Raw genomic sequence first — 46,964 nt, 5'->3', positions numbered from 1 at the left:
CACGTCCTGAATCATCCAGGACAACGGAATCGCCCGTCCGAGATCGGGATGATGGTCATGCCGGTTCACGCCCCGAATCATAATCGGCACGCCGTTCACCAGCATTTGGCCGCCCTTCAGCTCAATCTTGCGGAAGCCGACACGGCACGGAATCGCCTGCAGCAGCCGGCAACTCTGACCCGCGGCGGACGAGCCGCCGGCTGCAGCGCCGTTCAAGGTCAGCAGCGCGTGATACAATACCGGACTCTCTGCTGACCACAAAGCAGGGGCCGTTACCGGAAGCTCGAACTCCACTTGAGTCTGTTCACCAGCATTCACCAGCACGGTTTTTTGAGCCGAAACTCCCGGCAGCTGTGCAAAGCCTGTGTCGAGCAGCTGAAGGCCTAGCTCCGCTTCCGCCGCCTTAGTCCCCGTATTGACTACATCAGCCCGCACCTTAAGCACAGCATCCGTATAACGGCTGTCCAGCTCCGTCACCACGGTAAAATCACGCACATACACGGACGGCCAAGCCACTACATACACATCGCGGAAAATTCCGCTCAGCCACCACATATCCTGGTCCTCAATATAGGTTCCGTCACTGAATTGGTACACCTTGACGGACACCACATTGCGGCCCGGACGGACTGCGCTCGTTATATCAAATTCCGATGGCATGCGGCTGCCCTGGCTGTAGCCGATCTCCTGCCCGTTCACCCACACGTGGAAGGCGCTGTCCACCCCTTCAAAGCGCAGCGTCAGACGGTGACCGGACCAATGCTCCGGCACATGAAACTCCCGGCGGTAAGCGCCGGTCGGATTATCCGTCGGCACATACGGCGGGTCAACCGGAAACGGGTACTGCAGGTTCGTATAGTGCGGCCGGCCATAGCCATGCATCTGCCAGTTGCCCGGAACAGGAATTTCTCCCCACTCGGCGTCATCAAATGCTTCTTCAAAAAACCGCTCCGGGGTATAAGCCGGATTCGGCGAATAATGAAACTTCCACTGCCCGTTCAGCAGTTGAAAATATGAAGAGCGCCCGCGATCATACGTAAGCGCTGTCTGTTCATCTTGATAGGGGATAAAATATGCCCTGCCCTGCAGACGATTCCTCTGCAGCAATTGAGGATTTTCCCAGTCGCGAGGCTGATTTGCAAACTCCGACATACACGCCCGTCCTCTCTTTTTGACCATCCTTGTATTTGACTTTCCCAGTCTGAATCGAGCATAGAGGATTTCCTTGTCAAAAACAACCGATTCCATTGAAAATAAACGATTCGTCACCCGCAAAAAGTTAAAATGTCGGTCATGCCGTCAAGTCCCGCTTCAGAAGGGCAGATGCCCCCGGAAGCCGAACCGCAGCCATAAGAAAACAGGGAGCCGCTCCGCCTGCGAAGCACTCCCTGTTGGTTCAATTCCTGCATCGGCGCCTTGCGTTAAGGAACCGGCTACCGGTTATCATACTTTCCGCACTCAAGCCGGCGCGGCTTATCCGATTTCGATCGCCTCGGTCAAAATCATCATCGTCAGCGCCTGTCCGTACGCCGTCGGGCAAATCGGAATATCCTTGTAGTGCTGATCGTTCATGCCGATAGCGGTGCCATACGATACCTGAGCTACAGTACCGTCTTCCCCGATATGGGAGATAACAGCCTCGGCGGCTTTTTTCCCTGCTTCGAAGTAGCTTGCGTCCAGATACCCTTTACGAACACCTTTCAAAATGCCGAAGCCAAAGCCTGCCGTAGCCGAAGTCTCCACATACGAAGCCGGATCCGCCAGCAGCGTGTGCCACATGCCGTCCGGCTCCTGCAGCTTCACCAGCTGCTTCACCTGCGTCTCCAGCGTTTGCCGGAGATGGCGCTGAACAGCGCCGCTTACGCCAGAAATCTCCAGGTACTCTACAACGCCCGCTGTATACCAGCAGTTGCCGCGCGCCCACAGCGTCTTGCCGAAATTGTGGCGGCCGTCGAAGGTCCAGCCATGGTACCACAGGCCCGAAGCCGGGTCGGCCAAATATTTAATATGAAGGAGGAATTGATATTCCGCTTCCTCGCGGTAATCGTTGCGGTCCAGAATCTCGCCCATTTTGGCCAGGAACAGCACCGTCATGAACAGCGTATCGTCCCACAGCTGCTCTTCATTATCCGCAATAATCGTAATATGCTGAAGCCCGCCTTCCTGGGTACGGGGCATGCCGTCGATAATCCAGTCCGCCCATTCCCGGCATGTGGCCAAATAGCGCTCGTTGCCCGTCAGCTCATAGATGTGCGCGAGTGTAAGGAGCGGCGCGACCGAATTGACGTTTTTCGGAGGCAAGCCCTTGTCCAGCTGGCGGTCAAACCAGGATACCATGAAGTCCAAATAACGCTGCTTGTCCGTAAAACGGTAATATTTAAACAAGGCGAACAAGGCGACCCCGACCGGCCATTCCCACTCGTCAAAGTCCATGTGGTCGTTGTCGTTATCCTTGTTGGCCGAAACCATCCGTTCAAACACACGTTCCAGCAAAAGTCCCGATTCCTGCGCATTCATCCTGGTTCATCCTCCTCAAAAAATGGGCGTGATTTGTTTATTTTTGTTTACGCCCCTTTATATTTATTTTAAACGAAAATAAGGCCCGTTTCTACTTATTTTTTATTGATTCTGTGGTAGTGCCAATTCTAATCGGCTTCCATCCCGTTCCGGGCAGCGATTTTCCGACAAGCTCTGGCACAAATGAACAGCCTGTGGCACACCGGCCGCCGTCATGCAGCGAAACACCGCGCGCAGGAGGCTGCGCGCGGTGCGAAAAGCTATCCGCGGCTGACCCGGATACAAAGCTGGCCTGGGAAAGTCACTGCCTGCTCATCTCCCGGTACTGGCTCGGAGTGAGTCCTTCCTGCTTTTTGAAGATCCGGTTAAAATAGCTGTGCTGATAGCCTACTTGTTCAGCTACATCGTTAATTCGCTGTTCGGTATCCCGCAGCAGCTCCTTGGCTTTGTCCATACGCAGCTCGGTTAAATAGTCGATGAAGTTTTTGCCCGTAACCTGCTTGAACGTCTTGCTCAGGAAATACGGATTTGTCCCGACATAATCCGCACAGCTATCCAAAGAGACGTCTTTCATATAGTTTTGCTGCAAGTAAATCATCGCCGTCTCTACCATCTTCTTCACATGGAAATCGGATCGGGCCTCCAGCTCCCGGATGTAGACGTGCACGATCCGCTTTCGGAACCATTTCAGCATATCCTCTGTGTCGCGGATTTGGGAGAGCTGATCGAACATGTTCACATTGTTGAACAAGTGATTCGGATTCATCCCGGATACCCGGATCGCGTGTAAAATATTGCCAAGCAGCTGCAGCATCCCTTGCTGCACATCAATTTCCTTCGCGCCGCTCTCCTGCAGCGTCTCCAGAAACTGCCCAATCAATTCAACTGCTTCCTGCTCCTGACCGGTCCGGAGCGTCTGAATAACCTCGCGCTCCAGGGTAAATGGATAGCGCAGCTCGTTGGGCTGACCGGACAACGGATGCAGCTCCAAATCAATAAACTGGTTCACACTGCCGAAATTCCGGTAGCTCAGCGCTTGCTTCGTTTCTTCAAATAACGCCGGTGTATGGGATATGAACCGGGTAGGCTTGCTGACCGTGACCGTCACCTTCATACGGAGCAGCTGGTTAATGACCTGCATCAGCTCTTCCCCGAAATGGGTCAGCTGCTGCCGGTCCTCCTCCTCAGCCACAATGGCCAGCACCCCGATGGACAGATCATGAAAATTGATAACGCTGGACTGCGACAGGCGCGCCGACGACAGCTCGGTAATAATGTTGGCCGCCGCAAACGTAACGAGCCCTTCATCCTCGGACGAGAACCGTCCCTCCAGATGGGCAAAGCCCGTCAGCTGCACATACAGCACCACAAACTGCCGGTCCTCTACATGCCAGCCGTACTCCTTCATCCGTTCCAGCAAATCCTGCTCTGAATACGAATACAAATACCCCTGCACCAGCTGAAGCAGGAACCCTTCCTTCACGTGCGGCAGCTGCTCCTGCAGCCGGGTCTGCAGCGACATGCTCTCCCGGGTCAAGCTTTGCCATTGCTTCTCGATCAGCTTGAACTCATCCTTCTCCAGATGCTCGCTTCCGGAGGGACGGCCGCCGGATAGCAAGAGAACCACCCGTTCAATGGGCGAATACAGCTTCCTTGATGCCAGCCATGACATGCAGGCGGCCAACAGCAGCGCCACTACGCTGACAGCGATAATCAGCTTGGAGATAAACACAACCGGTGCTGTAATGACATTAATCGGCGCGGCGGAAACATAAAACCAGTTCGCCCCAATCCGGTTGAACGTTCCATAAGAAACCGTATGCGTCCGGCCCTGCCAATCCAGCATAAACGAGCCTTGGCTTTTACCGTCCTGGAGCACCTGCCGCTGGATGGCCTGCTGAAAAGCTTCCGGATTATCCGAGTTTTGTACGGCCATGATCATATGGCCGTCCTCCTGCATTAAGAAGGTCTCTCCGACATTGTAAGGGGTCATCGTCTGCAGTAGGCTGCTGAGGCGCGCTTCGTTGACCCGTACCAGTACCGCCCCGTCAGGCTGCAACGTGCCGCCAGGGATTTTGTGGACAAGGGTCAGCTCCTCCTTTTCCGGGTTAACCGTATCGAAGGACATCCGCGTCCAATAGACCGACCGGTTGCTGCTCATCAGCTTGTCATACAGCTGAATATAAGAATCTTTATCGAGCACTTCATACTCCGGGTTGAAATGAATCGGATTTCTGGCCCGCAAATACAGCTCCACCTTCTTCGCGAGCGGATGGGAGCCCTGCATAACGAGCAGCGTTTTGGTGATGTCCCGGGCAACCTCGAAATTACGCTCGAAATCCATCGACATTAAATCCAAATTGAAATTCGGGTCAAACGCCCAGTGAGACAGGGTTAGCTCCAAATACTGCAGCTGTTCATCAATATTTACCGCCCGCTGCCGGATTTGATCATTGTGCAATTGATGCAGCTCGTTTTCAAGCCGCCCGCCCCCCATCCAATACAGAAGGCCGCCGATAAAAATGCCGGGAAGACTGGAAATGACAAGAATTAAGATTAGAATGTTCCGGTAATGACGACCTTTAAACATGACAAATTCACCAGCCAGCTCGTAAAATATATCTCCATCATGCCGAAACATGCCGGTAATTGCAAGCGCTTTAACATTGTTTTGTAATGTTTTCCAATCGTTCCGGGCACATTGACAAGCGCACGCTGATTTTGTACTATACATTTAAATAGTTTAAATATTATCTAATTTAAAATTTAAATGATGTAAGGAGGTGCTGCAATAGTATGGAACCGGAACAATCCTTCAAGCAAGCCATTGAGCGCTTTGATGCTTCTCAGATGGCGCTTTTCCGCAGGATGAATCCGCAGGCTCTGCTGCCGCCGGACTTGCCCCTGACGGGGCCGCAGCTCATGCTGCTGCACTTTATTGCGAAGGAAGGCGAATGTCAAGTCACGAAATTGGCAAGCATTATGGAGGTCAAGCCAAGCGCCATTACCGTCATGATTGACAGACTGGTCGGCCATGGCTTTGTAAACCGCAAGGCAAGCCTGGAGGACCGCCGCGTCGTGCTTCTGAAGGTAACAGAGCAAGGACAGTCAGTCCTGCAACAGGTGCGCGGCATTCGCGACCGGAAGCTTCAGCAGCTGTTTGCGCAGCTGCAGCCTGAGGAGCTGGATGCATTTCTGACAACATTTGAGAAAATCATAAGCCAGATGTGAATCTGATTGTATGGCGTCGTATTCGGATTGATTTAAGGAGGGATTTTACTATGGACAGCACGTTTCAAAGCACCCCCGCTGTGAATCAAGAGGAACATGCGAGCCGCAAAAGCTGGCTTCTCATCACCGGCCTCATTATCGCCATGGTATTTTCCGCCTTGGACAGCACGATTGTGAACACAGCCATGCCGCGTATTGTTGGCGAGCTGGGCGGACTCGGCGTAATGGCCTGGCTGACGACCGCGTACTTGCTCAGCTCAACGGCTGTTGTACCGATTGCAGGAAAGCTGGCGGATTTGGTCGGCCGCAGAACCGTTTATGTGACGGGATTGCTTATTTTTATTATCGGTTCGGCTTTATGCGGCACCTCCCAGACGATGACACAGCTCATCTGGTACCGGGCCCTGCAAGGCATCGGGGGCGGCATTATGATGCCGATGGCCATGATTATTATCGGAGACCTGTTTACCGGCAAACAACGGGCCACATGGCAGGGGATTTTCGGGGCGCTGTTCGGCTTATCCAGCGTTATCGGGCCGCAAATCGGGGGCTGGATCGTGGATGCCGCCAACTGGAGATGGGTATTCTACATTAATCTTCCCGTCGGCATGATCGCTACTATACTGATTGCGATCGGCGTCCAAAACCACCGTGCCCCAGGCTCCGGCAAATTTGACATCGCCGGGATGCTTACAATGATTATCGGTGTCGTTTCCCTGCTTCTGGGGCTCACGTTCGGCGGCAAGGATTATGCCTGGGCCTCTTGGCAGATTATCGGCCTGTTCATCCTAGCGGCGGTTTCGCTGCTTGCCTTCATCCGCATTGATTCCAAGGCAGAGGAAGCCATACTGCCGATGCGCCTTTTTAAAAATAAAACGTTCAGCGTCATTAACGGCATTGGCTTCCTGATGTCTGTCGGCATGTTCGGCGCCATGATGTTCGTCCCCTTATTCATGCAGGGCGTCATCGGCGTCAGCGCCTCCCAATCCGGCACCATCATGACCCCGATGATGATTACGATGATTGCAGCCAGTATTATTGGCGGGCGGCTTGTTCTCCGAATCGGTGTGAAATCCCAGCTCCTGTTCGGGATGGCCATCATGGCGGGCGGCTTCCTGCTGCTCACGACCATGGGGATGGACACCGGACGCCTCGTCGCCAGCTTCTATATGATGATTGTGGGGCTTGGCATGGGCCTGGTCATGCCGCTCTTGACCTTGGCGCTTCAAGAGAATTTTCCGAAGTCGGAGCTTGGGGTCGTTACCTCCTCCAGCCAGTTTTTCCGCTCCATCGGCGGAACGTTCGGCATTACCATTCTGGGCGCGGTCATGAATCATCAATCCGAGCGGCTGCTGTCGGATAATTTGACCCCGATTCTGAATGAGCTTCCGGCAGCGTCAGGCGGCACGACGGCGCAAATCGCCGATATGATTCATACGAATCCGCAGGGGCTGTATTCCATGCTTTTAAACCCTGAAACCCTGGCCCAATTCCCGCAGCAGCTGCTCAGCTCTATTGTGCCGGTCATGAAATCGGCTCTCGTCAGCTCGCTGCATTCCGTGTTCTGGCTCAGCTTCGCCTTTGTGGTTGCGGGGGCAGCCATCGCCCTGCTGCTTGGCAAAATCAAGCTTTCCGAACGCAAAGCCGAGCACGGGGAAGCGCAGGTTGCAGGCTAATTGAGGTTATCCACAGAAATAGACAGAGACAAAAAAGATCGATGGAGATATGTAATAATAAAACAAAGCAGCAGCGCCGTTCGCTTTTGCGGATTGGCTCTGCTGCTTTGTTTTGCATGGATTTGCTTTATTGCGGTTTGGTTCGCTTTGTTTCGCATTTGCTTTATCGCGTTTGGTTCGCTTTATTGCGGTTTGGTTCACTTTATCGCGTTTGGTTCGCTTTATTTTGGATTGCTTTCATTTGGCTTACTCTAGCAGTTTAAGTTTGACGGGTACCCGGCTTGCGGCCTTTTATACCGAAAAGAAGCAGGCTGCACGAAGCGTCTAAAACAGGCTCCAGGCTCTGCGCCCCGCCCCTCGCATTCAGGCTGCGCCACAGGTACTAGCCAAATCCGTTCAGCCGCTCCCGGGTATCTGTCTCAATGCCCTGAAGCCGTTTGAGAAATGCAGCCTGCCAGCTTGCCGAAAGCGCGTCCACGGCAAGAATGCTCCGGATGCCGGCTTCATTTTGCTTCTCATGGTGCATGATTTGATTGGCATAGGAAACCGTAATCCCCTGGGGATGCGGGGTTAATCTCTTCAAGCTGCTGGATGCGGATACCGTACCCTCCTGCAGCACACGAAAGTAAAAGCCCGTATATCCCGTCTCCTGAACCTTGACCGGCAGATCCGGCACACCGTATTTTACCGATAGCTTAAAGCAGGGCTGCCTCGGCTGGCTGACTTGAACAACGGCATCCCCAAGCTGAAAAATATCGCCGATACACACATCAGCTTCCAGCAGGCCCCGGATTGTCAGGTTTTCCCCGAATGCGCCGTACTCAAGCGTACGCCCAAGCTCTTTTTCCCAGAACGGATAATGCTCGTAGGCATAGACGCAGACCGCCTTGTCCCGGCCCCCGTGATGAACGAGATCCGCTTGACCGTCTCCCTCAAAATTGACCCAGGACAAAAATAAAGGCTTCGCTGCCGGCTTCTTATTGATGCCTGTCGGTATGTCCTTGTTTTGGAACGGAACCTGCTCCGGCTTGCCGATATTTAATGATACTACCTCCGCCAGGCTCATCGATAAGCCCCCCATTCAACAACGAGCTTCATACGCTGCTCCTCCCGCTCGGCGTTTGTCTCGATTTTTTTATTCTCCGTCCATTATCCTCTTTGAGCTTGTCCGCGTCAAATGCCCCCTATCCCCGGCGCTTCCGCAAAAAATAAATCCAGCCTGCCAAGCAGACCGGAAAGAAGCAGCATACGGCAATTATCTCGGCTTCCGATTGTTGTTGTTTCTATGTTTCTTGTTGTTATGATGGTGCTTGTGCTTGCATTTGCAGCCGCATCTGCATTTGCATTTTGGCTTCGGCTTTGGCTTCGGTTTACATTTGCATTGTTTCCGGCCGGAATGATGACCCGAATGATGGTCATGCCCGCTGCGATGCTCGTGTCCCGAATGATGTCCGCTATGATCCTTGCCGGTTTTATGGCTGCTTTCATGTTTCCCGGATTGTCCCGATTTGTGGTGCTCCGATTTGCTGGACTTATGCTCGGTAAAACAGCCGGACCGGTTCATGTTACTGTGACCTGGAAAGGGGATAGGCCCGATGTTGACAGGAAACTTAAACATGCTCATCTCTCCTTTTTCATTAGTCTCGTTTCCTATGAATCCGTGGGTTGTTCGGATGTATTATATTTATATGAAACTAGCGGAGTATCGGTACTAGATATCAATCTATTTGTTGGAGAATCCGTCTTTTCACTATACCTCCCGCCGCTGTTGATAAAACCGTGAGCAGGCATTCGCCGCTGCACGCACGTCCCGCCATGCATACCCTGTAAGGACCTGAGGCAAGGAATTGAAAGCGCCGCGAAGCCGTACAGCTCTTCTCGGTATGCTTTCCGATCCACTCCCATGAAACCGTTCGCGCTAGCTTCCCGGCCGGACCGGTCATGATGCAGACGAGGGGAAAGGCGGTACAGGGCATGGCACTGCGCACGTATCGGATTCTCATTAGCGACTCGCAGATGAATAAGCTGCGGAAGGATGTATGGAGCGAACAATTCGTGGAAGGGGTCCTGCTCTATCAAGGTAACCGCCTCCCTCTCTCCATCCGTTATCGGGGCGGTCACACCCGGGAATACCCGAAGAAGTCGTTCGAGATCATTGCCGGCGGACGGCGGCTTCATTTCAATGCGGAATACGATGATCCGTCTATCATCCGAAACGCGCTTTCTTTTGAATTTTTCGAGCGGATCGGGGTTCCAAGCCCCCGGACGGAGCATTGTGTGCTGAATATGAACGGAATGAATCTGGGCATCTATTTGCAAATCGAGGCGGTAAACCGGGCCTTCTTCCAAAAGAGGGGGTTATCCGTGCAATCGTTATACTATGCAGTCAACGATCAGGCCGATTTCGGTTTGCTGGACCCCGATACGAAGCGGAGAAAGCCGGCCCTGCTGGCCGGTTACCGGCGTATTATAGGAAGCGAGAAGGATGATGCGCTGCTTAAGCGGTTTATTACGAGGCTTGGTACGGTCAAGAGCACGGAGCTGCCCGCACTGCTTAACAAATGGCTGGATGTGGACAATTATTTGCACTGGTTAGCCGGCGCGGTCCTGACCGGCAACTACGACGGGTTTGACCATAATTACGCCGTGTACCGCAGCTCGTCCAAGCTGAAATACCGGATTATTCCGTGGGATTATGAAGGAACATGGGGCCGCAACTGCTACGGGAAGCGGGTTAACAGCGATTTGGTGCGTGTGAACGGCTATAACGCCTTGACGGAAAAAATACTTGCGGTGCCAAGCAATCGCAGCCGCTATAAGGCGATTCTCATTCAGCTGCTTCGTACTGAATTTACGATTAACCGCTTGGGGCCAGCCATTGACCGGATGTTCCATTCGATTGCGCCCTATGTCGGAAGGGATACGCAGCGGCGGTGGCCGGTGTCTCAGTTTTTGGAAGAGCCGGCTTATATTCGCCGCTACATTTACGAACGGCGAGAAGATATATTCCGCGCCTTGGCAAAAATGACCGATCACCGCCGCCGCTCTTAACCGAAGCTGGGCCTGTTCCAGACCAAAAACACCTCCAAGATGGCCGTCATATCCTCGGGTATGGCCACTTTCTTGAAGGTGTTTTGTTTACTCTCCTGCCGTGCAGATAGTCCAGGCAAGCTCTACCATGGCGGCAAAAATCCTGCGCGGCGACTTGCCGGACATTACCTTACACCGTACAGCTCCTGCTTGCGCATCTCGCGCTGCTCGCCGGTCAGCTTAGGACAGGTGTAGCAGTATCCGTGGCCAAAGCCGGTTTTGTATGCCATACAACAGGAAGCCCGTATTCTCACCTGCTCGCCGGGATTCCGTGGATCCTCGATGTAACGGAATTTCCGGTTGAGCGGATTTCTGGCGGTTCCGAAAACAGAGCCGGGAAGCTCCAGCAGAAGCTCATACCCGGCCGACAGCGCTTCCTGCTGGCGCTCCGTCATTGGCTCCTTCTTCCACTTGTCGCGCAGAAAAGCAAGCCGCGCAGCCACCTGTCCCCACAAATGGCTGGCACGGATTCCACCCGCTGCCGCAGACCTCTCTACAACAGCCCGAACAATTGTACTGTAAAACACAGCCAACCGCTTCTCCAGCCAGGCGCGCTGTTGTGTCTGATGCGGTGCAGGGTCACCCTGCGGAGTCTGGAGATTAAATACCAGCCCCGGATATTCTCCGTTCAGAAACAGCTGCACACCGAGATTGGACGGGGACAAATCCGGCAAGATTTCATTATGCCACAGCAGGTAATGAAACGCGCCGCATACCATCGTATAATAGCTGATAAAATACGTCGCAGCCACATCCGGGTCGGCTGCCCGCAGCCTGGCCGTGTAGGCGGCGAGAAATCGTTCCATGGCTTCGCCGTGCAGCAGCTCTTCCAGCGTAACCTGTATCAGCAAGCCCGATTTCTCCTGCTGGGAAAATAATAAGTGTTGCTCCAGGTAGGAGCTATCGATCGGGATCAGCGCCACGATGCACCGCCTCCCAGCACCTAGGCGCCTACTCCGGCAAGCCGGGACTCGCTGTTCTTGATCACTTTTCCTTCCGCTTCCGCCGCAGCGGATTCAGTCAGCTCGAACGGCAGGCACAGCGGCACGCCTGTACGCGGATCGGGCACAATGTCCGCCTCAATACCGAACACCTCGCGTAGAACCTCCTTCGTTACAACCGCCTCCGGGCTGCCTTCACATACGACCTTGCCTTTTTTAATGGCTACAACATGCTGCGCATACCGGGTCGCATGATTCAAGTCGTGCACAACCATAATAATGGTGCGTTTGGCATCCTCATTCAGCTTCTGGAGCAGCTTGAGCACCTCCAGCTGATGCGCCATATCAAGGAACGTAGTCGGCTCATCAAGGAACAAAATATCCGTCTCCTGGGCAAGGGCCATCGCGATCCATGCCCGCTGCCGCTGACCGCCGGAAAGCTGGTCCACCGGGCGTTCCTCAAATTCGGACATGCCGGTCACCTGAAGCGCCCAGCTAATGACCTCCTTGTCATGCTTTGTGAGCGATCCGAAGCCCGACTGATGCGGGAACCGGCCATAGGACACCAGCTCGGAAACCGTAAGACCGTCCGGAGCGGTCGGATTTTGCGGCAAAATAGCCAGCTGCTTGGCAACCTGCTTCGTGGGCTGGGTATGAATCGACTGCCCGTCAAGCAGCACATTGCCGCCCTTCGGCTTCATAATACGTGCCATCGCCTTCAGGATGGTGGATTTGCCGGAGCCGTTGGCACCGACCAGCGCCGTAATTTTCCCGTCCGGAATACTTACATTCAAGTTCTCCACAATAAGACGGTCGGCGTAAGCCATATTCAAGTTATCGGTCATTAATCTGCTCATCGGCTAATCCCTCTGCTTTCTGCTGCTTCTGTTATATGATGTATTCCGCCTGAAGCCGGGAGCCGGAAGCGGCCTCCACGATGCTTCAAGCAGGATTTCGTCCTTCAACCACAACTAGTATACCATAAATGAGAATAAGAATCGTTTTAAATGATGGCTGTTCTCCGAGCAGGCGTCAACCTTTTTATACCTCGTCGACCTCTGATTCCATGGATGTGCCGCTATTCTTGTGCTATTCCCGCGAAGCAGGCCCGCTCGCTGAATTTCCCACAGTCATGATACCAAACTGCATACGGGGCAGCGCGGGTTGAAAGATCGAAGCATCGGCATGTCCCCGTCCTTCGGCACGCAGGTGTTCTCGCACATCAAAAAGGACCTGCCTGCAGAACGCAGACAGATCCTTGGGATATCAATTAAATGACAGCTTAGAATTGCACCAGTTTGTCCACGTTTACCGCTTGCCCGGTGCGAATCGAAATGTTGCCGGCAATCCCGGTCAGAATGGACATTGCTCCATCCACATGGGATGCTTTGCGGTTGAACGGGTCTTCCTGCGGGTTGCCGAAGATGTCGTCCAGCAGCAGCGGGTCGCCGCCGCCGTGGCCGCCCTTGCCTTCCACAATCTCCACATCGTATGGAGCTTCGAACATCGGATAGACGCGGACGCTTTTGCCGAGCAGCTTGCCTTCGTCTTCTTTTTTACCGCCGGAGTTGACGTACGATTGCTCGATGACTCTCGCTTCGATACGGCCTTTGCTGCCGTTGATAATAACGTTGAAGCCTTCCAGCGGCAGGTAAGCGTTCAAGGAGTAGGTCAGCATGGCGCGGTTATTGTATTTTACCAGAACGCCCATGGTGTCTTCGATGTTAATGCCGTCGCCGAATACGCTTTGATCGCGCTGGTAGCCGTCCTCCTGCTCTGCATCCAGGTACATTGCTTTCAAATGCCTGTTGGCGTCAAGGTGAAGCGCGAACGGATCATTTTTGGCAATCTCATTGCCGGTAGCACGCTGGTAAAATTCTGTTACCCCGCGGCGCTCGGCGTTTTCTTTGCCGTAGAAATTCAGGTCGCCCATGGCAAAGACAGTTTTCGGAGTGGAACCAAGCCAGAAGTTTACCAAATCGAAGTGGTGCGTTGACTTGTGAACCAGCAATCCGCCGCTGTTGCGTTTGTCGCGGTGCCAACGGCGGAAATAGTCTGCGCCGTGTTTGGTGTTGAGCATCCATTCAAAGTGAACGGAATACACCTCGCCGATAGTGTCGTTCATGATAAGCTCGCGGATTTTGGTGTTATGCGGAGCATAACGGTAGTTGAAGGTAACGCGCAGGCTGCGGCCGGTACGTTTGACAGCATCCAGAATTTCCTGGCATTTCACTTCATCCACTGTCATCGGCTTCTCGGAGATAACATCTACGCCAAGCTCCATCGCGCGGATAATATATTGATGATGGGTACGGTCCACCGTAGTCACGATAACGAAATCCGGTTTTTCAGTGGTGAGCATCTCGTCGAACTGGGACGCCTTGTACGTGTTGATCTCCGAGTGATCATACTTTTCTTTCAGCAATTTGTTCGCGTAGTTCATGCGGGTCTGGTTCGTATCGCAGAATGCAACCAGCTCCGAAGTTTCACGATAATCACGTACAAGTGATCCATAGAAAAATTCTGCACGTCCGCCTGTGCCGACAAGTACATAACGTTTTTTACTCATTGTATGGTGGCCTCCCTTAGTATCGGTTGAACAACCTTATCATAGAGCATAATCAGCATAAAAATCTCCACAATTTGTGCTGAAATCGGCTACTACTTTGCAAATCTTGCTCCATCCGATACAATATGAGAAGGAAATCACGACGACGACTCAGGAGGAACCGCCATGGAAGATCTATTCAGCATCGAGAAAATGCGCCGCAGCGGACCGTTCTCCATGCCGATAAACCATTATCACGCCGCCTACGAAATTTATTACCTGCTGTCCGGGGAGCGCTACTACTTTATTAAGGACCGGACGTTTCATGTCCGAAAGGGCGATCTTGTATTCATTGGAGGCAACGTTCTTCATAAAACGTCCGTATGCGGGGACATTGCGCACGAGCGCATCCTGCTGAACTTCAAGCCGGCCTTTCTGCCGTATGGGCAGAAGCAGCTGGAGCTTCTTCTCTCGCCGTTTGAAGCCGAGCTTCCGGTGCTATCGTTAAATCCGCTGGAGCAGATAACCGTGGAAAGCTGGCTGCAGCACATGCTGGATGAGCAGCAGAGCAACGAGCCGGCGGAGATTACGGGGATTCTGCTGCAATCCCTGCTTGCGCAGCTGCTCGTTTTTTCCGGACGGGCTTATGCCCAAAAGCATATTCCCGCCTTTGAGCATGTCAGCCCCCAGCACCGCAAAATATCGGAAGTCGTTGATTTCATCAATGCTCACTACGATCACTCGCTGCAGCTGCAGGACATCGGGGATCGCTTCTATATTAGCCGCTTTCATTTGAGCCGGCTGTTTAAGGAAGTGACGGGCTTTACATTTGTGGAATATGTGAACACCGTACGGGTAAAAGAGGCGCAGCGGCAGCTGCGGGATACAGGGGAACAAATTATTCACATTGCGGAGCGTTCCGGCTTCGAGAACGTTTCCCACTTTTGCCGGGTATTCCGGCAAATCAGCGGCACTTCCCCGAGCCAGTACCGCAAGCTGCATGAGGACCGCCAGACCGCGTCCGCCCCTCGACCCTAGCAGGCGGCAGCGCGATTGACGCCACAGGTGAAGCTCAGCAGGCGCGGAAACGGCAATATGGCGAATCTGCGCCTATCCGTGCCCCCGCGCACGCTAACCCACTACACAAAATCACGCTTGCGATAGGCGATTAGATGCCCGGCCGCGGTAACCTGCAGGCGAGTGCCGATGAAGCCCGCAGCCAGCAGCTCCTGCTGCCGGGCATAGCTGCTGCTTAAGGCCAGAAGCTCATCGGAAGCAGTAGCAGGCACAGCGCAAGCCGTCAGCCGGTCTGTATCCTCTAATACTATGCCAGTCTCTTCTTCCCCCCGCCTGATGCAGCTTTCCTGCCCCGGTGTTCCCAGCCTCTGTTCCAGCTTCCGCAACAAGATATACCGCCACAAGCCGCCATACTTCGGCTTTAGTGCGGCGATATGCATGCCCAATGCGAACTTGTCCTTTAAGCTGGGCACATTCGACGGACTGACGGTGGCCAGAATAAAACGGACATCCCTCCTCGCCCGAATCAATTCCAATACCGCATGTCCCATAAGCTGCTGAAGGCCATTCCCCCGGCAGTCCGGATGAACAACAGACATCTCGAAATGTGCCGCCTGTCGCGCCAGTGGCTCTGCGAATCCCAAATCCAGCGCCAAATTATCCGGATCATTGCCCGGGAAATCAACCGCCCGAAAGGCCATTAACCGTCCATCCACGAAAACTCCGACCGTCCGCCCCCTTCCCGTAATGACCCGCTCCAGCTCATCCGGGCTAAACGGGCTAAGCTGTGTTTGATCCTGAAGTCCCTGAACAACCGTATGCTGCAGCGACTCCGCCGCTTCAAGGTGCTCTCGGCCTAAGGTGCTAAGCCGGTAAGCAGCTCTGCTTCTGTCCGTCCCCCCGGCATCCAGCATAAGCTCTCCGGCATGACCCTCCCATTCTTGTTTCACGGGCCTCAGCTCCTGTTCTCCTGTTCTCCTGTTCATATCTTGCTGTTTACTTTGCGCCGCCTGACAGCAGCATGGCCGGTATAATTGTATATGATGACGGGTAAATAAGCCGTCGCAAGCTTTCAGCGCGCTACTAAATCGATACCCCCGTTTACCGGCCGATTCAACGATGTCGAATCTTGTTTAAACCTGCAAGCGAAATGAAGCCTCCTGCCTGTACCTCATCGTCAAAAATGGATAGAAACGTCCTTTTACGGCCGCTCTATCCATCGTTTCATACATTTCGGTTCTTTGGTTACATTTTCATTGCCTGTTCCTTCTTGGAGCGGCGAATGTTGAACATGCCGCTGGATATGGCGAACAGCAGCAAGGACACCAGCAGCCCGACGCCGATTAAACCGACCCCGAAGCCGCCTAATGCCGCTACAGAGCCGAATACCATTGGCCCGAGCATTTGACCGATTTTCTTAATGTTGCCGTAATAGCCTAACGCTTTGCCGGTTCCGATGCGCCCTGTCGCCTCCAGCCGCACGAAATAATTGTTCTGCGCCGTAAGCCCGAAGCTGTCAGCTACACCGAGCAGGATAACAGCGGCAAACGCGGCTGTAACCGACTCACTGACGGCGAACCACATCATAGCCGCCACCACAATAAGACCTGCGGCAATCATCGAGAGGCCCGGTGAAATATGCCTGGAAACCCATTTGGTCAGCAGCGGCCCCAAATAAACGATACATAGCCCATTGACCAGAAAGGCACGTCCGATGTTGGAGGACGAAATACCGGAGCTTTCCGCAAACACCGGAAAGTAGTAATCCAAAAACATACTGCAAACAGCCATCGGAATCAGCAGCAGGACAAAGAAGCCTATGACCTTTCCGTTAAACAAAAAGGCGCTCAGCACTCCCGTCTTGCGTTCTGCCTCAGCCGTTTTCTCCCGATCCTGCAGCTTCACCCCCGGCGAAGTGAGCATGGACAGGCGGCGTTTGGCCAAGGCTTCCTTGCGGGAAGCCGCTTCAGCCGGACTGCTGCGCAGAAAGAACAAAGCAAGCAGCAGGGCAAGGACAACGATGGCAAAGGCTACAAAAAACACCTGCTTGTAGCCAATCCGGTCGGCTAGCATCGCGCCCACCACAACACCGCAGTTCAGTCCCGCATACAGCCCGGAGAACAGGGCGGACACGCCTGTAGAACGGATTTTATCCGTGGAAGCCAGATTGACGCAGCCCCGCATCGACATTAACGCAAAGCCATAACCCGCCCCGGCCAAGGCCCTGGCCCCGATGAACATGACCGGACCCGAAGCCAAAGCGGACAGCAGCGTGCCTGAGCCGAAGCAGATCAAGCCCAAGTAAAAGACGCGCCGCCAGCCCTGCTTGTCGATCATATAACCCGCGGCGATAGTAGCCGCTCCGGCAAACAGCATATCCGCGGAGATCGGCAGCCCCATAGCTACGGTTTTGGATAAGCCGAAGAAAGGCTCATACAGCTGCTTCATGACCATCGGGATAAAGGAAGTGGACATAAACATCGCCATAAACAGCACAAAAGCCAGCGGGCGAATCATCCGGGTATCCTTGTCCAGCTCTCCGGCACTCGTCTCTTCATGCCCTGCGCCAATGCCCCAGCTTTGATTCAGCTTCCGCTCTAATACAATCAGCACAAAGAGCGTCATCTCGACCATAAACAAGAAGGAGGTTACCAGCACAGTCAGCGTGTCCAGTATAATTTCCCACAGCCGGCTTTGCACATACTCCTGCGACAGCCGGGCATGGATTTGGGCAGTCAATCCCGTCCCGTCCTTGGGCAGCTCATTGACATAAGCAGCAGCATTGCCGTCCGGGGCCACAGCCCCTTCCTCCGCCGGTGTAGTCGCAATGGTCGCGCCCTGCGCATCATGAACAGCAATCGAGTGAAGCACCGGAACGGTTTGCACGATGCGCTGCAAATAATCATCCAGCCCGTACAGCTTGTCGTAGGTGACCCCTTTGTCGATGACCGCCCGGATATCCTTCTGAATGGTCGCCGCCGTTTGCGCCGCCGTTCTTTGCGCCGTTTCCACATAGGCGTTTTTAAATAACTGGTAGTTCAGAACACCGAATATGATTTGGGCTGTGCTTAGTACGATTAGAATGGCGGCCATCACCCGGGCCTTGCGGATCCCTCCCTGCTCGGTAAACAGGCGCGCACGTGAGAAATACACCATCAGCCCAAGCATTGCAGCCAAGGCCAGGCCGAATAAAGACCGCAGCAGATCCGGCATGTACCGGTTGATTTGCGACTGGACGACACGGTCCTCAAACACCATCGCCAGCTGTCCGATCACTTGCTCCGACTTGTCATGAATCGGCAGGAACACGTAATCCAGGTCATTGCTCTGGGCGAAAGAGTAGTCCTCGCTGCCCTTCCCCTCCGCTGCCCCGGCGAATTTCTCCACCAGCGTGTGGTCCAGTTTCCTGCCCTCGGCCCGGCCGGCTTGGTTATACAGCACGATGCCGTCCGGCTGCACCACCAAAATTTCTCTCAGGTCCGGCGTATGGCTGAGTGTGGTGCGCAGCAGCTCCTCGATGCCGTAGAAGTTGGACAGCGGCTTGCCATACTTCACGGCATATTCGATTTTGCGCACGGTTTCTCCGCCGCTGACCGCATAGCTGGATACAAGCGATCCCGTATAATTTTGCTTAAAGGAGGCGATGTTTAGCCCGCCGGTAAAGCCGAGCACCACCAAAATAAGCAGAGTGGAGGCTCCGATTAAAATCCATTCCCATTTGCGAGATTTCATCCTCCATCTCTCCTTTTCCATTATTTTTTGATGCTGGTATAGATCTCATCCGCCGCCAGTAAAATGTCGAACGGGGTTTTGTAGCCAATCCGGTTCGCAACCTCCAGGTTCATAACAATACTCGGCGTATCGCCAAAAATTTGCGGCAGCTTGCGAAGCGGCGTCCCGTTCAGCGCCTGAACCATGTTTTCTGCGCCGAAATAGCCGATTCCGCTAAAGTTGGCCCGGTACAAGCTTAGCAGGGCTCCTCTGGCAACCTCTCCCGATCCGAGCTGGGAGAATACCGGCACCTTTTGCGCATAGAGCGGCTCCAGCAGCAGCGACAGCTTGGCCTGATCCCACTTGCCTGCGGTCAAATACACCGCATCCACCTGCGTGGACAGCTTGCGGAAAGCCTCCTGCACCTCCAGGTTGTAGCGCGCCCGGTCATCCGGCGATTTCGGCTCGTCCACATGCAGCTCCACCAGCTCGAAGCCGCGCTCAGCCGCCACATCCCTCACATCGTCAACCGCGGCATAGATGCGTCCCAGCTCGGAGTTCTCATATACCATCCCCAGCTTTTTAAACTGGAAAATATCATGAAATACTTGCACTTGGCGCTTGTAGCGGGTCAAATCCATATGCGCCCATACATGGTCCAGACCGGAATCGGTCTCGGATTGAATGATGCCGGACTGCACAGCGTTACTGGATGAAAATACCATCGTAGGCACGTGGTGCCTGTCGTTGGCCAGCTTCTGGCCCGGGGACGTGCCCATCACAATCATTAAATCAATATCCTTTTGCGTGTTCAGCCGATCCATAATTTGGTCCGCGCCGTCCGGCGGCATGGAGATGAGCGAATAGTGGGCATCCTTCACAAACTCAATGTTGGGTCCCATGTCACGATCCGCCAGCCAATCCCACATCACCTTGCTGTCCTCCTGCGACGGGCTGAACGGCATGCCCTCCGTGGAGGTAATCCAGCCGAGCCGTTCGAGACCTTTGACCAAATAATAAAACGTTCCAGCATAGTTGAAAAAAGGGTCCGTTTCTACGTAAGCCAGCCTGTACTTCTTCCCCTGATTGTCATGCGGAGCAAGCTTGTTCCACTCCTCAGGCGCCGCCGTCGTGGTGCGCACGCCCGGCAGTACCGCAACGAGGGACAGCACCAGTATGAGAAGCAGTCCTTTCCAGCCTTTCCAGCCTTTCCATCGAGGCATTACAAATCCCTCCCCAGCGCCTTATAATTCGAATCGGCCCGTTTCTTCTCACGGGATAACATCATGAACAAAGCCAGCAAAACAAACATCGCCGCGCCGATTGTACCGACGCCCTGAGCCATTCCAAACACAGAGACAAAACCGAAAACAAGCGGCCCCAGCATCTGGCCCATATTCTCGACCAGGCTGTATATCCCCATGGCCTTGCCTTCACCGACAACGCTCGTGGCCCGGCGGCTGATGTAATAGTTAATTTGCGAGGTGATGCCAACCCCCTCGGCAATGCCCAGCAGCACGACCGCGCTGATGGCAGTGAACAGGCTGGCATGGGCCGCAAACAGCAGCAGCGCTCCGACCACCAGCACATTGGAGATGACGAACGACTGGCGAGTGCCTAGATACTGCTCCGACAAGCGGCTCAGCAGCGGGCCAAGGAATACGATACACAGCCCGTTCAGCAGAAATACCCGGCCCACATCGGAGGAAGAGATATCAATGCTCTCGGCATACACCGGGAAGAAATAGCTGGCGAACATACCGCACACCGACACCGGTATGAGCACAAGCAGGAACAGCTGCACAATTTCGCGGTTAAATACGAATCTGCGCAGCACGCCTTTCCCCGATGCCGGCTCAGCGTAAATATCGGCCTCGGCGGCTGTGCCGAAAGTCCCCGCCCCTTCAGCCTGCTCCTTCTCGGCAGCGGCGGCTGCGCGAGCGGGCTGCAGGCTGCGGCTGTCCGGCATCAGCTTGCCGGCGAACAGGCCGCCCAGCACGATAAGCGCGAGTGCAACATAAAACACCTCCGAATAGCCGAGGCGGTCGCCCAGCATCGCGCCGACCACCACACCGCAGTTCATGCCGGCATAGGCGCCCGAGTTCAGCTCGGTCAGCCCGTCGTTTTTCGCTTCTTCGGTCGGGGCCGTGACGACAAACGCCTGCATCGCCATTAAAGCAAAGCCGAAGCCGGCGCCCACAATCGCCCGCGCTCCGATAAAGGCTGTCGCCGATGCCGCCAAAGCCGAAAACACGGAGCCGGCCGCAATGATACCCGCGCCAATCATAAACGCGGTTTTCCAGCCCTTCCGGTCGATCACCGTACCCGCCAACATCGAGAAAAGCGCCAGACTCAGCATTTCCGCAGAAATCGGCAGTCCCAGCACCAAGGTCTCCGACAAGCCGAACAGCGGCTCATACAGCTTTTTCATAAGAACCGGCACAAAGGCCGTAGAGATGTACACGCTGGCAAAAACAAGGAACCCGAGCGGACGGATCATGCTGCGGTCCGCTTCCTCGCTGAGCTTGCTCCGGGCGGCTATTCCCGCAGAGCTTAGAGCAGGCTCCGGATTCAGTCCGCCGTCCGGCGCAGCCGGCGCCCGGCCCTCCGCATCCGCTTCTACAGGTACAGCGCCCGGCGCGCTGGCCGTCACTTTTTTGCGTAAAATGATAAGCACAAACAACGTAATCTCGACCATGACCACGAAGGAAATGATCACCATCGTCATCATATCCAGCAAAATGTCGCGCATCCGTCCGTTAATGTAGCTTTGCGACAAATCGACAACGGTCAAATAGCTTCCGGTATCCTGAACATCTCTTACCATGGGAACGCTATAGGAGTATTTCGATTCCTCCAAATCGGCCGTCGCCTTCGCCGTGGTGAAGTCCGAATTCATAATGGAAATACGGTCGATTTCGGGGACCGATTCAATAATTCGGTTCATATAGTCCCCTACACCGTACATGCTGCTGTAAGGAACACCTTTATCCACCACGTAGCCGATATCCCGCTGAATAATATGAATGACGAGCGAGGTATTCTCCTTCACGGAGGCCAGGAAGCCGTCCTTCAGCATTACATAGCTGGTCGTGCCGAACAGCGCCTGCACCACTCCCAGAACAATAAAAATCAGCGTCAGCAGCCGGCGCTTCCGGATTTGTCCGGACGCATCAACGAAGGACAGCTTATTCAGCACATATACCAGGCAGGCTGCCGAGAGCAGCGCCAGCACCAGCAGCGTAATGACCAGCTTGGTGATGTACGGGGTGATCTTCGACTGAATCACATGTTCGCCGAACGATAAATCGAGTGTGCCGATCCAGCCTCCGTCCTTATCGCGGACCGGCAGAAGCACATGAATTTTGCCTTCATGGGTAACAGAACGGTACGAATGACCGGTTTCAGCTGCAAAATCAGCCTGCTCCGCCACAGCCGAGGGCAGCTTCCGGTCCCGGACCGAGCCGTTCTCATCATACATGACGGCTCCGTCTCTGGCAGCTACCTGCACCGCTTCAATGGTGGCGGCATCCTGCCGGATTTTGCCCAGAAGCTCTTCTATGCCGTAGAAATTATCAAGCGGTTTGCCGTACTTGACCGCATACTCAACCTTGCGAACCGTTTCTCCCGCCAGCACCGAATAGCTGGAGATCAGCGAGCTGGTGTAGCTTTGTTTGAAGGAGGTCAGATTCAAGCCCCCTGTAAACCCGAGCACCACCAGGATGAGCACCATGGAGGCGATAATAAAAATCGTGCGGATTTTAGGAGAGGTCATACGCCGTTATCCCCCACATACACCTTCGGCACACGCCCTCCGAGCATCGTAATCAAGTCGCCGCATAGATCCGGAATGCCGCACCACCGGGCCACATCCTCGGCGCGAATGCGCTGCACTCCCTGCTTGCCGATAATTACCGCTTCATCGCCGATTTCGACCTCAGGCACGCGGGTAACATCCACCATGAGGTGGTCCATGAACGCCCGGCCGATGATCGGAGCCCGCCGTCCCCGCAGCAGCACTTCCCCGTTCTCCAGGTGGAACAGAAACTGGCCGTCGGCATAGCCAATCGGCAGCGTAGCAATCCGTTTCGGCGTATTCGTCCGGCTGCGGTCGCCATAGCCGAAGTGGCTGCCGGCCTCCAGGGTTTTGATAAACACCACCTTGGCCTTCAGCTCCAGCACCGGCTTTAAATCCAAACGGACAGGCGGCTTCTCCACAGCCGGAAGACCGTAAAGCAGAATGCCTGTCCGCACCATATCAAAATGAGCGCCCGGCGCGCGCAGCACTCCCGGGCTGCTGGCCGCGTGCGCCAGCGGCACATGAATGCCCTCCTGGCGCAAATCCTCCAGCACATGGCTGAACTGGGCGACGGTCGCCGCCAAATATGCATCATCCCCGCCGTAGGCCGAGGACAAGTGTGTGAACACGCCTTCCACCTGAATCCACTGGCGACGCATCGCCTGCCGGATAAATTCCCGGCTTTCCGCCAGCCGGACGCCTACACTTCCAAGCCCGATATCCACGCGGACATGGACCCCAACCTGTTTTTTCCAAATACTGCCCAGCCGTTCGATTTCATCGAGAAACTCAGTTGTGCAGACGGCGGGGATCAGCCCGTGGCGGACAACCTTCTCCGCTTCCTCCGGCGGTGTTACCCCAAGCACCAGAATCGGCGCCTCGATACCGCTATTGCGAAGAGCAATCCCTTCGTCCGCAATTGCAACGGCCAGCCGGTCTACGCCGTTTGCCAGCAAGGTAGAAGCAATGCTTGCGGCGCCATGACCGTAGCCGTCGGCTTTAACCACCGCCATCAGCTTCGTCTCCGGCTTCAGCAGCTTGCGGATGCATTTTACATTATGAGCGAGCCGCTCCAAATGAATTTCCGCCCACACCGGCCGACCCAGCGCGTGCGCTGCTGCTTGCGGTGTACTCGATTTAGCCATGGACCGTTTCCTCCTGAGAGCTCAATTTACAATAATAGAACAGCTTGCCTTCCCCTTCGAAATAATAATCCGGAATATGTCCCACCTGCCGGAAGCCGCTTAATTCAAACATCCGGCGAGCCGGCTCATACACCGGCAGGTCGCACGTATAGGTCTCGATAAATCTGCCTGCCTGGTTGTGTACAAACTGCTTGACCCGCCGCAGCAGTTCTGCGGCAACTCCTTGTCTGCGCCAGCAACGGCTGATGGCCAAGTAATCCAGACGGTAGCCCCCGGTACTATGCCCGTTCTCGGCAAAACAAACGATGCCGATTACATCCCCCGACGTTTTTTTGGCAAGCCAGCAAAACTGGCCCGGTGACTGAAGCGCTTCAAACGGGATGGACTGAAGCTGCTGCAGCTCCCCCGGCGTATGCCGCTGGTCTTCAAAGGAGTCGTCCGACAAACAAAATTCAACCGCCCTCTGGGCATCCAGCTCCGTGAGCACAGGACCGATCTCATAGACATGCGCATCTCTCATGAATGTTTCGTCCTCCCGCTGCCGTTACAATTTCAGGGTTCCGTCGAAATCAGCCGGAGCCCCGTTCTGGAAAAATTCGTCGCAAGCGTAAAAATACAGCTTGGCCGCCTCATCCCAGCGGTTCATCCGGATCACTTCCACAAACGATTCCCGCGCGTCGAAAAACCGGCCCGCCTGATACAACAGCACCGCCTGCTCAAAGCGGTCCTTGGTTTGTTTTTTCAGCTTGGCTACTTCCTCCGAATCGCCCTCAAATACGTCGTACAGCGTAATCGCGCGCTCTTCTCCATGCAGCTGTACCCGTCCCAGCGACCGCAGCTGGAAGCGATACGGCCGGTTAATGCCGCCGAGCGCCTCCTCAGTCACCAAAATCGAAACACCAAGACGGGCGGTCGCCTTCTCCAGCTCCTGCACAAGCCCGACATGCTCGGAGATTACACTTCCCTCCATACGCTGCTCCTCGCCGATGACGCCGAGCATCAGCGCGCCCTTGTGAATCGCAAGCCCCACGTCAATCGGGGCGTATCTGGAATTGGCCCGGTGTGTATTGTACACCTCAAGCATACGGCGCATCTCCACTGCGGTATAAATCGCTTTTTCGGAAAAATGCGGATACAGCGCCAAAAATCCGGCTCCCAAATATTTGTTAATCATGCCGTCGTGCTTATGTACAACCGGACTGAACCGTTTCAGAAAGGAATTAATAAAATTGAAATTCTCAAAGGGCGTAAGCTTCCGGGACATCTGATAAAAGTTCCGGGTGCTGGAAACAAGAAGCGTCATTTCCCGCTGCGACTGGTCGCCAAGCTCGACATCAAGAATGCTATCCTTGCCCAGCGTTCGCAAAAATTGCTGCGGCACAAACCGGTAATACGCCTCGCTCAGGCGCGTCATTTGACCGATATAGCTGCGGATGTGGGCCGCCATCTCATTGAAGCGTTCCCCCAAATCGGCAACCTCGTCCCGGGTGCGGATATCAACCGTAGTGTCCCACCGGCCGCTGGCAATCTGAATCACACTTGTATTCAGCCTGCGCAGGGAGGACAGCATGAGGAATGTCATCAAGCAAAATACGATGAGCATAACCAAGGCGATGCCGGCAATCATCCACAAAATGTTGGACAGCACCTTCAGGCTGTGCTGCTTCACCCCGTTCATATCCTTGCCTGTTTCGTAAAGGCCCACAATCTGCCCTTGATCATTTTTGATCGGTCCGACAGCATAAAACCAAGAGCCGGAGGCATTGTCCATTTGCCCGGTAATGATATTTCCGAACTGAACGACCTTCCGGTTATCGTCGTCCATCGGGAAGGAGGAGAACATCTTCACGCTGTCATCGTCGTCCATTATGACGAACAAGCTGTTATTTTCATATTTGTACAGCGTGGAGTATAAGCCGTCCCGGTTGAAGTCGTCCCCTTCGCGGTCGAACAAGCCATTCATCTTGGCCTTGATGGCCGTATAGTCGGCGTTCATGTAATCCTGCGGCGATTTCAGCCGCTCCAGAGCGTTGCCGTCCACCAGGTTATTGCCATTATGAGCCAATAAAATGAGCTCCTTGCGAACCTCATCCTCCAGCTTGATCGTAAACATTTGATAGACGACCCCGGCCAAAGCTCCCATGCACAGTACCATGAGCGGAATAAAAACCCCGATCTGCTTCACCATGAGAGACAGCCGGCGGTTCAACACATGAATATAAACATACCGAACCGTGAACAGCAGCAGGGCTACAGCGGCCGCAAGCATAACCCAGTATCCGGCCCTTGCCGCAATAAGACCGCCGGTATAATAATACCGGTCCTGCACCTTCGTTATCTGTCCTCCTGCCCCAATCTCCAGCACTTGGCTCTCCGTAACGGCCGCCACGCTGCCGTCGGCCCCCACGAACAGGTTTTGCAGCAATCCCAGCTTCCTGGAGACGTTATCCGGTCCCGGAGCCGCCGCCAGCTTCGCCTGGGAAAGCGGCGTTTCCACCACGTAAGGCTGGCTTGGCACAAGTCGGCTCACTTCATTGCGAAGCATATCGATAAAATACAGCCTGCCCGAGGCATCCTGGCCGAGTCCCTGGGGCATGTTCAAATCACCGCGATCCATACCGGGACGGGGATAAAGGAGGTTTGTCCGCCCCGAATCGGCGAGCTGCAGCAGCTCCCCTTTTTTGTTCGTGTAATACACCTGTCCGGACTGGTTTCCGCTCACATCCGACAAATAATGGTCCGCAGGAAGCGGAAGGGTAAAGCCTGTCCGCGCGGGTCCTCCCGACAGCGAAACTTGATGCCAGGCGGCCCCTGACTTGTCGACGGTAAAATATTCGAGCTGATCGCCCCGGACGGTCAGCGCCTTCACCACACCGACCCGGAGCAGCCTGTCGGCAGGAGTATAGCTGCGGTTCAGCAGCACCCCGGCCTGACGGCCTCTTTTGTCATAGTGGATAATTTGCTCCGATTGAACAAACAATCCGTAGCTGTCAAGCTCCGTCTGCAGCACGTACAAATTGCCTTGGTCATCCGAGGCAAGATCGCTGAACAGCGTCAGCCCGCCTCCTGCCGCCCGCTGCTTGCGCAGCTCGCCGACAAGCCGTCCTGCGGCATCCAGATGCAGAATCCGCTGTTTCGTATCGCTAATGAGATACAAGCCGCCCTCGCCGTCCGGCGAAACATCGGCTAGCTCCTTGAATTCCGCGGAGGACGCAAAAGGCTTCAAGCTGAATATTTGGCGGAACTCAATAAGTGAGAAGGACAGCGCCGCAAGCAGCACTATCAGGATGGGCAATACAATTTTGGTTCTGGACATAGCCTTTTGCGCTCCCCCGTTCATTTACCCCTTAACATCATCCGTGCAGGTGGTTTCTCTTTTCGTATGAAGCAGGACTTCACGTCTTTTATCCAAATAAGCCTCACACCATTTTTCCTTCACTGCTTTTTCTTCACAGCAGCCTCTTGGTCAAGCTCGCGCGCCAATCCCCCGCGCACATTGCGGCGCTGCGTAGCGGTCGGTCTAACCTCATTTTTCGCCGTTCCTTCAACATGTTACGGCTATCTCTACAGGCGAGACTGTCCTGCTAGTCCTGCTTAAAGCCTTCGATCCGCACGGTTTGCGGCTGGCTGATCCAGGTGACCGTCAGGCCAAGCGCCTCAGCAACAAACCGCAGCGGCACCATCGTCCGCCCCTCCACCAGTCTCGGCGGCGCTTCAAGCTGAATCGGCTCGCCATTTATGTAAGCTCTCGGGTCGTTTGTCTTGGCGTGAACGATAACGCCCGGACGGTTGACAGTGACCGACTGGTCGCTGTTATCCCACAGCACCACCGCCCCGAACGCCTCCGACACCGGACGGATATGAATATAGACGTGCCCGTCGATAAGCACGGGCGGCACCTCAAGCTTGAAGGGGAGCGTTTGCGACAGCACGCTCTCTACCGGCAGCGGCTCTACAACGCCGCTGCCGGCAAGCAGAGCAGCCGCTTCGGCAAGTGCCGCCTGCTCCTCCGGCGTATAATACTGCAGCTGAAGCTGCTGAAGCTCCAGGAGCAGCTTCGCCTGGACCTCCGTCCTCGCCTCCGCAGTCGCTGGCAGCTCCCTCAGCGCCGCCAGCTGCTCAAACAGCTGGTCCTGCGAAATTCGCAGCAGCTCCGTCAGAACGGCAGCCAGCTGCTGCTGAAGCTGCGCCGGGTCGGACGGACCCGCAGCCAGCTCCGTCTGCAGCTGCTCCTTGGACTCCAGCAGTCCGCGTTCCTTGACTATTTGGCCGGAGAGCAGCGCGGCCAGCTGCGCCTCAGCTTCAGCAGCCCGGAGCAGCAGCCCGGCAAGTTCGGCAGGACCGGGTATCTCCGCTCCTGCGCCTGCGCCCGCGCCGCTTCCTGTTCCGCTGCCGGAGCCTGTCCCGGCTCCCGCTCCTTCGCCCGCGCCGCTTCCTGTTCCGCTGCCGGAGCCTGTCCCGGCTCCCGCTCCTTCGCCTGCGCCGCTTCCTGCTCCGCTGCCGGAGCCTGTTCCGGCTCCCGCTCCTGCGCCCGCGCCGCTTCCCGCTCCGCTGCCGGAGCCTGTTCCGGCTCCCGCTCCTGCGCCTCCGCCTGCGCCGCTTCCCGCTCCGCTGCCGGAGCCTGTTCCGGCTCCCGCTCCTGCGCCTCCGCCTGCGCCGCTTCCCGCTCCGCTGCCGGAGCCTGTTCCGGCTCCCGCTCCTGCGCCTCCGCCTGCGCCGCTTCCCGCTCCGCTGCCGGAGCCTGTTCCGGCTCCCGCTCCTGCGCCTCCGCCTGCGCCGCTTCCCGCTCCGCTGCCGGATCCTGTTCCGGCTCCCGAAGATCCGCCGTCTACAGCCTGCTTCAGGGCCTGCTTCAGCTTGTCCAGCTCCGCCTTCAGCTCCTCGACCTTCAGCTCATCGGCCTGCTGCTGCAAAGCAGCTTCCGCTGTCTGCGCCGCCGCCTGCTGTATACGCAGCTCCTGCGCCAGAGCCTCGTTCCCGGCGGCCTCCGCCTTCGCCAGCAGCTCGCTCAGCCCGGCCAGGTCCTGCCTCGCCGCATCCAGCTGGCCGTTTACGGCGGCAGCATCCGGCTCGATGCCGCTCACAGTACCGGGCGGCAGCTTGCCCGCAAGCTCGGCCGCCTGCTCCTGAAGGGAGGCTACAGCTGCCTGCGGGTCGCCTATACGGGCCAGCAGACCTGCTGCGCCAGCAGAGTCGCCGCTGCCCAGCGCCTGCAGGAAAGCAGCCTCAGCCTCCACTTGATTCGCCTCAACCGCAATGGCGGCGGCTTCCGCATGCTTGCCTGCTTCGATGGCGGCTTCATTTTTCTCATTCAGCTGCTCCTGCTGCTTCTTCAGCTCTTCCTGCCGCTTGGCAAGCTCCTCGGCTGTCAGAAGATTGGTCAGTTTGCCATTCTCGTCAATCCAAACGGAAAACTTCATAGCCTCGACCGTGCTGGCGCCTACTGCCGACCTGCCTTTTGGATCAGCCAGTCCGGCAAGACCCGAGGCCTTGGACAAATCAATCCATGCCCCTCCGGCAAATTCCGACTTGTAAAGCATCCCTTGGCCGGAAGTGCCTATCGTCTTTTGAGCCGCCGCAACATTATCCTTGCTTAAGGCGTTTTTATGAATCAAATACGTTCCAACCGCCAAATAGCCTGTCGTCTGGCTCACCTGAGGCGGAAGCTTGGCGAATGCGGGAGAAGCCGCTGCCGACCAAGCCAGCCCCAGGCCGGCAAGCACCGCCAGCCCCCGTTTCATACTGCTTCTCATCCTGACTCCCCTTTATCCGCCAGCTGTATTTGCAGCGCGCCGCCCGAGCCCGAGCCTTCGACCAGCGCTTCCGCTACCGGCTTGCCGTCCTGAAGCAGCTGCACCTTGAGAAGGCTCATCTCTCCAAACACTGCGTTCACATGAATGACCGGCTCCGTCAGCTTGACCGGATCTCCCACCGTGACACCCTGGTCCGTCAGAAGGGTATAGTGCGTTGCGCCGACCGCAGGCGGGATGCTCACACGGAATGTAGAGGTGACTCCCTCCACGGCATCCTTCAGCGTCCATGCCCCGGCAAGCTGTCCGGGCGACAGCTGATCCTGAGGCTGCTGCAGCGGCGACAGCCCGTCATCAATATCCCCATAGGGCAGCCAGCCATCCACATAAGCGCTATCCAGCGCCCCGCTGGTGGCCATATTGAAGGCGGACAGCGCGGACAAATACGAGAATAATCCGGTGACCGCTCCTTTCTCCGCTTCGGCAAGCGCTTCCTGGACCGCCTTGTACTCTTCCTCCGTCATCCAGCCGGCTTGATGCTTCTTGCCTGCATTATCCAGCGCCTGTCTGGCCTTGTCCGCTTTGATTAGCGCCTGGGCGAACGCTTCCTCTGACGCCTTGGTGTCATAAAATGACTGTTTCGTTTGTAAAATTAAATTTTTCCGCGTTTCCGCTTCCTTCAGCCGGGCCTTGTCCTGATCCAGCATGGAAACAGGAAGGGAGTACTTCATGTCGTCGAAATAGCGCAGACCATCGTATTCGCCCTGCAGAATAACCTTAGGAATGGGAAGGATAGGGAGGAATGGGACGGGGATGAGATAGAAGCCTTCCCACTGCTTCTTGATGTTATCCAGCATCCGGTCATAAGAGGCATTGAACAGCTCGTAATCCATTTCAGGCCCCGGCGCCGCATACATCGCCTCGATGATTTGCACCGTTCCCGGACCGAATTTGTTCGTGTACAGGCGACGGGTTACATTGACCTTCTCCTCAGCCAGCATTCTGGCTGCTGTGTCCTTATACAGCGCGGTATCGTTCTTCTCCGCGTAAGACATAGACCGCCATAGCCGGTCCTGATTCAAAATCGCGTAGCGCGGCCGCAGCTCCAGCTCCAGCTCCGCCTCCGGGTTGGTGCCGATCGCCTCGGCCAGCTGCATGCTTGCGCTCTTCAGCGACAGCCGGGCCTGCTTGAGCTCCGAATTGACCGCAGCCAGCGACTCGGCCGCCGTGTCTACCTCCTGCTGCGCCACAACGCCGAACCGGAGCTTGGTCCGCAGCTCCTTCTCCTCACGCGCAGCCTCTTCCTGCCGCTGCCGGACGAGCTTCTCCTGCTCTATCGCCTGCAGGGAGTTGAAATACAGCTTCTCGGCAGCGGCCTTGACCTTGCGCCTCGCAGCAGCCTCATCCATCAGCGCGCCGTTATACTGATTCCGGGCCTCCGGAACCTTGAGCCGGATTTCCAAATCCTTGCTTAAGCTGTGAGGCTTTGCAAACAGGCTGCTGTCTTTTGCCGCTTGATGATTCACAGCCTCCTGTGCCTGCTGCAGCTCTTTTTGCTTCTTGTCAACAGCCATTCTGGCGTCCTTCAGGTCAGCAGATCGCTTCATCGCCTCCTGAACCGCTTCCTCCAGCGTAATCCGCTTTCCTTCGGCATAAGCCGGCAGTGTAACCGCTCCCGACAATAAGCCTCCAATCAACAAACCGCAGGTCGCTGCGCGAAGCCAATACAATCCGTATCACTCCTAATGACAAAAAATGCTACTGATAATCATAGTACTACAAAAGTCACGGGTTATAAATTGTTTTTTCCCTAAAAATGTCGAACTTTTGTTGCCCCTATTCCCCGCCTGTAGTAGTATTAAACTGAAAAGTCAAGCCCGGACGCTTTCATGAAAACCGGGACGGTTCATCTGCTTTTTTATGGTAAAAAGGAGGACGCCTATGGGACAACTGGTTTGCGGCGGGGCTATGCTTCAGTGCAGCTTCGGCGCCGCGCCTTCAACGCTAATGGTACTGCCGGCCAACCGGGTCATGACGAGCATGCCGATTGCCAATATTATGGACAATAAGCCGATGGCGAACATCTTGCCCTTCGGCATGTGCAGCTCCATCGCCAATCCGCAGGTTGCGGCAGCCACCGCCGCCGCCTTGGGCGCGCTGACTCCGATGCCGTGCATCCCGGTAACCGCTGCGCCATGGGCGCCCGGCTCCCCTACCGTTCTTGTCGGCAACATGCCCGCACTGAACAACAGCTCCAAATGCATGTGCAACTGGGGCGGCGTCATCCAGATTACGAACCCGGGACAAATGACCATTCAGGTGCCTTAATACAACGGCAGCCTAAGGAGCGATTGGATTGATTGAAAGTATCATTAAGCCGTTTATCGCGCCCATCCAAAAACGCATCTTGCTTCCTCTCAAACGCGCGAACAGCCTCCCCAAGCTAATTGTCAAGCGCATCAAAGCCGAATTCAAAAAAATACTCGGCGCCAAGGAAATTACGAAAGCCAGCTATGTGCCGCTAGGGAATTACTACATATCCAAAAAATTAATTGTCATCCTCATTCTGGTCGTGCTGGTGCTTGTGTTTTTTATCTTCATTAAACCGCCCGCCTTCGTCAATAAATGGCTGAACCGGACCACAGTCCTGCAGGAGCAGTCTGAAAAAGCGCTGGCCTTCAGCGGCAAAGCCAGGATTGTGGACGAAAGCGGCGCCTTGAAGTATGAGGGAGCGCTCGCCGAGGGAGTGTACCAGGGTCCCGGCAAGCTGCTGGACGGCAAGGGGACCGTCATCCAGCAGGGCGAGTTTGACCAAGGGCAGCTGAAAAGCGGAGATGCCTACAGTGAAAGCGGGCAGCTTTTATACACAGGCGCTTTTGCGGAAGGGCTGTATGCCGGACAAGGCACGCTGTTTTACCCCGACAAGCAGATCAAATATCAGGGCGAGTTCCAGGCCGGCCAGCCGGGCGGCAAGGGCGGCAAGCTGTTCGACGAAAACGGCAAGCTGATGTACGAAGGCGGATTTATGAACGGCGTTTATTCGGGAGAAGGCATCGAATATTATCCCGGCGGAGCCGCTATCAAGTATCAGGGCCAGTTCGTGGCCGGAAAATATAACGGAACGGGCAAGCTGCTGAACCAGGACGGGATTGTCGTGTATGAAGGGGCCTTCAGCAACGGCGTGCTGACCGGGGAAGCGACCGAATATTACACCAGCGGTATGGTCCGCTACAAAGGCCAGTTCGCAGGCGGCCAATACAGCGGGCAAGGCCAGGCGCTGTACGAGGACGGCAAGCCCAAGTACACCGGCTCGTTTGTCGCCGGGCAATATGACGGCGAAGGACAGCGTTTTTCCGAAGAAGGCTACCCGATCTACAAGGGCCGCTTCGCCGCCGGTCAGTATGACGGACTCGGCGAGCTGCTCAATAAGGACGGCAAGCCTTCCTTCAAAGGCTATTTCAAGCAAAACCAGCCGGATTACACCGCCTTCATCGGCTTAACAGGGGCCAAGCTGGAGGAGCTGCTCGGCAAGCCGACCGAAACGGCCATCGTGGAGCCGTCAGGCTTGACACCGGCAGCGGATGCTGTCGGCTCCGGGGCTCCTGCGGGGACCTCCCCGAGCACTGGCGGGACTGGAGCCGCTGGAACAAGCGCAGCCGCAGCCACAGCCGGATTGAACAAAACTACCGGTACGGGCTCCGTTACGATCGCTTCGGCCGGCACAAGCGCGGCTGCCGCTTCGGAAGCAGGCGGACCCGGAGCCGGCACCTCCTCCGGGTCCAGCAAAACCGTCGGCGCGGGCGCGGTCAAAATCGCATCGGCCGGCGGCCAGACAGCCCCTGCCGGTGGCGATGCCGGAAAAACCGGAAATGCCGGGGCCATCCTCCCCGCTCCGGGAGCGAGCCCGCAATTAGTAAGCACGTACCGCGATTTCGGGCTTTCCTTCGTTATTAAGCTGTCGGATTTGAATCCGAAGGAAACCTTCGTGGATTCCGTTCAAATTACCGATGCGGCCAAAGCCGCCGATTTGGATACCCGCCTGGAGACACATCTGGCCGAGCTGAACGCGGCTGATCCGAAGCAACTGGCTTTGACCAAGTCTGTCATCCAGACTGACCCGGATCAATACAGCAATTTGTATCTGTGGGACAACAGCTTTTTCAAAATCACGTTTGTGAATAAGAAGGCTGTCCGGGCCGAAATTACGGCTGCGGCTAGTGAATAAGCAGCGGATCCATGTCTAGTCCGATGGACAATCCGGCACGGCTCCGCCAACGAGCAAGAACCTCCGAAGCTGCCAAGCGGCTCCGGAGGTTCTTTTTACATTTTGGGTATTCATCTAAACGCCCATTTCAGTTGAAACGCTCTGCAGCGGCCGGCCTTCCATGTAGTATAGCGTCGGGGCCAGCATTACGAAATAAATATGGACATTTTCATAGCCAAACTGCTGCAGAAGAGCATTCATTTTGGATGCGATGGCGTCATGAATTTCCTGTGCCCGCGGAAACATCAGGATTTCGACGGAACGCGGAGAATTCGTAATTGCCTCAATCGCTGCAAGCTCAATCTTGACTTTCTCTTGGGGAATATGAACAAGACGGGAAAATTCCTCAATCAGCTGAGGGGCGATATTTTGCAGGAACCGGTTTTGAAAGCCGGAAAAGCGTAAAAATGGCAATGGAATCCCTTCATTTCGCTTGTGTTGTATACTTGTGATTTTAATCACAAGATAAAGGGAAGTCAATGCCACTCTACGGCGCTTACTGCGGATAATTGGACTTCCTTGCCCATTAAGACGGACAAACCTCCGCAGGTCGCAGGATTTTTCACCTTTGTACAGCTAGAGGGCAGATGGCAGATGTTCCTTGGCCGTTCCTGACTTTCTCCAGTGATAGCCGCAAGGACATGATACGGGATTCCCCCGTTTTAATGGCGGCTCCCCCGCTTGGTCCACTCCCTGCGCAGCTCCCCTGCCAGCAGCCGGATGCCCGGCTCAATGTCCGGTTCCTGCACGTTGCTTACATTCAGCTTCAGCAGGTTGCCCATTTGGAATAAAGGCAAATAATGCTTGTCGATGGTTTCCAGCAGGACCGCCTTTTTATGCAAGCGGCTGATCATGTTCGGAACCCGTATGGATTCGTCCAGCACAAGATGCGTATGCATGCCAGGCTGCTTCGAAGCCGTATAAGAGAAGGCACCCCCGCTCCCTGCAGCCTCCTGCTCTAAGGCCGCTGCCAGCAGCTCCGCCCTGCGCGTGTAGGACTGGCGTATTTTTTGTCTGTGCCGGTCGAACATCCCGCTTTTCAAATAAATTTCCAAGGCCCCCTGGGACAGCATTGAGCTGTCAATATCCATCGTGCGCTTATAGTGTCTGAACACCCCGACCAGCGCCTCCGGGAGGACGGCCAGGCCGACACGCAGGCCGGGAAAAATAATTTTGGAATAGCTTTTTAAATAAATCACCCGCTCGGCCCGGTCATACGCGTGCATCGGATCGGCCTTGCTGTCCTGCTCCATATCGGCCATATAATCATCCTCAGCCACGTACACATCGTATTTGCGGGCCAAGGCTGCGATCTGCTTCTTCTGCTGATTCGTAAACGAGCTTCCCAGCGGGCTGTGGAACCGGGGCATCGTATAAAAAAATTTGATATCCCCGGTGCGGAACAATCTTTCCAGCTCCTCCATATCCACACCTGCCGCTGTTCTGGCAATGCCTCTGACCGGGATCTGGTGTGTCAGCAAGTGCTCGATGAACAAATGATAGCCGGGCTGCTCGATAAGCACCGTCCGCTTGCCGTTCGGGAAAGGAATTGCCGCAAGCAACGCCAGCGCTTGCTGTACGCCCGAGGTAATAACCATATTGCGTTCGGGAGCAAATACCTGCATGCCGGCTAATTGCTTATGCAGCACAGTGAGCAGCGACGGCAGTCCGCTGGCGGTCCCGTAAATAAACAAGTCGTTCTTGTACGTATCGATGGCTTTATTAATACAGTGCTGAAAATCAAGATACGGGAATACGTCCGGGTCCGGCGCAGAAGCGGCAAAATCAATTCGCTGTGCTCCCTTGATCTGGCGTTTGCTGCTGGTTTGAACAACATAATAGCCGCTTCTCGGCACAGAATAAATCACATGCCGCCGTTCAAGCTCCTCCAGCGCCTCGATAACGGTGCTTTTGCTGCACTGGTGCTGCTCTGCCAGCATCCGTATCGACGGAAGCTTGCCGCTCTGTCCGAACGCGCCGCTCTGTATGAAGGCTTCCAGCTCGCTAAGCAGCCGCATATATTTGTGCACGGTGATCCTCCTATTCTGTACCGGTACAGTTTAGCCTTTTTCACATTGTAACATATGCCCCGGGACATTACGATTACAGTGACGGCCGATATTGAAGCCTGCATACAGCACGGACATGGAAAGGAGATTTTCTGATGAATATAACCGCAACCAAGCGGGTTTATGCCGCCGCAATACTGTACGCCCTGATGATCGGGCTTTCGTTTCTATTTGTGAAGCTGGCTTTGGAGGCCTCACACCCGATTGACACATTGGCACACCGTTTCACCATTTCTCTGATTGCGGCGGCCGCCGCACTCTTCCTGGCCCGGCGCCGTATCCGAATCCGGTGGAAGGAGCTTTGGGGGCTTGTGCCCTTGGCTGTCTTTTACCCGGCCCTGTTTTTTACCTTCCAGACGTTCGGGCTTGTCTACACGACCTCATCGGAGGCGGGCATTATTCATGCCACGGTGCCGATTTTTACAATGCTACTGGCTTCCCTCTTTTTGAAGGAACGCTCCACTTGGCTGCAAAAGCTGTTCACCCTGCTGTCCGTGACGGGCGTGATATTCGTCTTTCTGCTGAAGGGGATTCAGCTTGAAGCGACCAGTACAATCGGGGTTGCGCTTGTTCTCATCTCGGCGCTGTCTTCCGCTGTGTACGGTGTGATGGCCCGCCGCCTGGCGCAGCAGTACCACCTGCTGGACATGACGTTTATTATGTCGGCGCTCGGCTTTGTCCTGTTTAATGGCATGTCGGTTGTCCGGCATGCGGCCGAAGGCTCCTTAGGCCATTATTTCGACCCGTTCGCCAGTCCGTCATTCATCGGGTCCATTCTGTATCTGGGCATTCTGGGCTCTCTCGGCTCCTCGCTCAGCTCAAACTATGTGCTTTCTCAGATGGAAGCCTCCAAAATGAGCGTCTTCAACAATCTGGCTACCGTAATTACGATGGCCGGCGGCGCCATTGTGCTGCATGAGCAGCTGGCGTATTTCCATTTCCTCGGCGGGGCTATGGTCATTGCCGGGGTTATAGGGGTCAGCTTCAGCGGCTCCAAAAGCCCGCATCGGTCTCTAATACGAGACAGCGCCCCGGCAGCGAAATAAGCTGTCCGGCTTGATGCAGTCAGCAACGCCTCAAGCCGGCTCATTGAACAATGTTTCCTGCATCCTCTGTTTTTGTAATCCCGATCGTGCTGGGCCGGAAGAATACATCATGGTAAAATCCTGTCCGTTTCATCTCTGTTCCGCCCCTGCAGCTGCCTGCGGTACTCCGTCGGCGCGAAGCCCGAATACTGCTTAAACAGCCGGGAGAAGTAAAAAAAACTCAATCCGACGGCATCCGCGATTTCAGATACAGGCGCTCCGGTCTGGGAGAGCAGCAGCTTGGCCTTCTCCATCCGCATCCGGTTAATGTACTGGATTGGCGGCTCGCCGAGCATCGTTTTGAAGAAGCGGACAAAATAGTTCGGATGCAAATGCACCAGCCGGGCCAGCTGCTCCAGCGTCATTTCCTCCGCCAAGTGGTCCTCGATGTGCCTTAGAACAGCGTTGAGCTTCTCCGTCGATTCGTAGGAGGCCAGCCGGACCTCCTCCGGGGGACAGCCTTCAAGATAGGCGCTAATAATTTCCAGAAGCGCAGCCTTTACCCGCAGTGTGGAGGTGATCTCCTTGCTTTGGTGCTGCTCGATCAGCCGTTCAAACAGCCTAATGGCTTCGGGCATGTCCGGCACGTCGATTTGGACAGGAAGCTGCAGCAGCCGGAACAGGTTCATCTCTCCTGCCGTTGCCGTACAATGGCACCAATATTTACCGAGTGTATGATCCGGATTGGTTGTCGCGAAGGACACGCGCTCCCCGGCCGGCACAATAAAGAGCTGTCCGGGCTGCGGGGCATAATCGTGGCCGCGAATGCGAATCCAGCCCTCGCCTTCGGTAATCAGGTACATGCGGGTATAAGCGGAGGATGAGATTCAAATGCAAACCGGCGACCAGCAGGAGCCGCTTTACAATTCGGTCCTCGCCGCCATGCGCGAGGGCTGGAACGTGCTGCAAAGCCCTGCGCTTCCGGTATTCCGGACCGGCTTTGAGCATGATTTGGGCCACCTGCCTTACGAATACGTACTGGAAAGGAAAGTGATTGTTCATGGGTAATGCAGAACGGAAGCATCTGCTCAATGCCGAGCAAATGGCCCGCTTCGTCAGCGACGGCTACCTGCTGCTGCCGGAAATGGTGCCTGCCGAATATAATGAGGCCGTGTATGCGGAGCAGCGCCAATACAGCGAGGGCAGCGCCAGGTTTTGGACGGAATCGAAGCGGATACAGGACATCTTCGAGCTTCCGCAGGTGAAAGGGGCGCTGCAAAGCTTCGTCGGTCCAAATCCCGTATATGACCATTCGTTTATGCATATCGTTAAGCCGGAAAAAGCGACCGCCCAGAACTGGCATCAGGACTCTGTGATTGACACGCGTCCGTACGGCTTCGATGTGCAGGCGTTTTATTTCTCACACGACACTCCGATTGAGATGGGGCCGACCATTATTTTACCTGGATCCCATCTGCGCAAGGTGAGCAACTTCAGCATCGGCCGCTACAAAAATATCGTCGGCCAGAAGCAGCTCGCCTGCAAGGCCGGCACGATTGCAATTCTTCATCACGGTATTTGGCATGCCGCCATGCCGAACGCGACGGACCGCACCCGCTATGTGTTCAAGCTCCGGCTTCGTCCCGGCTGCGAGCAGCGCAACCTGTTCAATACGGACGGCTATGACAGCAAGGAAGTCCGCGACATCATTTACAACGCCAACTACCCTTGGCAGGGAGACGAGTCCCGCAATGAGCATATTCTCCGGGCCAAGCTGTGGCGCTATGTTACCGGCAACAATTCCATCGATGTATCCTTTGAAGGCGCATTGACACGGATGCAGATTACAAGCTAGTCCGGCTGGAGCTATACTAAACCTGACAAACAACCAAAGACCAGCAGCATCCCCTGACGGAGAAACGAATCGCACGCCGAAGAACCTCCATGCTCACTCTAGATAGGCTCCCCTTGTTAAGCATGCCATGAGTGTCATTGCTTAACACAGACTGCTAAAGGGCAGCATACCTTTTCTGTGACCTGGAGGTTCTTCTTCTTTCATTTTCAATTCCGCCTTACGGCAAAACATGACTGCGGCTTATCCGCTCCCCGTCTCATCCTTGGCTCGTTTCCGCTTCGTCAACCGCTCGTAAATCCCGTATATTCCTTTGGATTCCTTCGCCAGCAGCGGGCCGAGTATCGCGAGCAGCAGTACATAAAGCACGGCAAAGGACTGAATCGCGGGCAGCAATCCGCCGGCTTTGCCCAGATTAGCCATAATAATAGAGAATTCGCCCCGCGACACTAGGGTGAAGCCTACGTTTAACGAGGCACGCGGTGATACGCCGGAAAGCCGGCCTGCGATAAACCCGGCAAACAGGTTGCACAGGAGTGTCAGGATGACAGCAAGGACCGCCATCAGGACAGCCCCTCCCAGCGCCGTCGGCTCGATCGTTAAACCGAAGCTGAAAAAAAACAATGCGCCGAAAAAATCGCGGAACGGCATGACAAAATGCTCAATCCGCTTCACATGAGCTGATTCCCCCAGCACCAGGCCAATCATCAAGGCGCCGATGGCCTCTGCGACATGAAGTGTTTCCGAGAAGCCCGCTACGAGAAACAGCAGCGTCATAACCGTAAGCAGGAAGAGCTCGGAGGAAGGCACACTGAGCGCCTTATCCACATGCTTAACCAGCCTTCTCCCGATAACGAGAAACAGCACAATGAACAAAAAGGCTGATAATGCAACCAGCAGAACCCCCGTAAGCGAGGTTGCCCCGCTCAGCAGCAATCCGGACAAAATCGAAATATGAATCGCGATAAACAAATCGTCGAACATAATCATGCCCATAATAATTTCTGTCTCCGGATTGGCTGTCCGCTTCAAATCAACGAGCACCTTGGCCACAATGGCTGTCGAGGAGCTGGTCATAATCCCGCACACCACAAGCATCTCTTTCAGCGGAAGCCCCATCATCCAGCTGAGCAGGAGACCTGAAGCGAAGTTAAGCGCGACATAGCACAGGCCGCCCACAACGATCGTCTTGCCTGATTTAAGCAGCCTCGCGACGGAAAACTCCAGCCCCAAATAAAACAATAGAAACAAAATGCCAAGCCGCCCCATAAAATCGATAACGGCGGAGCTTTCAATGAAACGCAAATCTATAATCCAGAAATGAGGGGCATGCGGCCCGACAGCCATTCCAATCAAAATATAAAAGGGAATGACCGAGAACCGCAGCTTAGCGGACAAAAAAGCGACCAGCGTAATTAAAACCAGCGCCAGACCGACCTCAAAAATAATCGTATCCATCGGCTATCGACCGCCGTCCAGAAGCAGCTGCTTCAGCTTGGACAGCTGCGTCCGTTCGCCGGCAACAACAACCGTTGCTCCGGCAGTGAAGATGTGATCCGGCCCGGGACTAATGTGCGTCGTTCGGCTTTTGTCCTGCACCGCAATAATGGTTGCTCCGGTCTTTTGCCGGATATTCAGTTCGCCGATCGGCCTGCCGATGCATTGAAACCGGGTATCAACCCGAATCCATTCAATGATTAGGCCGTCCAGCACCATTTCCAGCTGCTCCAGCGCCTTGGGCTTATAGGTCATTCCGCCAATAATGGAAGAAAGCACGCGGGCTTCCTCATCGTCCAGCGTGAGGACCGACTGCACTTCATCAGGATCGTCGGCATTCATATGATACAGCTCCCGGCGCTCATCGTTGTGTACAATAACGACCAGATGATCGCCTGCTTCGGTAATCAAGGAATATTTCCGGCCAATGCCGGGGAGATCGATTTCTTTGAGGTTCATTGGAATTCCCTCCTTTCGCAAAAAGAAGGCGGCTGCTTCAATCGCGCTGCAGCCGGAGGAGTAGCATCAAGCAGGCCGCCCGTCAGGGGGCGCTTCATGCCGTTCGGAGAATAATAATGAAACCGCTTTCTAGCTGCGCTATGCCAATCTGACGGAGACCCGTCCATTCGCTTCATCGTTTTCATCCACGCTTGGCTATGGTTCATAGTAGATATCACCTCCTATTTGCGGCCTGCGCACTTTCATGCTGCTGCGGTGCTGTGTCTTCATCATGCTGCTTCCTCCCTTTATCCAAAATAAAGAAGGCTTCCGTTCTGTAGAAGCCTCCCCCTCATTGTACCAAATGTCCCCAAGAAGTCCACCCTGTCAGGCAACAGCCAGAATTGTAATTACTGTACAGGGTGTGATAAATATCACATCAAATGTAACCTGTCTACGCCTATAATAAACGATAAGAGAGAAGAAGCCGTTGTTCAGGCGTTCATTTATGGGGAGGTAGTTGTTCATATGCAAAAAGAAATTCACATTCCGGAAAATCCGGTATCCCGCTTTTTATTCAGCAGTACAAGAGCGGGGCTCATCTGGCTCGTTATCCGCTTGTACCTTGGCTATGCGTGGATTACGGCAGGCTGGAAAAAAGTGACCAGCCCGGCATGGACGGGAGACAACGCAGGCTCGGCCCTGCAGAGCTTCGTCAAGGGCGCGCTGGCCAAGGCTGAGTCAGGCAAGGATGTTACCGGCTGGTATGCAGGGTTTCTGGAAAGCTTCGTGCTTCCCAATGCCAAGATTTTTGCCTATATGGTCGCTTTCGGCGAGCTGCTGGTCGGACTGGGCCTGATTTTGGGTCTCCTTACCGGAATTGCGGCATTCTTCGGCGCCATTATGAACGTCAGCTTTTTGTTCGCCGGAACACTCAGCACAAACCCGCTGCTGTTTATTCTTGCCACTTGGCTCGTATTAGCCTGGAAAAACGCTGGCTGGTATGGTCTGGATCGCTGGGCGCTTCCGCTGCTGGGCACACCTTGGGGCGGTAAAGCAAGTCATAAAACTCACACCACCCGCGTCGATTAGAACCGTTCGTGAAAAATAAAAAAGCCGGCTCGAGCTACGGCTGGTTGTAGAAAGGGAGCCCCCGCGGGCTCCCTTTCTTATGGGTTCAGCTTATCGATTCCGGCACATAAATCGGGCCTTGCACACTTTCATCCGCCATGATCCTCAGCAGCGCTTTGGACAGCTTATGCGGCTGATACGGCTTGACCAGGTACCCTCTGGCCCCGAGATCCTGAGCCCGCTCTTTTTCTTCAAAAGCGCTGGAAACCAAAATCGGCACATGCTTCAGCAAATCACTATGCTTCATCTGTTCAATGACAGCCCAGCCGCTCATGCCGTGAGCCAGCACCAGATCCAGCACAACGGCTGCGGGAACCGTCTCCGACATCGCCTTTAGCGCCTCTTCGCCCCGGGCAAACTGAACGACATGATAGCCGCTCTCCGTCAATTCCTCCGCCAGCAGATCGGACAAGCTCGCATCGTCCTCGACAATGTAGACCGGACCCTTGCCCTGGGCTGCCGATTGTGCGGCCAATGCCATTGACTCATAGGCCGGACCGGCCAGCGGCAGCAGCAGCGTAAAGGTGCTGCCTTGCCCGTACACCGACGACGCCTTGACGTCTCCGCCGTGAATGTTCATAATTTCCTTCACAATGGCAAGCCCCAGCCCCGTTCCGCCAATCTCCCGGCGATCCGAGTTATCCACCCGATAAAATTTGTGAAACAGCTTCGGCAGCGCCTCCGCCGGAATTCCTAAACCCTCGTCCGTTATGTCAATGCATAAGTTGGCGTCCTCGCGTCTCAATTGAACAGACACTGTACCGCCATCCGGTGAATATTTGATCGCATTGCCGATCACATTCATCAGCACCTGCTTCATTTTATCCGGATCGGCATTCACATGCGCATCCTCCAGGCCGGGCTTGAATTCAAACCGGTGATTCGGCGCGTTCACACGCTGCAGCTCCATGGTTTCCCGAATGGCATCCGCCATATTCATCATGCTGAAATCATACGTCTGCTTGCGCGACTCCATCCGCTGGAGATCCAGGAAGTTATTAATGAGGGAAGTGAGCCGGTTTGCTTCCTGATGAATCGTCCCGATGTATTTCTTTTGTCTTTCCGGTGTAAGCTGTTTATGCAGCAGCAGCTCGGCAAAGCCGAGAACGCTCGCCAGCGGTGTCCGCAGCTCATGGCTGACCGTACTGACAAACTCCGATTTCAGCTGGTCGGCCTCATATTCTTTGGTAATGTCACGATGCACAAGCAGCATCCCTACGTGCTCATCTCCGGTATACAGCGGCTCGCTGTAGATTTGGACAACACGCGGCTGCGGAGCTGTCATCTCATAAATCAGGCGCTCCCGCCCGGTCCCCCGCCCCTCAACAAGATCGAGAATATACTGCTGAAGCGCCTCTGCATGTTTGACCAAAGAATGTATTCGGGCATCCAGCTGCTCCAATGTCAAGTTGACTGCCGGACCGGTTTCCCATTCGTAGCCCATCATCTGCTTCCAGCTGGAGTTAACCTGGATCGTCGTTCCATTCCGGTCAATCAGCTGCACCCCGACTTGAATCGTATCCAGCATATCCTGTGTCAGCTCACGCTGGCCTTCCGCCTTTTCATACATGTCCAGCTTCTCCAGCGACAGGGCAATTTGCTTTGCAAAGGCCGCTCCCTCCGCTTCGTCCTTCCCGGAGAAATCCAGGCTCATCCGGGTCAGCACCACAAGTGCAATCAGATTTCCTCCGGCATCCAGCACCGGAACGAATATGTCGCTTACATAGGCTGGTTCCAGATGATATCCGCGTTCGGAGGCGGAGGCAGCCCTTTTCAGCGTGTAAGGATGGCTGCTTTCCTCAATGCGGGGCAGGACACCGTCCTCATACGTGGACATAAACTGTCCTATCGCTTCCTCCGACAGACCGAACGAAGCATAGTCGCGCTTTGCCCCGAGCAGGAGAATCATGCCCTTATCAGCCTTCATCAGCTCCACCATGTTTAAAATGATGCTTTTAAGCAGATCCTGCCGGTTTAAGGTGGTAGAGATGGAACGAATAAACCGGTTGCGCCTCTGCAGGTCCTGCTCGTTCTCCTCCATTTTAAAGAGCGCCTCGGTCAGCTCCTCCTGCTGCATTTGCAGCTCATCCTGCTGGGCCTGCAGCTCTTCGTTCTGGGCGACGAGCTCTTCTTCCTTGGTCTGAATCTGGATCATCATCGCTTCCAGCGAACGGGCCAGCAGTCCGATTTCATCCGCCCGGTCCGTATAGCGTATCTTCTCGACACGTCCAAGGGCAAAGGCGCTCGCGCTTGCCGAAAGTCTGCCGAGCGGCATGCCGAAATCCCGGGCGGTCTTAATCATCATCAAAAATAAAAAGGTCATAATCAAAATAAGATACAACACGTACTGGAAGTTCTGCGCCTTCATCCGTTCGGCAAACATAGCTTCGCCTTCATCCAGCTTCATCTGGTTCGTCCGGTTAAAGGCTCGGGCGTCCCGAATGAAGTTGTTGACCTCCTCAATCATGCCCTGCCCGGCCAGCTTGCGCAGACCCTCATCATCATTTGCACGCACATATATGACCGCCTGCGGCAGCGTTTCGGCGAAATATCGCTGGAAGAACGACTCCACGAAGCGGACAAGCTGCTGCTCCTCCGGGTTCATTCGGTACTGCTTATAGGTGGCAATAGTTTGCTCCAGCTCCGCCTTTTCCGCAAAAATCAATTTGTATTCCTCTTCACTCTGAAAGGCGTAAAATCCGCGCGCACGGAAAAAAATACCGTTCGCATGATTCGCAATGCTCTCGACCAGCCGCTGCTTTTCCCTAAGCTCGCCGTTCAGCGTACGGAACCGCTCATGCTCGCTCTGCTCCTTGAAATACAAAACCCCGGCACCTGCCAGAACGAGCAGCAAGAACGTAATCATCATGCCCATAAAGCGCATCATCAGGCTTTTTCGAAACGGATTGACGAGGTTGCTCATGCCAGCATATCCCCTATTTTTCGCACCAGCTCCAGAGGACTAAACGGCTTCGACATAAAATCGTCGGCGCCTGCATGTCTTACGCGCTCCTGCTCCTTATGCTGGCTTTTGGCGGACAGCATTAATATTTTGACATTGTGCTTGTCCGGCATTTCCCGCACCCTCGTAATGACATCAAGCCCGGTGAGCTTGGGCATCATATAGTCCAAAATAATTAAATCGTAGCTGCCGGAGCAAATGGCCTCCAGCGCCTCCTCCCCGTCGCAAGCGACGTCCAGATCATACCCTTCATCCTCCAGCGTATCCGCTACCAGCATACGCAGCACCGCTTCATCTTCCGCAAGCAACAGCTTTGCCACTTCATAAACCAACCTTTCTACAGGCATTATTTCAATCTTCGCAGCAGACGCTTCACACGCGCTTCAAGCTCGCCGATCCGGAACGGCTTCGTTAAATAATCGTCCGCACCGAGCTGCAGGGCGCGAACAATATCGTTTTCCTCAGAACGTCCGGTCAGCATAATCACCGAGTACTGGTTCGAATCGGGCATCGCCCGAATTCGTTCCAGCACCTCCAGACCGTCCATCTTCGGCATAATACCGTCCAGGATGACCAGGAATGGGTTCCGCTGACTATGCCATGGGTCCGCAAAAAAGATTTCCCCGTCACGATAAGTCCGAACCTCCACCGGCATAATCGCACCGATGGACTCCTTCAGACATTCCAGGAGCATCGCCCGAACGATGGCGTCATCATCAATAATCGCAATGTTGAGCTTGCGGGCCGGCTGCGTAAGCTCCATGCCGATGCTGCCGATTTCAATCCGGCTTCGCCCGTTTTGCTTCGATTGGTACAGGGCAAAATCGGCGGCCTCCAGCCATTTCCGGTAATACAGCGGGTCTGCCTCCAGCACCTCTACGACCCCGGCGGAGAACGTTACTCGCAGGTAATCCGGCTCCTGGCCGAAATCGATTTGGGAGAACTGGCCGAGAAGCCGCTCCAGCAGCAGCTTGGCGTCCTGTTCCCCCGTTTGCGGCATAAGCATGACGAATTCTTCCCCGCCATACCGGATCAGAATATCGGTCGCCCGGATATTTTCCTTCAGAAATTGGGTAAAGCCGGCCAGCACCTTATCCCCGACCAGATGACCGTACACATCGTTCACCTGCTTGAAACGGTCCAGGTCAATAACCGCCAAAGAAAAATTTTTATTCACCCGCTGCCGCTCATGGCACAAGCGTTTATAGGCTTCATCGAAATATTTCCGGTTTAGCGCCCCTGTCAGCTCATCAATAAAGAGCAGGCTGTCCAGCTGCCTTTTCTTTTGCATTTGCCGCTTCATGCGCGCCAGCAGTTCCTCGACATCGAGCGGCTTGTTCAGGAAATCGTCCGCGCCCATTTCAAAAGCCTTGAGCCGGGTAGCCCTGCTCACATCCGTACTGATCACGGTAGTCGGGATGAAGCTTTTGCTGATGCGCTCCTTGAGCGTCTCTATCACTTCAAATCCGCTTTTTTCCGGAATGATTAAATCGAGAATCAGGCAATCCGGGGATAAATCATGGAAATAATGAATCGCCTGATACGGGTTCACGGTTGCAATCACAAAATAGCCCTGAGACTCCAGCTCCTCCTTCAGGAATTGAAGCAGCGTAGCATCATCATCTAAAATAAGAACTAACGGCTGATCAGCCGGAATTTCGCTCTCATCAATCGAATGCTCCGTGGTTAAAATGTCCTGATGCTGACGGGCGGCGTACGTCTCCTTGATTAAAGGAAATAGAAACGCCCGCAAATCATCCGGCTTCCACGCTTCGATGGCCATGGCTTCGGCCTGCTGCAGCAGCTTGCCCGACAGGGCGGACAGCACTGGCATTTGAATCGTGCCGGAGGTCCCTTTGATAGAATGCAAGAATCTGCAAACTTCCTCGTGATGTATAGCCTCATGTGGGTGCAGCCAAGCCTCTATTTGATTGCGTATGCTTGCCAGCAAGGAATCTCTATATTTCTGCAAAACTATCCCCCTCCGCGAATTTGCCGCAGACAAGCGCACCGGTTTATATAAACCACAGGCGCGTTTTCTTATCGTTAGGTGAAACCTGCTGATAAGCCCATTTAAAGCCAGATGATGAGCGCAGCGGACTACAAGCATGGTTATGAAAAAAATCGATTGCTGTCGAATTTGATGATGCTAATTATAGCACATCCCGCTGCGGATTTTTATAATTCCTGTTTGGAATCCTATCGGGGGCTTACAAATGTGGTACTAGTGCTTGATTCCGCAAAAGTTCCAACGGTAATAGGGCAATCTTACCAAGGGTTATGTTACACTTGATGAACATA

At 54.9% G+C, this 46,964-nt stretch carries 34 protein-coding genes; 10 read left to right on the top strand and 24 right to left on the bottom strand.

Annotated elements, in window-relative coordinates:
• The 3 genes from WBG83_RS07350 to WBG83_RS07340 form a co-directional block, all read right to left on the bottom strand.
• Positions 1–1,152 (bottom strand): sugar-binding domain-containing protein (locus WBG83_RS07350; protein ID WP_336744039.1); only part of this gene is annotated, 1,152 nt, incomplete at its 3' end.
• A 321-nt stretch (positions 1,153–1,473) separates the two neighbouring features.
• Positions 1,474–2,517 (bottom strand): beta-galactosidase BglB, encoded by a 1,044-nt coding sequence (gene bglB / locus WBG83_RS07345; RefSeq protein WP_336744037.1) that lies wholly within the window; start codon positions 2,515–2,517, stop codon positions 1,474–1,476.
• A 301-nt stretch (positions 2,518–2,818) separates the two neighbouring features.
• Positions 2,819–5,107: a helix-turn-helix domain-containing protein gene (locus WBG83_RS07340; RefSeq protein ID WP_336744035.1), complete on the bottom strand. Its 2,289-nt coding sequence runs from the start codon at positions 5,105–5,107 to the stop codon at positions 2,819–2,821.
• Between the two features lie 206 nt (positions 5,108–5,313).
• Between WBG83_RS07340 and WBG83_RS07335 the strand changes: the two genes are divergently transcribed.
• The gene (locus WBG83_RS07335; protein ID WP_336744033.1) at positions 5,314–5,748 is read left to right on the top strand and encodes a MarR family transcriptional regulator; all 435 of its coding nucleotides are present in this window, start codon (positions 5,314–5,316) and stop codon (positions 5,746–5,748) included.
• Positions 5,749–5,828: 80 nt separating this feature from the next.
• Positions 5,829–7,424, top strand: a complete 1,596-nt coding sequence (locus WBG83_RS07330; RefSeq protein ID WP_336744199.1) for an MDR family MFS transporter — start codon at positions 5,829–5,831, stop codon at positions 7,422–7,424.
• Positions 7,425–7,806: 382 nt separating this feature from the next.
• On the opposite strand, the gene WBG83_RS07325 is transcribed toward WBG83_RS07330, so the two are convergent.
• A complete protein-coding gene (locus tag WBG83_RS07325) occupies positions 7,807–8,490 on the bottom strand; it encodes an MOSC domain-containing protein (protein ID WP_336744031.1) in 684 nt (227 codons plus the stop codon).
• A gap of 908 nt (positions 8,491–9,398) precedes the next feature.
• Between WBG83_RS07325 and WBG83_RS07320 the strand changes: the two genes are divergently transcribed.
• Positions 9,399–10,475, top strand: a complete 1,077-nt coding sequence (locus tag WBG83_RS07320) for a CotH kinase family protein (RefSeq protein WP_336744029.1) — start codon at positions 9,399–9,401, stop codon at positions 10,473–10,475.
• A gap of 164 nt (positions 10,476–10,639) precedes the next feature.
• Here the strand turns inward: WBG83_RS07320 and WBG83_RS07315 are convergent, their stop codons facing one another.
• From WBG83_RS07315 to WBG83_RS07305, 3 genes are all read right to left on the bottom strand, one after another.
• Positions 10,640–11,437: a (2Fe-2S)-binding protein gene (locus WBG83_RS07315; protein ID WP_336744027.1), complete on the bottom strand. Its 798-nt coding sequence runs from the start codon at positions 11,435–11,437 to the stop codon at positions 10,640–10,642.
• A gap of 20 nt (positions 11,438–11,457) precedes the next feature.
• The gene (locus WBG83_RS07310; RefSeq protein WP_336744025.1) at positions 11,458–12,312 is read right to left on the bottom strand and encodes an ABC transporter ATP-binding protein; all 855 of its coding nucleotides are present in this window, start codon (positions 12,310–12,312) and stop codon (positions 11,458–11,460) included.
• Positions 12,313–12,737: 425 nt separating this feature from the next.
• Entirely contained in the window at positions 12,738–14,024 is a 1,287-nt protein-coding gene (locus tag WBG83_RS07305; RefSeq protein WP_336744023.1) for a Gfo/Idh/MocA family protein, read from the bottom strand.
• 165 nt (positions 14,025–14,189) lie between these two features.
• Here WBG83_RS07305 and WBG83_RS07300 point away from each other — a divergent pair, with 165 nt between their 5' ends.
• On the top strand, positions 14,190–15,041 hold the full coding sequence (locus tag WBG83_RS07300) for an AraC family transcriptional regulator (protein WP_336744021.1): 852 nt from the start codon (positions 14,190–14,192) through the stop codon (positions 15,039–15,041).
• Between the two features lie 101 nt (positions 15,042–15,142).
• Here the strand turns inward: WBG83_RS07300 and WBG83_RS07295 are convergent, their stop codons facing one another.
• From WBG83_RS07295 to WBG83_RS07255, 9 genes are all read right to left on the bottom strand, one after another.
• Entirely contained in the window at positions 15,143–15,970 is an 828-nt protein-coding gene (locus WBG83_RS07295) for a hypothetical protein (protein WP_336744019.1), read from the bottom strand.
• A gap of 295 nt (positions 15,971–16,265) precedes the next feature.
• Positions 16,266–18,752: an MFS transporter gene (locus tag WBG83_RS07290; RefSeq protein WP_336744017.1), complete on the bottom strand. Its 2,487-nt coding sequence runs from the start codon at positions 18,750–18,752 to the stop codon at positions 16,266–16,268.
• A 20-nt stretch (positions 18,753–18,772) separates the two neighbouring features.
• On the bottom strand, positions 18,773–19,954 hold the full coding sequence (locus WBG83_RS07285) for an ABC transporter substrate-binding protein (protein ID WP_336744015.1): 1,182 nt from the start codon (positions 19,952–19,954) through the stop codon (positions 18,773–18,775).
• Positions 19,954–22,506, bottom strand: a complete 2,553-nt coding sequence (locus WBG83_RS07280) for an MFS transporter (protein ID WP_336744013.1) — start codon at positions 22,504–22,506, stop codon at positions 19,954–19,956. The genes WBG83_RS07285 and WBG83_RS07280 overlap by 1 nt, the downstream gene beginning before the upstream one ends.
• Positions 22,503–23,675 (bottom strand): alanine racemase, encoded by a 1,173-nt coding sequence (gene alr / locus WBG83_RS07275; protein ID WP_336744011.1) that lies wholly within the window; start codon positions 23,673–23,675, stop codon positions 22,503–22,505. Before alr ends, WBG83_RS07280 begins: the two co-directional genes overlap by 4 nt.
• Positions 23,668–24,195 (bottom strand): GNAT family N-acetyltransferase, encoded by a 528-nt coding sequence (locus WBG83_RS07270; protein WP_336744010.1) that lies wholly within the window; start codon positions 24,193–24,195, stop codon positions 23,668–23,670. The genes alr and WBG83_RS07270 overlap by 8 nt, the downstream gene beginning before the upstream one ends.
• A 24-nt stretch (positions 24,196–24,219) precedes the next feature.
• Positions 24,220–26,991, bottom strand: a complete 2,772-nt coding sequence (locus WBG83_RS07265; protein ID WP_336744008.1) for a HAMP domain-containing protein — start codon at positions 26,989–26,991, stop codon at positions 24,220–24,222.
• 268 nt (positions 26,992–27,259) lie between these two features.
• Positions 27,260–29,428 carry a stalk domain-containing protein gene (locus tag WBG83_RS07260; protein WP_336744006.1) on the bottom strand — a complete coding sequence of 723 codons (2,169 nt, stop codon included), beginning with the start codon at positions 29,426–29,428 and terminating at the stop codon, positions 27,260–27,262.
• The gene (locus WBG83_RS07255) at positions 29,425–31,155 is read right to left on the bottom strand and encodes a TolC family protein (RefSeq protein WP_336744004.1); all 1,731 of its coding nucleotides are present in this window, start codon (positions 31,153–31,155) and stop codon (positions 29,425–29,427) included. Before WBG83_RS07255 ends, WBG83_RS07260 begins: the two co-directional genes overlap by 4 nt.
• A gap of 211 nt (positions 31,156–31,366) precedes the next feature.
• Between WBG83_RS07255 and WBG83_RS07250 the strand changes: the two genes are divergently transcribed.
• The gene (locus WBG83_RS07250) at positions 31,367–31,753 is read left to right on the top strand and encodes a DUF4280 domain-containing protein (protein WP_336744002.1); all 387 of its coding nucleotides are present in this window, start codon (positions 31,367–31,369) and stop codon (positions 31,751–31,753) included.
• A 28-nt stretch (positions 31,754–31,781) separates the two neighbouring features.
• The gene (locus tag WBG83_RS07245; protein ID WP_336744000.1) at positions 31,782–33,650 is read left to right on the top strand and encodes an MORN repeat-containing protein; all 1,869 of its coding nucleotides are present in this window, start codon (positions 31,782–31,784) and stop codon (positions 33,648–33,650) included.
• 114 nt (positions 33,651–33,764) lie between these two features.
• On the opposite strand, the gene WBG83_RS07240 is transcribed toward WBG83_RS07245, so the two are convergent.
• A complete protein-coding gene (locus WBG83_RS07240; protein WP_336743998.1) occupies positions 33,765–34,103 on the bottom strand; it encodes a DUF1904 family protein in 339 nt (112 codons plus the stop codon).
• A 248-nt stretch (positions 34,104–34,351) separates the two neighbouring features.
• Complete coding sequence (locus WBG83_RS07235; protein WP_336743996.1) at positions 34,352–35,719, bottom strand: aminotransferase-like domain-containing protein; 1,368 nt, start codon at positions 35,717–35,719, stop codon at positions 34,352–34,354.
• A 134-nt stretch (positions 35,720–35,853) separates the two neighbouring features.
• Between WBG83_RS07235 and WBG83_RS07230 the strand changes: the two genes are divergently transcribed.
• A complete protein-coding gene (locus WBG83_RS07230) occupies positions 35,854–36,804 on the top strand; it encodes a DMT family transporter (RefSeq protein ID WP_336743994.1) in 951 nt (316 codons plus the stop codon).
• Between the two features lie 107 nt (positions 36,805–36,911).
• On the opposite strand, the gene WBG83_RS07225 is transcribed toward WBG83_RS07230, so the two are convergent.
• Complete coding sequence (locus tag WBG83_RS07225) at positions 36,912–37,646, bottom strand: helix-turn-helix transcriptional regulator (RefSeq protein ID WP_336743992.1); 735 nt, start codon at positions 37,644–37,646, stop codon at positions 36,912–36,914.
• A 28-nt stretch (positions 37,647–37,674) separates the two neighbouring features.
• Here WBG83_RS07225 and WBG83_RS07220 point away from each other — a divergent pair, with 28 nt between their 5' ends.
• Positions 37,675–37,851, top strand: coding sequence for a hypothetical protein (locus WBG83_RS07220; protein ID WP_336743990.1), 177 nt, complete (start codon positions 37,675–37,677; stop codon positions 37,849–37,851).
• Positions 37,844–38,638 (top strand): phytanoyl-CoA dioxygenase family protein, encoded by a 795-nt coding sequence (locus tag WBG83_RS07215; RefSeq protein WP_336743988.1) that lies wholly within the window; start codon positions 37,844–37,846, stop codon positions 38,636–38,638. The genes WBG83_RS07220 and WBG83_RS07215 overlap by 8 nt, the downstream gene beginning before the upstream one ends.
• Before the next feature lie 240 nt (positions 38,639–38,878).
• Here the strand turns inward: WBG83_RS07215 and WBG83_RS07210 are convergent, their stop codons facing one another.
• Both WBG83_RS07210 and WBG83_RS07205 read right to left on the bottom strand, forming a co-directional pair.
• Complete coding sequence (locus WBG83_RS07210; RefSeq protein ID WP_336743987.1) at positions 38,879–40,093, bottom strand: cation:proton antiporter; 1,215 nt, start codon at positions 40,091–40,093, stop codon at positions 38,879–38,881.
• Between the two features lie 3 nt (positions 40,094–40,096).
• The gene (locus WBG83_RS07205) at positions 40,097–40,591 is read right to left on the bottom strand and encodes a cation:proton antiporter regulatory subunit (RefSeq protein WP_336743986.1); all 495 of its coding nucleotides are present in this window, start codon (positions 40,589–40,591) and stop codon (positions 40,097–40,099) included.
• Positions 40,592–41,098: 507 nt separating this feature from the next.
• Between WBG83_RS07205 and WBG83_RS07200 the strand changes: the two genes are divergently transcribed.
• Positions 41,099–41,662: a DoxX family membrane protein gene (locus WBG83_RS07200; RefSeq protein ID WP_336743984.1), complete on the top strand. Its 564-nt coding sequence runs from the start codon at positions 41,099–41,101 to the stop codon at positions 41,660–41,662.
• 85 nt (positions 41,663–41,747) lie between these two features.
• On the opposite strand, the gene WBG83_RS07195 is transcribed toward WBG83_RS07200, so the two are convergent.
• Genes WBG83_RS07195 through WBG83_RS07185 form a run of 3 tightly spaced genes read right to left on the bottom strand, consistent with a single transcriptional unit; the run spans position 41,748 to position 46,533 of the window.
• Positions 41,748–44,624: an ATP-binding protein gene (locus WBG83_RS07195; RefSeq protein ID WP_336743982.1), complete on the bottom strand. Its 2,877-nt coding sequence runs from the start codon at positions 44,622–44,624 to the stop codon at positions 41,748–41,750.
• The gene (locus tag WBG83_RS07190; protein WP_336743979.1) at positions 44,621–44,983 is read right to left on the bottom strand and encodes a response regulator transcription factor; all 363 of its coding nucleotides are present in this window, start codon (positions 44,981–44,983) and stop codon (positions 44,621–44,623) included. The genes WBG83_RS07195 and WBG83_RS07190 overlap by 4 nt, the downstream gene beginning before the upstream one ends.
• A gap of 26 nt (positions 44,984–45,009) precedes the next feature.
• Positions 45,010–46,533: a GGDEF domain-containing response regulator gene (locus WBG83_RS07185; RefSeq protein WP_336743977.1), complete on the bottom strand. Its 1,524-nt coding sequence runs from the start codon at positions 46,531–46,533 to the stop codon at positions 45,010–45,012.
• Positions 46,534–46,964: the final 431 nt, after the last annotated feature.

The organism is Paenibacillus sp. y28 (assembly GCF_037137075.1).
Classification (GTDB): Bacteria; Bacillota; Bacilli; order Paenibacillales; family NBRC-103111; genus JBBBNV01.
This window is presented reverse-complemented; position numbering and strand designations above follow the sequence as displayed.

Coding starts and splice junctions, on each gene's coding strand:
- bglB (WP_336744037.1), bottom strand. CDS start 2,517: ATGAATGCGCAGGAATCGGGACTTTTGCTGGAACGTGTGTTTGAACGG.
- WBG83_RS07340 (WP_336744035.1), bottom strand. CDS start 5,107: ATGTTTAAAGGTCGTCATTACCGGAACATTCTAATCTTAATTCTTGTC.
- WBG83_RS07335 (WP_336744033.1), top strand. CDS start 5,314: ATGGAACCGGAACAATCCTTCAAGCAAGCCATTGAGCGCTTTGATGCT.
- WBG83_RS07325 (WP_336744031.1), bottom strand. CDS start 8,490: ATGAGCCTGGCGGAGGTAGTATCATTAAATATCGGCAAGCCGGAGCAG.
- WBG83_RS07320 (WP_336744029.1), top strand. CDS start 9,399: ATGGCACTGCGCACGTATCGGATTCTCATTAGCGACTCGCAGATGAAT.
- WBG83_RS07310 (WP_336744025.1), bottom strand. CDS start 12,312: ATGAGCAGATTAATGACCGATAACTTGAATATGGCTTACGCCGACCGT.
- WBG83_RS07305 (WP_336744023.1), bottom strand. CDS start 14,024: ATGAGTAAAAAACGTTATGTACTTGTCGGCACAGGCGGACGTGCAGAA.
- WBG83_RS07300 (WP_336744021.1), top strand. CDS start 14,190: ATGGAAGATCTATTCAGCATCGAGAAAATGCGCCGCAGCGGACCGTTC.
- WBG83_RS07290 (WP_336744017.1), bottom strand. CDS start 18,752: ATGAAATCTCGCAAATGGGAATGGATTTTAATCGGAGCCTCCACTCTG.
- WBG83_RS07285 (WP_336744015.1), bottom strand. CDS start 19,954: ATGCCTCGATGGAAAGGCTGGAAAGGCTGGAAAGGACTGCTTCTCATA.
- WBG83_RS07280 (WP_336744013.1), bottom strand. CDS start 22,506: ATGACCTCTCCTAAAATCCGCACGATTTTTATTATCGCCTCCATGGTG.
- alr (WP_336744011.1), bottom strand. CDS start 23,675: ATGGCTAAATCGAGTACACCGCAAGCAGCAGCGCACGCGCTGGGTCGG.
- WBG83_RS07270 (WP_336744010.1), bottom strand. CDS start 24,195: ATGAGAGATGCGCATGTCTATGAGATCGGTCCTGTGCTCACGGAGCTG.
- WBG83_RS07265 (WP_336744008.1), bottom strand. CDS start 26,991: ATGTCCAGAACCAAAATTGTATTGCCCATCCTGATAGTGCTGCTTGCG.
- WBG83_RS07260 (WP_336744006.1), bottom strand. CDS start 29,428: ATGAGAAGCAGTATGAAACGGGGGCTGGCGGTGCTTGCCGGCCTGGGG.
- WBG83_RS07250 (WP_336744002.1), top strand. CDS start 31,367: ATGGGACAACTGGTTTGCGGCGGGGCTATGCTTCAGTGCAGCTTCGGC.
- WBG83_RS07230 (WP_336743994.1), top strand. CDS start 35,854: ATGAATATAACCGCAACCAAGCGGGTTTATGCCGCCGCAATACTGTAC.
- WBG83_RS07225 (WP_336743992.1), bottom strand. CDS start 37,646: ATGTACCTGATTACCGAAGGCGAGGGCTGGATTCGCATTCGCGGCCAC.
- WBG83_RS07220 (WP_336743990.1), top strand. CDS start 37,675: ATGCAAACCGGCGACCAGCAGGAGCCGCTTTACAATTCGGTCCTCGCC.
- WBG83_RS07215 (WP_336743988.1), top strand. CDS start 37,844: ATGGGTAATGCAGAACGGAAGCATCTGCTCAATGCCGAGCAAATGGCC.
- WBG83_RS07210 (WP_336743987.1), bottom strand. CDS start 40,093: ATGGATACGATTATTTTTGAGGTCGGTCTGGCGCTGGTTTTAATTACG.
- WBG83_RS07205 (WP_336743986.1), bottom strand. CDS start 40,591: ATGAACCTCAAAGAAATCGATCTCCCCGGCATTGGCCGGAAATATTCC.
- WBG83_RS07200 (WP_336743984.1), top strand. CDS start 41,099: ATGCAAAAAGAAATTCACATTCCGGAAAATCCGGTATCCCGCTTTTTA.
- WBG83_RS07195 (WP_336743982.1), bottom strand. CDS start 44,624: ATGAGCAACCTCGTCAATCCGTTTCGAAAAAGCCTGATGATGCGCTTT.